The sequence below is a fragment of the Bacillus sp. EB106-02-03-XG38 genome (assembly GCF_058792175.1).
Window position 1 is genome coordinate 901,529 of the sequence record NZ_JBYTED010000002.1, and the last position, 46,763, is coordinate 948,291.

Consider the following 46,763-nt stretch of genomic DNA (forward strand, 5'->3'; position numbering starts at 1 on the left):
TAACACTTCCCCTGATTGTAATGCTTCCATTGCCTTCTTCGTTCTTACAATCGGCATTGGACATGCTAATCCTTTTGCATCTAATACCTGTTTTACATTCATCATCTATTCCTCCGTGTTTCATTTATTTTATTATTCATGAACCGCACAACGATTTGGACCAATCTCCATTTCACGCTCTTCATCTGCACTTGGATGAATTTTCCCCATATTTGTTTGACGAATTTCTTCATAAGCATTTGGCTGAGGTGGTAAATTCTCTGTTACAACTTTCCGAAACTCTTCCTTATCCTCAATATTTAGCCCTGCATTATACGCAAATAAATCTTTTAACTTTGCGCTCACAACACCATGCTCATCCATTTCACTTATTTTTGAATAATGAGCCGGTAACACAATTAAACTTTGAGATAGCTCTTTATATCGGCTATATAAAGTATTACGTAAATCACTTACCCAATCTTCAGCCTTTCCAGCAAGATCTGGACGCCCGATTGAATCTACAAATAAAATATCGCCTGATAATAAATACTCCTCATCTACAATAAATGAAGTACTACCAATTGTATGCCCCGGTGAGTATAATGCATCAATTTCAATTGTAGTACCCCCCACCGTAATAACAGTTCCTTCAACAAGTGGCTTATATGAGAACACAACTTCTTCTGCATCCTTCGGCGGTAACCAATACGTCCCGTTTACTTTCTCAGCTAGCTTACGACCTCCTGAAATATGGTCTGCATGTAAATGTGTATCCATTACATTCGTAATCGTAACGCCCTGCTCTTTCGCAAACTCTTCGTACGCTTCAACTGTTCTTACTGCATCAATAACTGCTGCTTTACCGTTCGAAATAACCATATATGATAAGCAACCTTTTCCAAGACGGTTAAACTGATACATACTTCCGCCATCTTTTAAATCTCCAACTTTTATCGGCTTTACATATTCACTCCAAGCCTTCATACCACCAGATAAATAATAAATATTTTCTAATCCAGCCTCTGTTAATTGCTCTGCCACAAATATAGAAGAACCTTCTTTTGCACATACTACTAAAACATCTTTATCTTTAGGTAGTTCACTGACAATATGATCTACCCTCTCTAATAAATCAAAGTACGGCACATTCATTGAAGTAACTTCTTTTCCTTCAATTTTCCAATCTTTATAATCCTTCTCATTACGAACATCTAAAATAAATAACTCTTCGAATAAAACTTTCTCTGCAACATCTTTTGCTTGTAATGCTTTAACGCTCATCTAATTACCCCCATAGGTATATTTTTAGTTAAAAAATTTTATTATTCCACATTCCCTTTCCACTCTAACATGCCTGGAATGACATTTTTCACATTTGCATAACCTTTCTCTTTCAACATGTGGCAAGCTATATCACTACGGTTACCAGTTCGACAAACAACGTAAATCTGCTTCGTCTGATCTAATTCCGCACTACCAAGTTCGCCTAATGGAACTGAAATAGCCGATGGAATATGACCAAAAGCGAATTCCGCCGCTTCACGAACATCTACTACAATACACTCTTCACCACTTAATACTATCTCTTCCAATTCCGAATTCGTAATTGTATGAGGATATTTCACTATTTCATTCATTTCATGCTCATTTGCTTTTCTAACGTAATGCATCAATACATCACCTTCTTGTTTCGTACCGATATATTGATGACCTACTTTACTCGCCCAACTTTGTATATCTACAGTAGACCCTTTATCTGTTGCCTGAACTTCAATCACTTGCCCTGACGTCAATCCTTCCATCGCCTTCTTCGTCTTTACAATCGGCATCGGACAAGCCAAACCTTTACAATCTAGATTCATATCCACTTTTATACTCATAGTCGATTCCTCCACAATTTATATACATATACCTGTAGGGGTATATTAAAATGTTTTTGAAAATCTGTCAACACTTATGTTTGACAGATTATCGGCTTTTTACAAGTAATTGAACAGCTTCTTTAATTAACTCTTCATTTGAACCATTACCGCTTTCAAACTGCTCACGCAAACATTGCTCTAAATTTGTCCCAACAACAAGTCCAATTGTACGATCAAGTGCAGAACGAGATGCCGTTAACTGTGTAATAACCTCTCGGCAATCTTTTCCTTCTTCCATCATACGAAGTACACCACGAACTTGACCTTCAATACGTTTCAATCTATTTTTCATATCTTGATTATATTCCATTCTATAATCACCTCATTACCATTATGTCACTATTTATAGCTTATGACAATATATTATACCCTATAGGGTATTTTGTAAACCCCTATTTTTAATATTTATCTTATATGTTCACAAAATAAAAAGTGAAACCTTAATACATAAGCTTTCATCTTCCACCAAATTTTAAAGTGGAAGATGAAAAAATATTAATACGCAACACGTTCTGGTAATACTGTCCCATACAATTTAAAGCCACCATCTACGTTCTTTACCTTATATCCTTTTTCCATTAACATGCGCGCTGCAACATACCCTCTCATACCAAGTTGACAAGTAATATATATTTCTTTATCTATTGGCACTTCATCCAAACGATTACGTAATTCATCTAACGGAATATTAATAGAACCTTTAATCATTCCCTGTTTTAGTTCATTAGGCTCTCGAACATCAATAAGATATCCACCATTTTCAACAATACGATCTATTTCATGCCATTGTACTGTGTCCACGAAACCATCTACTATATTACTTGCTGCATACCCCACCATGTTTACTGGATCTTTTGCAGAAGAATATGGCGGGGCATATGATAATTCTAAATCCGGTAAATCGATTACAGTTAAGTTTGCCTTCATTGCCGTTGCGATAACATCAATACGCTTATCTACACCGTCACGCCCTAATGCCTGCGCCCCATAAATTTTTCCGCTTTCTTTATTAAAAATTAATTTTATTAGCACTGGCGTAGCATTCGGATAATATCCCGCATGCGAATTCGCCTGCACATGTACTACCTCATAGGGTATATTTAATCGTTTTAATATTTTCTCATTTACACCCGTCGCAGCAACTGTTAAATCAAAAACTTTAGCTATAGAAGTTCCCATCGTCCCTTTATATAAAGAATCTGTATAGTCATGAATAATATCAGCTAACATGCGACCTTGACGATTAGCTGGCCACGCTAACGGAATCATCGTTTCTGTTTCTGTAACAAAATCCTTCACTTCAATCGCATCACCAATTGCATATACATGTGGATCCGACGTTTGAAAACTCTCATTTACCTTTATCGTTCCTCTAACTCCTAGTGCTAACCCTGCATCCCTTGCTAAACTGCTCTCTGGTTGCACACCAATTGCTAAAATAATCATATCTGTCTTTATGATTGAACCACTTTTTAAACGTACAACAGTCCCATGCTTTTCTAATGCATCTACACCACCTTCTAAAACAAGCTCAACATTGTGCTTTTTCATATGCTCATGTACATATGCTGCCATTTCATAATCAATTGGTGGCATTACTTGATTTGCCATCTCTACAAGAGTAACCTCAATCCCACGTTCTCTTAAATTCTCAACCATTTCCACTCCAATAAATCCGCCACCAATAACCGTCGCATGACGTGGTTTCTTCTCATCAATATACGCTTTAATACGATCTGTATCAGGTACATTTCGTAACGTAAACATCGCCTTCGCTTCTTCAATACCTGGAATAGGTGGAACGATTGGTTTTGCCCCTGGTGAAAGAATTAAAATATCATATTCCTCGTTATATGTTTCATTTGTAGTTACATTCTTTATCGTAATTGTTTTCTCTTCTTTATTAATCTTTACCACTTCACTCAATACACGTATATCTAGATTAAAACGCTTTGACATTCTTTCAACAGTTTGTACTAATAACTTTTGTCTTTCTGTAATAACACCGCCAATATAGTACGGTAAGCCACAATTTGCAAATGAAATATATTCACCGCGCTCCACCATAATAATTTCATCTTCTTCACTTAAACGGCGAAGCCTTGCAGCTACCGATGCACCGCCCGCAACTCCACCTACTACTACAATTTTTCTAGACATATTTCAAACCTCCATATGATTTATTTTCTCAATGTATCAAAAACAGAAAACTCATACCCGTATGGGTATATAATAAAATATACAAAAATCATTTTCAATATATATGTCTTTCTTTCACAAATTTGAAACAAATAAAAAAGAACTTAGACATCTCCAAGTTCCTTACAAATGAAGCAACACATCGTTCCATTGTCATACTTCCTATAATCTCTTTGTAAAACTATAATCCATTTCCCCGCCTAGTGCTGCAGCTGTATCACCGGTTTCTCTAAAATCATGTGTATATATTTTTTCAAATGAACCGAAGTCTACTTGCTTATAAAATTCAAAACAAGGGAATCCATCATGCTCTCCTTGAATATCAATACTACCATCCTTGTTCACACATACATGTAATACATAATCTACAGGAGGTGCATATATATTTAACGGATTACTTGCGCTCGCACTCATTTTAAATTGCACACCATCAGGATTCCATACGATATTAGTGCACACAATATGTTCAGTACTCGCTTTTCCTGTTCTTTTATTCACAGAACCATCTAGATTCGTAATCTTCTCTGTCGTAATACCCGTGTTCGCATATGAAAACACTTCTTCTTTATAAAAATCCACTACTACCTCTTGCTCAACCCTAGAGCGCATAGTATTTACCGCATGTGGTGTAAATTCACGTGAATCACCTTCGAATTGAATTATTTTTCCTGTTTCCATATCCTTCCTCGATTCTGTCCAAGACATTGGAATAAATACACTGGCTCTAATTTTTACGATATTAGTCATTAGAAACACCTCTATAATTTTATTTTAGATACTGAATACTATTGAGTAAAATAGATCATAATTTCAATCCTAAAACCAATAGGTTTCTCTTTCACTTTTCTACTTCTTTCTAAAAATAGCGCTATATTTATGTTTAGACTGTCGTTTTAAAGCTATATTCCATCTCTCCAGCTAGTGCTGCTGGAGTATCATTTGTTTCTCTAAAATCATGTGTATACATTGATTCAAACGGACCAAAATCTACTTGTTTATAAAATTCATAGCAAGGGAAACCATCATGTACACCTTCAACATGCACAGTACCACTTTTATTAACTCGTATAGCCAACAAATAATCAGCTGCAGGTGCTGCCGTATTTAACGGATTACTGGCACTTGCTCTCATTTCAAATGAAACTTCATCCTCGCCCCATACGATATTCGTACATACAATATTTTCTGTACTTGTTTCTCCTTTTTGATACTCAGTTGAGCCATCTGGATTTATAATCTTCACTGTGACGATACAAGCATCTGCATATGTGAAAATTTCTCTTTTATAAAAATCAATATTCACTTCTTGTTCTAACCTTGAACGCTTTGCGTTCACCGCGTATGGTGTAAACTCACGTGCATCTCCAGCATATTCAAACGATCTTCCTGTTACAGGATCCTTAATAGGTTCCAGCGATGCATATGGTGCAAAAACACTCCCTCTAATTTTTACGATATGAACCATGTGAAACCTCCATTGATTCTATTTATATAAATCATTATTTGTTCTACCAACACAATATAGTCAACTTGATTGACTATATTGTGTATAGTACAATAAGTATTACACATAGTCAACTTAATTGACTACAAGTGCGGAGGTTATATATATGGATCAAACATTTAACGAGTTAGATCTTACATCGCTTTTATCATTATCATTTAGCACATTAATTACTGAGCTACATGAAAAATTAAGTGAATTAGGATTTGAAGATATTAGACCAGCACACGGTTTTATGTTCAAACGTATCCTACCTAATGGAGCAACAGGCATAGAATTAGCTGAGTATTTAGGGATTTCTAAGCAAGCTGTAAGCAAAATGATCGATTCTCTTGAAAGCAGTGGTTATGTCACGCGCAAAAAGCATCCTACTGATAAAAGAGGCAAAATCATTATTTTAACCGAACGTGGTTTAGCCGTAATGAAAGCGAAAGAAGAAATAGTAGCTGAAATAGAGCAACGATGGATTGAAAACATAGGTGCTGAACGAATGCAAACGCTCAAAGAAGACTTAACAACATTCGTTACTAACGAAAACACAGGGAAATTATCATCAAATATACGACCTGTTTGGTAACTAAAAACTCCATAAAAAAACGAATCCATTTTGAGTATTCTTTTTCAAAATGGATTCGTTTTCTACAGTTTTATTAATAATTTTACACATTATATAATGTCATAACTCTATGCACAATCAACTCCGCTGTATTCTCCTCCGGTGGCATTAACAAATTTGTAACCATTCCATACACAACAGGGCTTAATTCCACTTCATATCCACCATATGCATACTCTTCCTTTGTTGGTAAATAGCCAATATATCCATTCGTATATCCACCAAGAAAAGCTATTTCATTTTGAAGACGCTCTTTCATTTCTAACGCAGTCTCTGAAAAAGGTTCCATCGGTATACCAGAGAACATCCCATCATTAACTTGAAACAGTTGAACTTCTAAATCCATACGTAACTGCCGAATACCTTGCTTATATTTCTCTAAAATGATAGTAAGCCATTCATCCGTATTTACACCCCACTGCTTCTCCGCCAATTGAGCCATGCTTCGTATCTCATTCATTTCAGGAATATCTTTCAATTTCATTTGCATCTTACACGACACTGTTCTTAAATTTACAATTGGGCTATATGTAACTGTTGGCAACATCGTTAATACATGTCCACTAAGTGTGTAAGCCATTTTCTTTAATGCTTCCCTTGAACCGCGATACTTTGCATTTACATTACCAGCAGCTCCTTGCACAATAATAACAGGACAGTTTACGATCCTCTCAAGAATCTCCCTCGTCATTCCAGGATAATCCGCTGATAATACATCGCTATCACCTTTTAAAACATTCGGATGCGCGGTACAAAATACTACAATCCCAGATAACTCCTTCGTTTCGACATCTCTTATTGCTAACATGCCAATTCGTTTATCTACAACACCCTCTATATTTGTTCCCATCTTCGCTCTTCCATCAGATGTTCGCTCTCTTCGGTTGATCCCAATATCACCTGTCGTAATACCCCAGCCAACTTCACATCGCTTCAAGTTGTTATTCGCAGTAACCGCACCTTGCACCACATTATTTACTAAAATTGTTTTATACGACCTTACTAAATGTCGCTCACCAACAGTTTCCGGACCAGAGTGTGTATGTGTATAAACAACTGTTATTCGCTCAAATGGCACATGAAGCCTACTAGCTACTCGCTCACGAATGATATTCGTATCTTCTACTAACATTCCAATATTATCAATACTTATAAACACAGTTTTCATTTCATCTTTTTCAAATACAAAAACTGTCCCATAAATACGCTCTTCAATATTATTTATTCCTGTCTCTCTATGGTATCCAACAAAATCAATACCGACAGGCGGTGTAATATCTACCTTGCATACCCCTATTTTGCTCATTTGAATCGCTCCACTTCTCTATGTAACTCCCTTTTTTTAAGAATAGCATATTTTACCTTTTTTCAAATAAAAAAGAACGAACATAGTATTCTATGTCCGTTCTTTGCATCACACATACTTCCGATGCACCATCTTCCCATCATAAGAAAATACAACGCCCTTACTCTCGACGATCGACTCCATATGCACTGTTCTTCCCCATAATTGATGAAGATATGGCAATACTTTTTCTAAGTATTTTAAATCAAGCTCAATTCCTTCGTAACTATGCTTAATGTACAATTCTCCGTTCTTTAAGTAGTCCCCGTCTTCTACTACTAAGTACGGGAATCCACCATTTGTACGCATATTTACGAGCTGATCACGTACATGTTCCCACTCTTTATCTATTACTTTATACTCTTTTCCTTGGCGCTGGAATAAGTACATATCTTCTCTCATTACGAGATCTTTATTTAAGTAGTTTCTTAAAAACGATACATCCCATTCAATTTCTCGTACTTCAAACATTTTCTCACGACCAGATCCTGGTTTGACGCCTCTTCGTTTCATTTCTTCTGTCGGATTGTTGTAGCGTTCTTCAATATCTTCAAACATTTTAATACCGAGGTAGTATGGGTTAATGCTCGTTTTTGATGGCTGAACGACACCTGCATTTAATTTCGCAAATTCGATTGCTTCATCAGATGTTAAGTCCATTTCGCGAAGTATACGTTGATGCCAGTATGATGCCCAGCCTTCATTCATGATCTTTGTTTCAAGTTGCGGCCAGAAATATAACATTTCTTCACGCATCATCGTTAATATGTCTCGCTGCCAATCTTCTAGCTCACGGCTATATTCTTCAATAAAGAGGAGTAAGTCCTTTTCTGGTTGCGGCGGAATTTTCTTCTTTTTACGTACATTGGGACGTTCCCTCTTTTTATTTCGATCATCTAAATTCCATAGGTCATCATATTGTGATGCCTTTTTCTTTTCTACTTCTTCCTCTTCTAAATCATCAATACTCCACGCAAGTTTCGGACGCATGAGCGACGGATCAATATGTTCTTGAATGGCAAGTACGGCATCCAAAAATGTTTCTACTTCTGCCTTTCCGTACTTATGCTCATACGCTTTCACCCGTTCAGCTGTCGCTGACATACTTTCTACCATATCTCGCTTCGTATTTGAAAAACGAATATTATTTTTAAAGAAATCACAGTGTGCTAACACGTGCGCTACAATTAATTTATTTTGAATTAACGAGTTCGTATCTAATAAAAAGGCATAACATGGATCAGAGTTAATAACGAGTTCGTATATTTTACTAAGCCCTAGATCGTATTGTAATTTCATTCTGAAAAACTGTTTTCCAAAACTCCAATGTGAAAACCGCGTCGGCATCCCATACGCACCAAATGTATAAATAATTTCCGCTGGACATATTTCATAACGCATCGGATAAAAATCAAGCCCAAATCCAGTAGCAATTTCCGTAATTTCCGCAATCGCATATTGCAGTGCTTTATCGTCACTTGCTCTCATTATTTTCCCTCCTTACACTTTCCCTTAAGAAAGTGTATGATTGAGAACAAGCTTTCATGAGGATTGATTGCATAATAAAAAGACATCCTCATAAAAAGCGAGAATGTCTCATCTATTAACCTTCAATAATCTCCATCTTCTCCGTAATCGGCGTACGAGCTTTTCCTTCTGGTGCTTTATCGAAATAGCCAAGGTGAAGAATTCCAACGATGCGTTGACCTCTTGTTAAACCAAGTCCTTCTATAAATAGTGGATTGTAGTTTAATCCGCCTGATTTCCAAACACAACCTAAGCCACGTTCCCAAGCAAGAAGCTGGAAGTTTTGCATAAATGCACATGTTGCAGCGTAATCTTCGTCACGTTGAATTTGACGAGGGTCTTCATTTATATATACAACGATTTGTGCAGGCGTGCTTAAGAAACGATCAGATAAAATTTTACCGCGTTTCGCTCTTTCTTCTTCTGTGAAAGAGTTTAATACTGCGTCTACTAACTTCTGACGGCCTTCTCCAATGTATAATTTACAATTCCATGGTTCACGGTGTTTATGATTCGGTGCCCACGTTGCGTCGTTTAATAGTTCAATTAATAACTCTTTATCTACAGCTTTATCTGTGAATGTACGTACAGAGCGTCTTTCTTTAATCACATTTGCGATGGAAGTATATGTAGTCATATTTTTCTCTCCCTTATTTTCATCTATATGTATACATTTGTTATTGATATTGATATTGATTTTCAATTTCGATTATACCTTAGTTTTTTACTATTAATCAATGTTTTATGTTGGAAAACTTCCAAAAACGTCATTTTATACTGTGAATAAAAAAACTTCATTTGTTCACAAGTATTTCACATTTTATGGAAATGATATGTGTACAGTTTTCCACATTATCCATCTAGGAGGAATTTATATGTACAAAAAAATCGTAGTAAGTATGACTATGGCAGCATTATTATTCGGGGCAACCGTCCTCCCTACTTACGCTGCTACGCCAAAAGAAGTAACATTCCACCATCATAAACTCATTTCCGAAGAAGAAATGCAGTCACTCGAAAAACTCGGCTATAACAAACATGAAATTTGGAAAGCTGCTCACATTGCAAGAATGAGTAAAAAAGAAATAAAAGATGTTTTAGCTTACTATAAACAAAATAAATCTTGGGAGAAAACAGCCGAGCACTTCGGCGTAGATCCAAGTAAGTTGAAAAAGCATCATATGAATAAAGAAACGAAAAAGGCACTACTGCAACAATTAGCAACTATGCAAAAATCTACACCCGATGTACTAAAACAAAAAATGAAAGAATACAATATCGGATTACGCCAGCTCACAGTACTAACAATCATCGCTCAAAAAAGTAATACCCCACTTGACGATGTACTAAAAATGAAAAAAGACGGAATGGATATGAAACAGATTGCCGAAAAATTAAATGTAAAAAAAGAAGATATACGAGCTGAAATGATTAAATTAGTAAAGTCTATTAAGGAAAAAAAAACAAATTAATACGCCAAAAAGGAAGAGGTTTTCAATACTCTTCCTTTTCTTTATGAACTTTCAATTTTCAAGTATAAATTCCCGCCTTTCCCAAAAACTAACATAAGTAAATGATATATGTCAGGGGTGAGAAAATGTTCGGTTTATCATCTAAGAAATCCAAAAAGACTAGTACAAAAACAATTTGTTCTATTCCAGAATTTATAAAAACCATGAAAGAATCTAGCGATTTTGTCTCTTATAACGTACTTGAAGATGAAACGTTATGCTTGTTTTATTATAAATCTGTCGTGGAAGCACTTATTATTAAACAGTTTATTTTAACTCCTATAAAAAAGGAATCAGAACATATTCAAAATATCTCTGACCTATGTAATATTGTCTCCATTGAAGATGTTATTATCTCTCCCTCTATTGATGATATTCGTGAGAAATTATTAGGTGGATATATTTTAGTACGCTTAAAAAGCAATTCGAATCCCGATCAATATGCTTTAATTCGTGCCGAAAGTACTGTTTTAGGAACACGATTATATAACGATACAGAAAATGAGTATAGCGTAATTGGACCTAAGATCGGTTTCGTTGAAAACCTTGATACAAATATACACTTATTGCGCCGAAATATTGTAACCGAGCAACTCATTTTCAAAGAAGTCATCGTTGGATCTATGTCAAAAACGAAAGTAGCGGTTGCTTATATTGAAGGGGTTACAAATGAACAATTTATCAACACTGCAATACAACGACTAGAAGACATTGACTTTGATGTACCATTTGATTCGACTATGATTGAGCAATTTATTAGTGATAATAGCAATTCACCGTTCCCTGTTCTATTACCTACAGAACGATTAGATCGAGCGGTATTTGCATTAATTAACGGGGAAGTTTTAATTTTAACAGATGGATCTCCATATGCTTTATCTGGACCGACAACGTTACTAGATTTTTTCATTTCACCAGAAGATTATTATTTACCATGGATGATTGGATCGTTCTTTCGCGTTATTCGTTTCTTCGGAGCTATATTCTCTCTTTTTTCCTCCGCTATTTATACAGCGGCTTTAACATATCATTATCAAATGATTCCTGCTGATTTACTAGGACCTATTATTTTCTCGCGAGCGAACGTACCTTTCCCGCCTATTCTAGAAGCACTCTTTTTAGAAATTACAATCGAATTGCTTCGTGAAGCGGGAGCACGTTTACCGACAAAAGTCGGACAAACAATTGGTATTGTTGGCGGGATTGTAATTGGGCAAGCATCTGTTGAAGCCGCTTTAACAAGTACGATTTTATTAATTGCAGTTGCTTTATCCGCTCTTGCATCTTTCACAACACCGACTGTAAAAATGTCTTCTACTATTCGGTTGTTACGATTTCCGCTTATTCTTTTAGCTGGTGCATTTGGCGGATTAGGTCTTATTGTCGGGTTTGTATTCATTTTAGCTCATTTAATTAAATTAAAATCACTTGGATCACCTTATTTATTACCTTTATATCCATTCCGTGGTTTAGGTACAGCAGAAGGTTTTCTTCGATTACCATTTAGCCAAACGGCACAAAGGCCTTCTTTTCTTAGACCAAAATCAAAATGGCGCTATAATCCAAACAAATCGAAGCAAAAACGTGATGGTGATAATGAATGAAAAAACTTTTATTGTTCCTTATTATAATCTTTTTTGTTCTACAAACTGGCTGTACACAAACGTATGTAGTGGATACGCAACGTATTATTCATGTTGCTGGATTTGACATTACAAAAAATAAAAGATTCCAAGGAACGATCTTATTTCCAGAGTATACACATGGTGTAAAGTCTAAGCCAGAAACTCAATCAACATCTGCTCGCTCACTTGAAACAATCGCTTCACGATTAAATGCGAAATCCCCCCACAATGTTGTTGTAGGTCAAATGCGTGTCGTTCTATTTGGGAAAGATTTAGGAGAACAAGGAATGGGAGAGATTATTACTAACTTACAACGTGATCCAAATATCGGACGTGATATACAACTAGCAATTGTACATGGATCAGCTGAAGAGCTTTTAAATTATGGCAAACAAAATGGATCATTATATATTGCTGATTTACTCGAGCAAAATATAAGAAATGAGAACATTCCACAAACTGCATTAAATATTTTTTTATATAATTACTACTCTTCGGTATGTGATGCCTATGTCCCTTATATTAAAATGGGCGATAATCATTCCGTCGCTGTCAAAGGGCTTGCTTTTTTAAGAGGTGATAAAGTCGTTATGTATACAGATAAAAGACACTCTGTTTTAGCAAAACTACTAATTAACCCTACAAAAAATGGGCGTTACGAGGCAGCGATAAAAAAGAATAAACATAAAGGTATGGTGGTCATACAAAACTTAGCTGGGGAAAATAAATATGATATTGATCAAACCGGCGACATACCAAAAGTAAAAATCCATTTGAAATTAAATGGATTAATTAAAAACTCTCCCAATTGGATTGATTTAAGAAAAAAAACAAATATCACTTATATAAAAAAACAAATTGAACGAAATGTTGAAAAAGACTGTGAAGATTTAATAAAACAATTTCAGGAAAAGAAAATTGATCCTTTAGGAGTACGCGATGAAATTAGAAGTCATACGAGAAAATGGAATATAAAACAAATTCGAAATATGTATCCGAATGTAGCGGTGGATATCAATTTAGATCTTAATATTGTACAATCTGGAATCGGGGAATAGTGAGGTGAAATAGGCCATGAATAAAGCAAAGACAGTCTCTCCATACTTTGCATTTATCTTATTACATTCTCTTCAAATCGGAATAGGAGTTCTTGGATATCAACGTGTAATTTTAAAAAATGCTGGTTATGATGCCTGGATTTCTCTTATTATTGCGGGGATTGCAACTCATATTATACTTTTTTGCATGCTAAAAATGTTAGAAAAAGATGGAGATTTAATTACCATTCATACGACGACCTTTGGAAAATGGATTGGTTCTATATTTTCCGTAATTTTTACTCTTTATTGCTTATTATTCTGCCTTACTGTTCTCCGTACATATATGGAAGTAATACAAGTTTGGATTTTCCCTACTATTAAATTATGGAAACTTACCCTTATGTTTTTATTAGTGACTTACTATATTATAAAAGGCGGGTTCCGCTCTGTGACAGGGATATGCTTTTGGGGTATTGTGCTTCCTATTTTTGTGATATTCTTTTTAATCTATCCAATGAAATATGCACACTTCCGCAATATTTTACCTATTTTTACACATTCACCTTTTGACATGCTTATATCTGCAAAACACTCTGCGTTAGAGTTTCTTGGTTTTGAAACAATCTTAATCTTCTATCCATTTATTGAAAAAGGAGAATCCTTAAAAAGATGGGCTCATGCAGGTATTGCTTTCAGTACCTTAATTTATGTAGTTTTAGCCATCGTATCTTTTATGTATTATAGCGAGGGCCAATTAAATCACACGATTTGGCCTACTTTAACAATGTTAAAAATCATTAAAGTTCCTTTCATTCAACGCTTTGAATACATTATTATTTTCGTTTGGTTTTTAATTATTTTGCCAAATCTTTGTTTAACCATTTGGTCATCATGTCAAACGATGAAGCGTTCATTCCATATTCCTTTTAAATTCACATTACCATTTTTCACCTTAATAGTCTTTACAGCTTCCTTATTTTTCACAAACCGTGAAAGTATCAATACATTAAATACGGTGCTATCTCAAGCAGGCTTATATATTGTATACGCTTATATCCCAATTTTATTTCTCTTTCATTCACTGCGATGGCGCTTCAAAAATCAGTCGAAAAAATCTTCAACCGATACACCATAATCTCTGATACAATTTGAGTAATACATTTGTAAAGGGGACAAGCGTATGAAGAAATATGTATTTTCTTTACTTGCAGTACTGAGTTTAATTCTTGCTGGATGCGGAGCTACTAGTACAAATGAAAAAAAATCATCTGAATCAAAAGAAGAGCATGACCACGCATCGCATACTCAGCAAGCTGATATTCAAGAAAAAACAAAAGGAGTCGACACACTTCCTACCTTCTTAGACAAGCTTGATCCACAAATGAAAGATATCTACACTGTCGCTGGACAAAATGCAGAGCTATTAGATTGGATTCCATGTTACTGCGGTTGTGGTGATAGTGTGGGACATAAAAATAATAAAAACTGCTTTATTCGTGAAATTAAAAAGAATGGTGAAGTTGTTTGGGATTCCCACGCAACGACTTGCGTCAATTGCTTAGAAATCGCGGTTGAATCTGCTTCCATGAAACAAAAAGGAAAATCAACGCTAGAAATTCGTAACTATATCGACAATAAATACAAAGAGGGCTACGGCAAGCCAACACCTACGCCAATGCCAAAAGCTTAAAAACGGGGACATTCCTCGTTTTTTCTTTTCATTCACCTTTTTTCTTAACAAATTCTTTCAAGTGTATTTCTCCTTGCTTGTCACACACTATATATAACTCCTCAGTAAGGAGGGTACACAGTGCAAACATATAACGACTATGATAAAGCTCTCTATTACACGTATTGCTGTAATTGGGATAAATTACTCGTTCTTATGGTTCAAACGAACGATCAATTATTTTCTAAGCGTATTGAACACTTTTTACACGCTTATCAATACAGTAAAGAACTACCAGAAGTTGATAAACAATTGCAGCTCCTATTTCAATATATTGACCATGCATCCCAAAAGTCACATATAGATGAAGTAGAGCAAATTCAAATGTAAAATATAGCGCTATTCTCTTTATGAGAATAGCGCTTTTTTAAAATGTTTATATCAATAAAAGTTTCCCCTTATAAAACTTTTATTGATAAACATATTTTTTCTTTCTTTTCTGTGCTACTTCATACTATAATTTAGTATGTAACTATTATAAGAGAGGTATAAAATATGGGACGAGAAAAAAAGCAAGAATATGCTTTACTTACCGCATGGGGAGCTTCTTTTATCGCTACACTAGGAAGTCTGTACTTTTCCGAAATCATGAAATTTGAGCCTTGTGTACTTTGTTGGTATCAACGTATTATTATGTATCCATTCGTTTTATGGCTCGGTATCGCTGTAGCAAAGAAAGATTATCGCATCGCAAGTTATTCTTTACCAATTGCAAGTATTGGTGCTTGTATTTCTTTATATCACTATGCAATTCAAAAAGTCCCAGCATTTTCAGCTGCTGGAGCAGCTTGCGGCCGTGTACCCTGCACCGGAGAATTCATAAACTGGTTTGGTTTTATTACAATCCCGTTTTTAGCACTTATCGGCTTTATTACAATCGCTGTATGTAGTTTTATTGTAATAAAAAACAAATAAGGAGATGAAATCATGAAAAAAATGCTTATATTTGGTGGTATTATTATCGCCTTATTTGTAGCAATTTTCGCTGTCACACAAATGGAAGAAAAAAATGCTACTAGCCAAAAAATTGATAATGCTACTGGTAGTACAACAAATGGTCCTGACTACTATACAAACAAAATCTCTCTTTCAGATCTTCAAAAGAATTTAAAAGAGAAAAAAGAAGAAACAGTATACTTTTATCAAACATCTTGTGTTCACTGTCAAAAGCTATCACCTGTCGTAGTACCAATGGCTAAAGACTTGAACGTTGATATGAAAGTTATGGATATTGAAAAAATAGATGCTCCTTGGGATGAATATAACATTAAAGGAACTCCAACAATTATTCATTTCAAAGATGGCAAAGAAGTAAGCCGTATTAGTGGAGAACAGCCGAAAGACAAATTAAAAGAATGGCTTGAGCAAACGAAAAAATAACGAGAAAAGGAAACTCCTTCTACACATGAAATGGGCGTAAAATCCCAAACTAATGTATAAGGAGGGGGTTTTATGCCAGAAGTGAAATGCTCTGTTTCCAATTGCTCATTTTGGGGACAAGGTAACTTTTGTCAAGCAAGTGCAATCGTTGTTCAACCAGATGCAGAAGAAACTGGTTCGAATACAAATGATTCATACACAAGCGCAGTTTTAACAAACGAGACGCTAGAAAGCTCTGTAACAACAAGTGTAGAAACTTGTTGCCATACATTTAAGCCAAAATATTAAACATAAAAAGCATACGATTACTCGTATGCTTTTTTTTACATCCCTCTCCAAAAATCATGCATGATAAAAAAGTACAAAATAACGAGAATAGCTGTCCCGCATAGGGTAATGCGCCGATATATACTCTTCTCACCTTCTCTTGCTTTCACAAATGCCCAAATAAATCCGAAGAACAATATTAAATCAACATATGGAACATAAAAAGAAAAAACGAGAAACGCATACAAATACACGATAAATAAACAGGTCGTTACTAAGAAAACTTTAAAAGCAAATTCACTTTTCATAATGTAACCGCCCCCTATCTGTACTGTATTATATTCAGCAAAATCCAATAGTTGCAGTTAAACTCGAAGTAGAAATAAGCTACCGTCTATAATACGGTAGCTTATTACGGAACATTATATTTTCGTTTATATATATTACTTAAAACCGAAGAAGGAATTTGCTCATAACGAATTTTTTCTCCAGTTTCATCCACTATATACAAATTGTTTCCTATATAATATATTCCATCTTTTCGTTTTGAATACACTGAATATCTTTCGTTTGGTAATACCGTTTTTACTTTCGTTAACTGCCCATTTGGTTCTTGCCAATATATATCGGCGCGGTCTACTAACGTAAGCATACCAATTTGCTCTTCTTCTATTTTACGACCATTCCAGCTCACAACGCGGTAACCAAGTTTATTTGCTTCATATTCAGGGCTCGTATGAAAACGGGAAATAATTACCTTTGTTTGTAATTGCACCCGGTCATATAACCATTGTATATCCCGGTCATGCATGCGAATACAGCCATTCGACTCCCGACTTCCAATCGTCCATTCCCGATTTGTTCCATGAATTGCATACTCCTTTTTATCCAAACCTAACCAGCGCGTACCGAGAGGATTATTCGCTGCACCACCAGGTATTTTTTTTCGATGATATTCTTTATTTTTATATTTAGTTATAATGCAAAAATTACCTTCAGGCGTAGGTGTACGATCTCTTCCAGTTGTTACGGGGAATGTTTTTGTATAATTTCCATTTTCAAAAAAAGACAACTGGTTTGTCGTAAGGTTCACTAATATTAAATGATCTGTATCAGCAAAAGCACTAACCGGTAGGATGAAAAATAATAGGATGACGAAACATAATTTTTTCATCTATATCCCCCCTAGCGCTCACTATAATAAGTGGAATTAACTTTACTTTGCTCTTATAAATGAAAACTATCCATTAACAATAACGCCGCCATTTACATGAATCATTTGCCCAGTAACATAGGATGAATCACCGGACGCTAAATATACGTACGCTGGCGCTAGTTCATATGGTTGACCAGGTCTTTGCATTGGTACATTGCTCCCAAACTGAGAAACTTTCTTCTCATCAAAGCTTGATGGAATAAGTGGTGTCCAAATTGGTCCCGGTGCCACACCATTTACACGGATCCCTTTTTGTACTAACGACTGAGAAAGTGATCTTGTAAAAGCTACGATTGCTCCTTTCGTTGCGGAATAATCAATTAAAGTTTCATTTCCTTCATACGCAACGATAGATGCCGTATTGATAATGACATCCCCTTTCTTTAAATGAGAAAGTGCGGCTTTCGTAACGTGAAAATAAGAAAAAATATTAATGCGAAACGTCTTTTCTAGCTGTTCTGCTGTAATATATTCTAGCCCTTGCTGCGGATATTGCTGCGCGACATTGTTTACTAAAATATTTAAACTACCTAGCTGCCGGACAGTCTCTTCTACAATATCTTTACAATGCTGTTCTTCACTTAAATCCCCCGGTAACAACATACACTTTACGCCTTCTTGTTCTACACGTTTCTTCGTCTCATTCGCATCTCCTTCTTCATCTAAATAAGCAATTGCAATATTCGCTCCCTCTTTCGCAAAAGCGATGGAAACAGCTCGTCCAATCCCGCTATCCCCTCCTGTAATTAATACATTCTTTCCTTTTAATTTTTCGCTTCCTTTATAATTTGTATCTTCAAACTGCGGTAAAGGATTCATTAAGGATTCAATACCAGGCTGTTTATTTTGATGTTGCGCTGGCATTGTTATAAAGTTTTTTTGCTGCGGCATAGCGTCTTTCAACTCCTTTTCCTTATAATATGTGCACAATAAAAACTGAAATTCACACGTCGTTTTACGATTAATATTCGAATTTAAGACACAAAATATGAATTGTTGTAAACTTTTTATGCAAAACTATTGCAAAATAGTTAAAAAACGAATATTATATATAACTGTTGTGAAAATTATTCGTAAACAGAAAGGATGTTTATATGTTTAACCTTTCAAAACATAAAACTTCTATTAAAACTGAAATTATGGCAGGTATTATTACCTTCTTAACAATGGCATATATCATTGTCGTAAACCCTGTCATCCTTGGGGATGCAGGAGTTCCATTTGAACAAGCATTTACAGCAACAATTATCGCTGCTGTTGTCGGAACATTATTTATGGCGATCTTTACAAACTTACCAATCGCAATTGCACCAGGTATGGGATTAAATGCTTACTTCTCTTACTCTGTTGTAAAAGCTCATGAAGGCATGACTTTCGCAATTGCATTCTCTGCTGTATTCGTAGCAGGTATGATTTTAATTTTGTTATCATTCACATCTTTTCGTACAAAATTAATGGAAGCAATTCCTGAAAACTTAAAGCATGCAATTACTGCTGGTATCGGTCTTTTCATCGCCTTTATCGGTTTACGTTTAACAGGTATCGTTACAAAAAATGAGGCAAACTTAGTTGGACTTGGTGATCTTCACTCTGCTCCAGTACTACTAGCATTAGCTGGACTTGGAATTACAATTGTCCTTATGTCTTTAAATGTAAATGGCGCACTATTTATCGGAATGCTATTAACTGGTATTATCGCTTTCTTCACAGGACAATTAACATTCTCAAACGGTGTTACATCAATGCCTGGATTACCAGAAGGAATTATCGTTTCAAATCCAATTACTGCTGTATCTGATGTAATTAACTACGGATTGTACGGCGTTGTATTCTCATTCTTCCTTGTTACATTATTCGATACGACAGGTACATTACTTGGCGTTGCTCAACAAGGTGGATTTATGAAAGACGGAAAGCTTCCAAAAGCTGGACGAGCTCTTCTATCTGACTCATTCTCAGCAACAATCGGTTCTATGTTCGGAACAACACCATCAACAGCGTACATTGAATCATCTGCTGGTGTTGCAGCTGGTGGTCGTACTGGTTTAACAACTGTTACAGTAGCTGTTCTATTCGCACTAGCTGCATTCTTCGGACCATTAGTAAGTGCCGTTTCTGGTGTATCAGCTATTACTGCACCATCATTAATTATCGTTGGTAGCCTTATGATGGGTTCAGTTCGCCACATCGATTGGGACGCATTTGATGAAGCATTCCCAGCATTCTTAGTAATCTTAAGCATGCCACTTACATCAAGTATCGCAACAGGTATCGCACTTGGATTTATTTCATACCCACTTATGAAAGTGGCAAAAGGTAAATTTCGTTCTGTTCACCCACTTGTGTATGTATTCGGAATCTTGTTCGCTTATCAATTGATTTTCTTACCACATTAAAATCCCTCTTTATGAGGGATTTTTTTATACATAAAAAGTAGCGCATCGGAATTCAATGCGCTACTTTCAATACAAGAAGTAAAAGACCGTTCACTATCGCTGCAATTCCTAAAGAGACGGCTATTATCAGCTCTCCCATTCCATTATTCAATACAAACATAACAGAAGAAATGAAAGTCAAAATAATTAATATTAACGTTGGTATATATTTAATAATAGGCTTCTTATATGATTTTTTTGAAAGAAGAAATGTAATTACTAACGTCATAATGACAACAAAATATACGGCAAATAAAAAAATCATATGAAAGCCTCCTCTACGCCAAAACTACTTAAAAAAGATTAGAAACCTTTAATATTTCTCATTCACCTGTACTTCTTTACTATACTTTTGAATGAAAATGGATGAAATAACCATCAGCATTCCTACACTACATCCAATCAGCTGGTCTAGTAGCATTTCATCATGAATGAACCAGCGCAATAAAAATACGACACAAAAAATAAACATCATAGTAAATCCAGTATGCCTAAGACCTTTATATACATTTTCCATATGTATCACCTCTTTACATACTTTTATCCATATTATACCATATATCAATCAAGCAAACGTATGGTCCTCTGGCAGTATGCAGCTACCTTTTGATCGTGTGTTACAACTAGCACCGTTTTTCCTTGTTTATGAATCTCTTGTAAAATACTCATAATTTTCTTCCCGTTTTCTTGATCAAGAGCACCAGTCGGTTCATCAGCAAGTATAATTTTTGTATCTTGTGCTAACGCCCTTGCTATCGCTGTTCTTTGCTGCTCTCCTCCTGATAACTCGTAAGGATATTTGTTAATATGCCCCTCAAGCCCTACCATTTTCAGCATTTCTTTTGATATTTGCATACGTTTCTTATGAGACATTCTTCTATATACAAGCGGAAGCATTACATTTTCAACAACTATATAATCATCTAGTAGCGAAAAGTTCTGAAACACAAATCCAACTTCCGTATTTCGATACTTATGATAATTTGCCTTTAATGTACTCGTATCCATTCCATCTAAAAAATACTTTCCAGCAGAGGGGCTATCGATTAAGCCAATAATGTTAAGGAGAGTAGATTTCCCAGAACCAGAGGGTCCCATAATAGCTATCATTTCGCCTTTTTCTATTGTAAGATTAATATCCTTTAAAGCACTAAAATCATTCTTTCCAAAACCCTTAGCCACATTTGCGAGCTGAATCATCTATAACACCTCTTTCATATATGTATTTTTTATTTTTAATACATTGAAATAAATAATTGTATATATAATGAAGATCATTACAATTGATATCGTACTTATAACAATCAATGATTCTTTAGATACTTGTAACGTTCCAAAGAAAGATACTATACTATTTTCTAGCCCTTTCTGAATTTCAATTACTCCGCTATTCTCCCATTGGAAATACATAATTCCTATACATATAGATAAAATGAATAACAACATATACTCAATAATAAACGGAAGACATAGTTGAAAAGTACTTGCTCCCAATGCTGATTTAATAGAAATATTTTTACGTTCCATATAAAGCGTGGCCATTGATGTTAATAAAATAGATATAAATGAAAAAGATAAGACTGTACCGCTTAATAATAAGGGATATGACATATTATCAATGCCTTGCTTTTCATTTTCTAATAATTTATCCGGATTTGTAACATAATACGAATACCCCTTACCTTCTGTTACCTTTAATACTTTCTTTTGAAATTCATTTATATTTATCTTCTCATTTGTTTCTATAATTAACCCATTGTATAAAAGTTCTACACTATAGAAATCTATTTCTTCTGTTCCAATTGGTAAAATCGCCATGTCATCTAATAATGTAATACGATTATCCGATATTTCACCGCTTCGAGGATATGTGAATGGTGAATTTTTTTCTAAAAAGCCAATTACTTTTAGCTTCATTTTTCCAGATGGTATAACATCACCAATAGATACCTTACCTGTATAATTAGCCCCTAATATAACAGGTCTAATATCAAATACTGATTTATGAAATTCCGATTCCTTAAAATATCTTCCTTGTGAAATTTGTATATGAAAGTACTTATTAATATCTTTATCAACAATAAGAGTCTTTATCGTTCCATTTTCTTCTTTTAAACTAAGTGAATAGTTACGAAACAAATAAGTAGTTTTATTTGTTATTGGTATCGTATTAGATAACCCTTGAATGAAATGCTGATAATCACTTTTCGCTTTTTCTTCGCTAAACAATGTTATATCTTGCGTCGCATAAAGTTCATAGAAATTTTTATGAGTCGATAAATTATTTGCTACCGTCATCATTTTTCGATATCCCGAAAGATTACTAACAAATTCTATTACTGAAGAAAATGCAATAATTAAAGAAATTACTATCATCAAACTTGGTAACAACCGTTTTTTAACAGACCGTATAGAATCAAATATAAAAAACATAACGACCTCCTACGTTCTTAAGTGTTTTCCGGGATATATATTTATAATGTGCTTGATTGGAATTACAGTAACAAAAAATGTAAGAAAAATTATAAAAACAACATTACATATCAATACATATAGTGTTAACGGTTTTACTAAGTATGTCTGAAAATACGTATGAATTGTTCCCGAAAATATTTCTAGTGTAATAAAAACTAAGAACATCGCTGCTAGAGAAATAAACAAAATTTGAATATATAGTTCGCAGTAAATAGATATATTAGAAGCACCTACTGCTTTTTTTAATGAAATCTCTCTTTCTTTTTTATAAATCCAAAATAAAACCGCAGAAATGCCAGAAACAATTGCAACAAGAATGAATTTATAATAATACTTATTTGCTGGATCTATATATGTTACATTTAGTTCCTGGGAATCTCTTTTATTCAGTATTTGAACCTCACCCGAAATTACTTCTTTGCTCTTATTCATAAATATTTTTATTTCGTTATGGATAGATGATGTAGGGTTAACAACTGTTAATTGTAATTGTTTACTCGCGATAATACTTTTTTTAGATATAGTAGGTAAGTTTTGAAGTGGAACGTATATGCCTGCTACACCAACGTCACTGTCTTTTCTCGATATAGTTCCTATTTTTTTATATGTATCATCAATTTCATATAATTCCTCTACATTCGTTTGATCACCAACAACTATATCGTTTACATTTTCACGATGAAAATATTGTCCTTCAGAAATATATGGCTTCCAATAATAATCATCTTTTAAGTTCACAGCTATAACCTTTGTTGCCCCTGAACTATTCAATGCTTTTAAATGCTCTACGTAAATATCACTTTTCACAAAAGTATCTTGTATGAAAGGAATTATCTCTTCCAATTCAGTTGCATTCGCTATCGGAACAGTTAAAATTTGATTGTTTTCTGGGAAACCGATTTGAAAAGCAGATATAAAATTCCGTTTAGATTCTGTTAAAAGCGCAGCTACTGATATAGAAAGAAAAGAAATAAAAAATGCCATAAGAAGAATTACGGAAAATAGTTTGTTGTTTTTTATATTTTTAAAAGCTAGGTACATGTCTGTGCTCCTTTTAAATAAGAAGGAGATGATGAACATCCCCTTCTCCTTATGCAAATATTTATAAAGACAACTGTTTAATGTTTTTTACCACTGTAATCGTAAGTTACCATTACTATCAAAAGTACCTTTGTGTGTATCTTCTTGATAGTCATTATTCTCATTAGCATAATGCTCAGAGTATAATCCTTTTGCCCCAAAGGCGTTATATGCACCATTACTCACAGTAGCATTTAATGCTCTTCCAGATTCATGGGATCCTAATCTATCTGAAGCGCTTTCAATATATGAATTATTTCCATTTGATTTAATAAAAGAAATTGCTACTGAACAACGAGATGCATTTTGATTCGTAGTAGTTTGAGCTCTGTAAGATAGTAGGTTACCGCTTTTGTGACCGCTTAGAGTCGGATAGAATGCACTTGTTGAGATTGATGTTGCTAATAATACTAAAGTCGTAATTAAAAAAACTTTTCCTTTCATTAACAATCACCTCATAAATTTAATAGTTTAGTAGCGCTACATCATCATAATATCCTTCAAATAAATTCTCCTCAATAAGAAACCTCGATGTTTTACAAACTCTTTAAACCCTTAAACATTTATACATTTTTAAAAAGTAACGTATAAATAGCAATATAAAAAGGCTGCAGAGAAATTCTTCTCCACAGCCTCATACTTATTTTTGTAAAAACGACTGCAAATCTGCAAACTGTCTCTTTGCATCTTCATAGCCTTGCTCATATAAATTTTGTAGTTTTGCCGTATCTTTTTCCATACGATCTACTTGAAGCGGCACTTCTGGACGAATAACAAATAAGTTCCCAGCTTGCTCTTCTTTTTCAATGTAGTGCAGTGTTTCGTTATACACTTCATAACGATTCAACATTGTATTAACAAGGTTCGGATATTTTTTATAAGCCTTTCCTGCAATCCATCCGAATTTTGATTTTTTCTTCGCATAACCATGATTTCTCGTTAAAATAACGACTGATTTTTTAAATCCATCTTCTTGCGCTTTACGAACTGGAATCGGATCAGAAATTCCTCCATCTAACAATTGTTTACCACGGTAATTTACTACAGGTGCAATGAAAGGCAATGAACTAGATGCTTGTAATAAATTTAGTGCATCATCATTCGTTCCTTCTTTTTCAAAATAAACAGACTGTCCTGTTTCACAATCTGTTGTTCCTACAAGGAAACGCTCTGGGCTATTAAAGTATGTTTCAAAATCAAACGGCACATGCTTTTCTGGGATTTCATGAAAAATGAAATCCATATCAAATAACTGACGTTTTCTCCATAAGTTTTTATACGATAAATATTGCGGATGTGATGCATAATCAATATTTACTGTTTTATTTCTATTTCTTTGTCTGGAAAGATACGACGCTGCATGACAAGCACCAGCTGATACACCGATTACATATGGAAAATATAAATCTTGTTCCATAAAGTATTCTAATATCCCGCCCGTATATACACCACGCATACCGCCGCCTTCTAATACTAACCCCGTATTTTCAAGCATGTTATTCTCTCCTCTTTATATATTGACTCTTTAATTATTCACTATGTTAAGTATCTTTCTCTATTATATATGAGTTTTTTTAGAAATTATATTCAAAAGGCTTGAAATAAAGGAGTTTTTTCTTCCAATTATATTTCTAAATGTTTGGAGACATCCTTTATAAATCTTTGAATAAAATCTTGCTCTTCTTTCGTATATCCATCTAACAGTAGCAGCCACTTTTCTTCAGCTTGTTTATGCAATTTATCATGAGCTTTATATATTTCATTTCCGCTTTCCGTTAAGCGAAAGAAAATTTCTTTTTGATTATCTAACATTTGCATCTTCTCAACAAATTGCTTTTGAAACAACTTTGTACAAATTTTAGAGATTGCGCCCTTCGTCATTCCCATTTCTGTCGTAATAGTAGTTACATTCATTAAACCATTTTTTCCGATACATTCAATCACATGTAACGCAGATAAAGACATACCACTTATACCTGTTTCACGCAGAAACTTCTCATTTTGTCCTTTCAAATGTTCTTCTTTTTTATGCAAAAGTGTACGAATGTCCGAAAGTATTTCCATTTGTTTCGTTGTATGATCCAATCCGTTCGCCCCCTAAGTTTCCAAAGAAACAATTTAACTATATACCATTTTAAAATCATCTTTTCATATTTACAAGTGAGAAAAACATGTTAAAATAAATTTAGTTTCCAAGGAAACTAAATTACAAGGAGGTTAACACGATGAAAAAATCCAAACTACATTTCATTTTATATGTTGTCTGTATGAGTGCCTTACTCGGTTCTTTCGCTCAAAATATTTACACGCCTATCTTGCCTATGATTCAAGGTTCTTTTCACACTTCTCTTTATCTTGTAAATTTAACAGTTTCCCTTTTCACATTCGTTCTTGCGATTATGCAGCTCATATATGGACCTTTAATTGATACAAAAGGGAGAAAATCTGTCCTTATCCCTAGTTTGATCATTAGTACAATTGGTTCAATCGGATGTGCTTTTTCGTCCAACATTTATTTATTTCTATTTTTTAGAGCTGTTCAAGCTATAGGAATAGCGGCTATACCTGTAGTCGCAGCAACGATTATTGGCGATTTATTTGAAGGAAAAGAACGAGGAGAAGCAATGAGCCTGTATCAAATGTTACTTGCCCTCGCACCTGCGATTGGCCCCCTAATTGGTGGTTATCTTGGTAGTATAAACGGCCATGTATCCGTATTTCTCTTTTTATCTATACTTGGCATTCTCTTATTAACGATAAACATTTCACTACTTCCAGAAACAAAACCAACTGTAAGTAAGCAACCGCAAGTAAAAAAGAGTTACTGGTTTATCTTAAAAAATAAAACTGGATTTTCTATTACTCTTATTGGCTTTATTCAATTTTGTATTTACTTTTGCTTCCTCGTTTTTTTACCAAGTATTTTAACGAATTTATTTCACTTAACTGCAAGTAAAATTGGTCTTATATTTGTACCGATGTCCCTTTCTATTATGTTAGGAAGTTATTGCTACAAGCTTTTGCAAAAACGCCTCACAACAAAGCAAGCTTTATTCATCACTAGTTTCTTCAATACTATATGTGTCACTTTATTCTCTTTCACATATAGCATCAATATCCCATTCATCATTATCGTTACATCTTTGTACGGTTTTAGTATGGGGATTTCTATGCCAACTCACACTACTTTATTAACAGACGAATTCGTACAAGAACGCGCAACTGCTATCGGTATGTACAACTTTATTCGCTATCTCGGTATGGGCACAGGGCCACTTGTAGGTGGATTTCTTGTATTTAATCAAAATTACTTTTGGATTTTCTTCCTAGGTGCAATTACATTTCTATTTATCATTTTATGCGCAATGAAAATGCTACGTTTTCAGGTTGTACAAAAAGCAAAATAGAGACCTATAGATGGTCTCTATTCTAAACTCTTTGATCCGCAACGATATGAATATCAATATACTTCGTTTCTCTCATAATTTCATTTACAATTGATCCTTTTCGTATTTCTTCCCAACGTGTTCTTGCCGATTGTCCGAGTAAAATTTGCGTTACTTGTAGTCTTTTCGCGACTTCAATAATAACATCAGCCGGCTTTCTACCGTTTGCTTCTTCTAATACAAAACTTGCATCAAATTGATTCGTTAGCGACTTCCACTCTTCAATTATTTGCTTTTTTCCCGCTGAAAGAGAATCTATATTTTCCCTTTCAACATTTAATACATACAATTCAGCGTTTAACCGATCAGCCATGCGCCATCCCCGTCTTATTAATTTCTCTGCTGTTGAACTGTATTGTACACAAACGAGAATTTTTTCTTTCACGCCAATCGGTTCTATCACTGTTTGGCTAATTTTCTCGTCCATATCATCCGCAACTTCCCGAAGTGATAATTCTCTTAGTGCCCCTAAATTATTAAGCGTGAAGAAATTTTGTAAGCTTTGTTGAATTTTTTCTTCCTTATATATCTTTCCATCGATTAATCTCTTCCGAAGTACCTCAGGTGTTGCATCAACGAGCTGAATTTCATTTGCTTTTTGTAAAATAAAATCTGGAATACGTTCTCTTACTTTTACATTCGTAATTTGAGCTACAATATCATGAACACTTTCTAAATGTTGAATATTAAACGCTGATAATACGGATATACCAGCCTCTAGTAATTCCTGTACATCCATATAACGCTTCTTATTTTTAGATCCAGGAATATTACTATGCGCGAGCTCATCAACAACAACGACCTGTGGTGCACGTTTTATAATTCCTTCCACATCGAGTTCATAAAATACTTTCCCTTTATAATCTATTTCCTTTAAAGGAACTTTTTCTAAATCAGCAATTGCGTCTTCTGTCTCTTTTCTTCCGTGCGTTTCAATTAAACCAATTATAATATCCGTACCATCCTTTTTCATCTCTCTAGCATCAAAGAGCATTTTATAACTTTTCCCTACCCCTGGAGCCGCTCCTACATACAGCTTTAACTTCCCACGGTTTTGCTGACGAATATATTCTAAATACTCTTCCGGTGTTCGCCTTTGAAAAGTTGGTTTATAGTCATCCGCATACAAAACACTCACAACCTTTCTTTCGAAACAACACTACCTCAATCCGTTAGATTGAGGTAGCACTGTTACTATTTCAGTAATTTCTGTAATTCTAAATTTAACTTTAAGACGTTCACGCGGTTCTCTCCAAATAAGCCAAGCGCCGCACCTTCCGTTTGATCTTTAATCAACTGATCTAGCATTTCTTTCGGAATTTTCGTTAATTTCGAGATGCGATCCACCTGTACAGAAGCTGCCTTCGGACTAATATCAGGATCAAGCCCTGAACCTGAATTCGTTACTAAATCGATTGGTAATTCTGTAACTGGAACAGCCCAGTTTTGTTTCTTCCAGTCTTCAATACTTTTCTCTACTCGTTTCTCTAAATCTGGATTAGACGGTGCATAGTTATTGGAACCAGATGCTTCTGCCTTATATTCAATACTAGAAACACGCCCATGAAAATAACGTGGATCTGTGAAATTTTGACCAATTAATTTAGAACCAATCACTTCATTTTTATCATTATATATTAGACTTCCATCCGCATTATCCTTCATGACTGCTTGTGCAATACCAGTAACTACAAGCGGATATACAAGGCCACACAACAGTAAAAATGTAAAAGTAATCCGGACGATTGGTGATAGTATACTTTGTTTCTTTGCCATCTTTTTCCCCTCTTCCTTATATGAACAAGCCGACAATTATATCAATTACTTTAATTCCAATGAACGGTACAATCACTCCGCCAAGCCCATAAATAAGTAGGTTTCGGCCAAGTAGTGCATTCGAGCTCATCGGTTTATATGCGATACCTTTCATCGCCAATGGAATGAGTAACGGAATAATAACAGCGTTAAATATTAATGCTGATAAAATTGCTGACAGTGGTGATGTTAATTTCATAATGTTCAATGCTTCCATTTGCGGAATCGCAAGTGTAAACATTGCTGGAATGATTGCGAAATATTTCGCGATATCATTCGCAATACTAAACGTCGTTAACGCACCACGCGTCATTAATAATTGCTTACCGATTCCTACAACCTCAATAATTTTTGTCGGGTTCGAATCTAAATCAATCATATTCGCTGCTTCTTTCGCAGCTGTCGTCCCACTATTCATTGCTAATCCAACGTCTGCCTGCGCTAATGCTGGTGCATCATTTGTACCATCACCTGTCATCGCTACAAGTTTCCCTTTATCTTGCTCAGCTTTAATAACTGCAATTTTATCTTCTGGCTTACACTCAGCAACAAATTCATCTACTCCAGCTTCTTTTGCAATTGTTGCTGCTGTTAATGGATTATCCCCTGTACACATAACCGTTTTTATCCCCATTTGGCGCAATTGTTCAAAACGTTCACGCATACCAGGTTTTACTGTATCTTTTAAATAGATTAAACCGTAAATACGATTATCCACTGCAACTACAAGTGGTGTTCCGCCCTCTTTTGAAATGAGATCTGCTTTTTGATTTACATCTTTCGGAATCGTTCCGCCTTGTGACCTAACCCATTCAATCACACTACCTACAGCACCTTTTCTCACTTTCGTTCCGTCTTGTAAATCGACACCACTCATTCTCGTTTCTGCTTTAAACGGAACAAATTCACCTTGTTCTGCAAGTGCTCTATCATATGATAAAGATTTCGTTTTTACATATTCAATAACAGATCGACCTTCTGGTGTTTCATCTAAAACAGAACTAATCGCAGCCCACTTTCCTACTTGCTCAATCGTTTCATTCCCTACAGGAAGCAGTGTATGAGCCATTCGGTTTCCGAAAGTAATCGTACCTGTTTTATCTAAAATAATTGTATTAATATCACCCGCAGCTTCTACTGCCTTCCCTGACATTGCTAACACGTTAAACTTTGTCACCCGGTCCATACCGGCAATACCAATCGCTGATAACAACCCACCAATTGTCGTTGGAATTAAACAAACTAACAACGCAACAAGTACAGCTGTATCAATTTGAAATCCTAAATAGTTTGTAAAAATCGGTAACGTCACAACAACGATTAAGAAAATAAGAGTTAAGCTCGTTAATACTGTATTTAAAGCAATCTCATTCGGCGTTTTTTGACGAGCAGCCCCTTCTACTAACGAAATCATTTTATCAATAAATGATTCACCAGGATTACTCGTAATAACAATCGTAATCTCATCACTGACGACCATCGTTCCGCCCGTTACGGAACAAAAATCACCGCCCGCTTCTTTTATTACAGGAGCTGATTCCCCCGTAATCGCAGATTCATCAACAGACGCTAATCCTTTTATTACTTCTCCATCACTTGGAATCATTTCTCCTTGTTTTACAATAACAACATCACCTTTTCTCAAATCAGTTGCTGAAACTTGAACAATATCTCCATTTTCTTTTACAACATTTGCGAACACATCTTTCTTCGATTGTTTTAAAGAATCAGCTTGCGCTTTCCCCCGCCCTTCCGCTAACGCTTCTGCAAAGTTAGCAAATAAAACTGTAAATAATAGAATGAGAGAAACTGTTATATTAAACCAGCCTGGTACACTACTAGAATGACTTGGAAAAAACGATAAAATGAACGTAATGATAAATCCAATTTCTACAACAAACATAATCGGATTCTTTATCATGACTTTCGGATTCAATTTCGCAAAGGATTGTTTTATCGCATGTTTCACGATATCACGATCCATCGTTTTCGCTTGTCTAACCTCATCTTCTACCGCATGTATGTGTGACTCATTTACTCTTTTTTCTTTTACTACTACCGGTCTCATCATTTACCCTCCATTACTTCAATGTAAGAAATTCTGCAATTGGGCCAAGTACTAACATCGGGAAGAATGTTAATGCACCGACAATTACAATTGTTCCGATGAAAATGCCGCCAAATAAACTATTATCCGTACGGAACGTTCCGACTGTTTCTGGCACAACCGTCTTTTCTTTCAAAGAAGCTGCAACAGCTAGCATCGTAATTAAACTGAAATAGCGTCCTAAAAACATAACTAAACCAGTTGTAATATTCCAAAACGGTGTATTATCCGCTAATCCTTCAAATCCAGATCCGTTATTCGCAGCTGACGATGTATATTCATATACCACTTGCGTCAAACCGTGGAAACCGGAATAAGAAATAGCATCCGTTCCTAAACTTGTTGAAAGAGCTAATGCTGAAAATCCTAAAATAAGCAGTGGATGAAATAGTATCGTTACCGCAATTAATTTCATTTCCTTACCTTCAATTTTCTTACCTAAAAACTCTGGTGTCCGTCCAACCATCAATCCCGATATAAAGACTGCGATAATCGCATACATAATAATGTTCACAAATCCTGCTCCAACGCCGCCGTATACTGTATTTAACATCATATTTACAAGTGGTACTAACCCGCCAATTGGTGTTAACGTATCATGCATCGTATTCACGGCTCCGGTTTCAGCAGCTGTCGTTACTGTCGCATAAAGGGAAGAAAATACTGTCCCAAATCGTACTTCTTTTCCTTCCATACTTCCTTGTCCATGCTCGATACCCATTCCATTTAACGCTGGATTCCCATGTAATTCAGCTGTCGTAATCGTTATAAACCCTAGTAAAAACACCATGAATAGTGAAACGAAAAGGATACGTCCTTGCTTTTTATTTCCTACCATTCGTCCGTATGTAAACGGAAGTGCTGTTGGCAATAACATCATAAGCATCATTTGCAAGATATTACTCATTTGTCCTGGATTTTCAAAAGGATGCGTAGAGTTCGCTCCGAAAAATCCTCCGCCGTTATTTCCGAGTTCCTTAATCGCTACGAATGATGCAACTGGCCCGCGTAATATACTTTGCTTTGCACCTTCAATTGTATGTGTTGTAACGGCACCATCTAACGTTTGTGGTACACCAAGAGCGACAAAGACTAGTGCCGCAATAAAAGCGATAGGAAGAAATACTCTCGTTAATGCTCTCGTAAAATCAATGAAAAAGTTACCGAGCTCTTTTCCAGCGATTCCTCTTATAAATGCCATAACGAGTGCTAACGTCGTTGCCGGTGCTGCAAACATTAAAAATGTAATTCCGATTAATTGTGATAAATAAGATAAACCATTTTCACCGCTATAATGCTGTAAGTTTGTATCAGCCATAAAACTAATTGCTGTATTAAATGCGAGCGTAGGCTCCATTCCTTCAATGTGTGCTGGATTTAATGGCAATACTCCTTGTAGTCTAAAAATGAAATATACGACGACAATCATAAATCCATTTAATAAAACTAATGATAGTGCGTACTGTTTCCACGTTTGATTGTATTCTTTTACACCCGTAATTTTAAAAATAAGTTTTTCAAAAGGCCCGAATACTTTATCTAGCTTTTTACTACCTTGAAAAGCTTTCTCTAAATAAATTCCCGTTGGCTTTGCCACAAGAATAAACAACAGCATTGTAATAACAACTGCGACCCAGATCATAATAAATGACTCCCCCTAATTAAAACTTTTCCGGATTTAATAATGCATAAACTAAGTACACCGTAATTGCTCCAACAATAACCGATAAGGCAATCGTCATGATTGTTTCCCTTCTTTCACAACTTTATCTGACCAACTTGCAAGACTTGCCATCGATGCGACTAACACAACAAAAATCCCAATCATTACAACATCTAACATAGCTATCCCTCGCCCCCTTTTGTTAAAATTTACCATTAAAATATTAAAAAAGAACACTGAGCTCTACTCAGTGTTCAAAAAATGAACAACAAAAAGTAAACCTCCTCTCTAAACGCTTACGAGGTTAGCTGTCGGATTCGGGCCTAAAGAGTAGCCCTACTTTCAAAACTGAAAGATTCACCCCAAGTGACGATGCACAAAATTGGTTCCCCCGCTCCATTTCTGGAACTCAGCGATTTTAGGTTTTTTTGGAAATTTTACGAATGATTTATGAGAGTAAATATACTCCTCTATATTTCACTTGTAAAGAGGCAAATTACTGAAAATAAGAAAATATCACCCTATTTAAACGCTTACATTGAGTGTTATTAATATTCTTTCATCTGTTTTCTCGTCTTTTCTTTCTTTTTCACAGAAATGATCTTTTAAATACGAAATAAAAAGAGCGAATGACATAAAGTGCATAGCTTGTTGCACTTCTCATTCGCTCTTTTTTCATTCACTATTTATTCCCCTCGTAAAAAAGCACGTAAATTTCTCCCGCGAATATAAACTTGTGACAATTCTGCATGTAATTGCTCATATTCGATAACATCTGTTTTTAAATATAAACCGTCTTTCGATGGCAATATAATATAGGGCCTTGGAAAAATAGGATCAAGCACCACCAACTCTTGAACTCGATCTACTGATACCGCCCAACGATTCGCTATATCTCCTAATAACAAAACCTTCATCTTCTTTTCCCCCACCCTATTCAAAAAATAAAAAAGAAATATTATCACAATTCGTAAACACAACAAATGTAGCTCCAATTGTTTCATAGAGCCTTGCTGGATATCTTTTATTCCTTGTAACAACAGTAATAGGTGCTTGAAAAGAAAAGCGAATGTGTTCTGTAAAGAAGCTAACGATTGGAAGCTCATCACCTAGTAAAATCACCTTCTTAATACACTCACAAATACTAGTAAAGTCCTGCTCCTGACTACAACTATACGTCCAATCAAACCCACAATTTCTAACTTCAGCCGCTATCTCTTCATTTGCTGTAAAAATAATTAACTCATGTTGAAATGCTACTAAATCTATTAAACTATTTACCTTACTTTTTTCTCCAACACAAATAAGTGTTAATTCCATGTACCTCACTCCCCTTAGCATAAAAGAACTCAAACATAGATTGATATTCCCCTATACTAATCAGATCGATGAAGTGATGTATCCATCATGGCACCGTCCTCTCTCAAGACGCTTACGAAGTTAGCTGTCGGATTCGGACTTTGAGAGTAGCCCTACTTTTAAAATTGAAAGATTCACCCCTAGTGACACTGCACAAATTGGTTCCTCCGCTCCTTATATTCGGACTCAGCGTATTACAAAAAATATATTCTGGCTGATATGTTACTCCTATATTTGGAAAAAGTAAACAGAAAAAAAGCCAGTTATACAACTGACTTTTTTCTTACTTACACATGCTCTTTATTCAATTTATACGCAAAATGATTCGTCGGGCCATGACCACTTCCAATATTCAATGGCTCTTCAATTGCTATACTAATAAATCGTTTCGCTTCTTGAACCGCCTCTTCAATTGCGTATCCTTTCGCAAGTCCTGCTGTAACCGCTGAAGCAAATGTACATCCGCTTCCGTGTGTTTGCTTTGAAGGAATCCGTTCACTTCTAAATTCGATAAACTGCTCACCATCAAAGAGTAAATCAACTACTTCATTACCTTGATAATCTGCATGTCCGCCCTTCATAAGCACATATTTCGCACCTAGTTCATGCAGTGCTTTCGCAGCTTCCTTACTATCTTCAACATTATGAATCTCCATCCCAGTTAACACTTCTGCTTCAGGAACGTTCGGTGTTACAACCGTTGCTACTGGTAATAAATATTCTTTCAATGCTTGTACTGCTTCTTGTTGTAATAATGATGCACCGCCCTTAGCAATCATAACAGGGTCTAGTACAATATTATTCCAGCCAAATTTATTAATATGTTCTGCTACAATTTGAATAATTTCGCTGCTAAATAACATTCCTAGTTTCACAGCATCTGGTGTTAAATCCGTACCAATTGAATTCAACTGTTCCGTAATACCTTCTAACGAAACTGGATATACCCCTTGAACGCCAAGCGTGTTTTGAGCAGTAATTGCCGTAATAGCCGTCATCCCGTACACACCAAGCTCTTGGAATGTTTTTAAATCTGCCTGGATACCAGCACCGCCGCCACTATCAGATCCTGCAATTGTTAAAGCTTTATTTACTTTCATCCCACTCATCCTTTTCTATCCAAAATAGCGATGATAAATTGTTTTTGCTTCACTTATATCTTTCGTTCCATGTACAAGTACACGACCATCTTTAAAAGCAACTAATCTCTTTTCTTCCACAGAAAATGATAATAAATATGGATTTACATTTAAGTCATTCACACGATCATTCAGCAGCTCTTTATATCGTTCAAAATCTATTTCCTCTTTATGAGGTGGTCTAATTTGAACCGTATTTCTCCCGCATAACACTGCTGTTTTCGATGTATTATCTTTATTTAAATACGGATACAATGCATTCTCTCCGCACGAAGAACAATTGTGTTTACGAAGCTTTTGCACATTCATACATGAATATTCATTCTTCCATACATCAAATGACACAAGTCCATCTCGCAGTGATTCGTAATCTTCCACTAACAATTTAAGAGCTTCTGTAACTTGATGAGAAACGACGAGAGATACAGCAGGAGATATAATGCCCGCTGTATCGCATGTCGCTCCGCCAAGCGGAATCGATTGTAGTAAACATGATAAACATGGCGTTTTACTAGGAAGAATTGTGTAAGAAAGGCCGTAACTCCCTACACATGCTCCGTAAATCCATGGAATAGAATATTTTTGTGCTATATCATTTACGATAAAACGTGTTTCGAAATTATCAGTTGCATCAATAATTACATTAACGTTTGTAACGAGTTCTTCTAGCTCCTCAGCTGTTACATCTTGAACGAGAGCTTCTACTCTTACTTCACGATTGATCTCTTCTAGGCGTTTTTTTGCCGCTACAGCCTTCGGAAGATTATTTTCCACATCACTCTCTGCATACAATTGCTGCCTTTGTAAATTACTCCAATCGACATAATCCCGGTCAACAATCGTTACTGCGCCTACACCAGCTCTTACAAACATCTCTGCATTTGCACTACCTAATGCACCTGCACCGATAATGAGTACATGCTTTTCTCTTATCTTTTGTTGCCCTTCTTCTCCAATTGGAGAAAATAGTTCTTGGCGAGAATATCGATTATTCAACTACGCTCATTCCTTCTAAAGGACTACTTGCTGTTGCACAACGTTTACGTGCAATACGACCTGCCTCAAATCCTAAACGTCCTGCCTCAATACCTAATTTCATTGCGGATGCCATTTTAATAGGATCTTTTGCTCCTGAAACAGCAGTATTTAATAACACACCATCGGCTCCTAATTCCATCGCAAATGCTGCATCAGCTGGACTACCAATACCAGCATCAACAATAACTGGTACTGTCGCTTGTTCAATAATGAAGCTTAAATTTAACGGATTTACAATACCAAGCCCTGATCCAATCGGTGATGCTCCTGGCATAATTGCATGCACACCTAGTTCTTGTAATTTACGTGCTAATACAACATCATCAGATGTATACGGAAGTACGATGAACCCTTCTTCTAGTAACATTTCAGATGCTCTCAATGTTTCTACCGGATCAGGTAATAACGTTCTATCATCACCTATAACTTCTACTTTAATCATGTCGCAAAGCCCTGAAGCTTTTGCTAATTTTGCAATACGAACAGCTTCTTCAGCATTTTTTGCTCCAGCTGTATTCGGTAATAACGTATATTTTTTTACATCAAGTTTCTCTAATAAATTAGGCTGCTTTGCATCAAATATATCCATACGGCGTACTGCGAACGTTAAAACCTCAGCCTCAGATACATCAATTGCCTTTTGCTGTACATCAAAATCAGGGAATTTTCCTGTTCCTAATAAAAGTCTAGAATGAAATGAAAATGGTCCAATGTTTAACATAATCAACCGCCTCCTACGAAAGTTACAATCTCAATTTGGTCTCCATCAAAAACAGATGTATCTGTATGATCATCTTTTTGTAAAATATCTTTATTACGCTCTACTACAACAATTCTGTTTTCCAACTCTAAATGTGTAAGTAGCTCAGCTACTGTTGTTACACTCTCTGGCACTTCAATTTGATTACCATTAATTTTCAAATTCAAACTTCCATCCCCTTTCTAAACTGTTTTAGAAAGCAATAAATCTAGCAAGTGATTCTTCTGCTCTCCTTCTATTAAATCCGCCATATACTGACCAGAAACAGGACTTAATAAAATACCGTTTCGATAATGGCCCGTACAAGCATATAAACCTTTTATTTCTTCATGCTCTCCCATATAAGGAGCTTCGTGCTTCGATTGTGGCCTTAACCCTGCCCATGCGCTTTCCCACTCTGCTTCTTTTAAAGCTGGCAATATCGTATACGCGCGCTCTAATATAGAAGTAATACTTTCTGGTTGTACAGTTTTATGAAACGTATGAGGCTTCATCGTTGCTCCAATTAGGTAACGTCCGCCGCGCTTTGGTGCAATGTAAAATCTTTCTTGGAAAATAGGCGCCTTTAAAAGTGGTTTTCTACTTCTTACCGCTACTACTTCTCCTTTAACTGGATATGTACCCCATTCACGGTGAAAATAACCTAGTAACTTCGTACTCCATGAGCCACCCGCAATAACCACTTTCTCGCATGTGATGATACCTTCACTTGTTACAATTCCAGTCACTTTATTATTTTCAATACGAATATCAAACACTTCTGTCTGTTCATATATATCAGCGCCCGAAAATGATGCGGAATGTGCGAATGCTTTCGTAAGCTCTGGTGCAATAACATGACCATCTTTCGGATAATATACAGCCCCTATAATTGACTCAGATAGATATGGCTCTTTCTCTCGTAAATGATCTCCCGTTAGAAAGTAAGAATCTTCACCTGTTTTCTGCTGCCAATCCATAATGTGAAGAATTCTTTCCTTCTCCTCTTCATTTTGAGCAATGCGGTAAATGCCTTTTTCTTCATACCCAATATCGATGCCTGTTTTTTCACGTAAAACTTCTGCAAGTTGTGGAAATATAGCACGACTTTCTCTAGCAAGTTCAAATAACGGGTCATATTCATCCCATTCTGCCTGAACCCCAAGTAAACCAGCGGCTGCTTTCGAGGCTTCAGATGCAATCTGTTGCTTCTCTACAATCGCTACTTTATGTCCTCTTTCTGCTAGAAAATGTGCAACTGAACTACCAATTACACCACCGCCAATTATCGCTACATCATACTTCTTACACATGTTTTTCCGCCCACTTTCTTATTGATTCCTTATAAGACTTCGCTTTGTTATACGGGTTACTACTACTTATAATCCCAGACATAACAGCAATACCACTGACGCCGTTAGTAAGAACATCCCCAGTGTTTTCCGTGGTAATTCCTCCAATTGCTGTAATTGGTATGGATAAACACTTTGCAATGTTTGAAATTTCTTCAAGCCCTCTCGCTGGCACACCTTTTTTACAATCTGTCGGAAATACATGACCATAGACGAGTGAATCCGCTCCATTCTTAAATGCATCAATCGCCTCTTCTAAAGAATGCACAGAATAACCGACATGCAAATAAGAAAACTTTTCTTTCACTGACCTTACATCTGCGCTTCGATATCCTAGCTGCACGCGCGGAATGTTTAATAAAATAGCAATATCAATTCGATCGTTTATCACTATTTTCGATGCCGGAAAGCCTTTCTTCAAAAGGCTTTCCACACCTTCATACAATTCCTTCGTACTTTTCTCACGCTCACGGATATGCAAATAATCAATCTCACTCTCAATTTGCATCGCTATATTCACTAACTCTTCGAATGACATGTGACCATTTGAGATTACATGAAGCTCATTTTTCATATTCATTCGCCTACTTTAAAATGTTTTCGAATAACTCATCGGCCGGAACGATTTCTTTCGTCATTCCTTTATCCTTCAGCCATTTACTTTGTTTCTCCCATGACTCTTTTGAATCTGATAAGAATGGCTCATCTTTCGTTTCCATCTTCTCTAATAAAATTTTCATACTTTCTTTTTCAACTTCTGGTACAAGCGGGAAGTTTTCTTTTTCTTGATGATTTAATAAAATATTTAATGCTTCATCTGGACTTTTCTTCATAAAATCATAGCCTTTTTTCGTACCACGTAAGAAAGCTTGCAACGCTTCTTTATCTTTCTTCAACGTTTTATCACCTGTTACAAATACAAGCTCATGATAATTCGGTACACCGTAATCTGCTGGATTAAAGTATGCTGGTTCATGACCTTCATGACGCATAACAGGTACTTCATGGTTAATGTATGCCCCAGTTACCGCATCCACTTTTTTCGTAATTAATGCCGGTACTAAATCAAAGCCAACATCAACTACTTTCACTGTATCTGGATTACCACCAGCTTCTTTTACCATCGTTTTTAAATACATCTCACTTAAAGGTGTTCCAGAATATCCAACTGTTTTCCCCTCTAAATCTTTTGGTGATTGAATGCCTGCTGACTTCAGTGATACAACATGATTTAACGGTGAACGTACGACAGCCCCAATTGATTTCACTGGAATTTGTTCATTTGCTTTTGCCATGACAACATCTGGCTGATAATATAAACCAACCGTTACTTTTCCTGCAGCTGCTAAAGTTAATGGGTCAGTCGGATTAGAAGGGAATTTAATATTCACCTTTATCCCTTCTTCTTTAAAGTAGCCTTTTTCAATTGCTGCATAAATAAAGCTATGTACCGCATTTGGGTACCAATCAAGCATGACCGTTATTTCCTTTTCTTTTTTACTCTTATCTGATGCTGAATTACTAGAACATCCAGCAATCATTGCAACTAATAATGTAAACACAAAGATGCGTTTTAATAATTTCATGAATGCTTCCTCCAACTAATAAATTTCTTTTCTAATACCGAAATAAGTATGACGAAGAAAATAGCTAGTAATGATAACAATACAATCGGTGCAAATACACCTGCTCCGTCTAACTGCGTCATCATTCTTTTACTGAAATATCCTAACCCCGCTTGTGCACCGAGCCATTCGCCAATTGCTGCTCCAATTACACTAAGCGGAACTGCAATTTTTAAAGCTGAGAAAAAATAAGGAAGAGCAGACGGCAATTTTAATTTAAGAAAAACATCTTTTTTCGTTGCCCCGTACGTAACTAAAAGCTCTTCCCATTCTTTTTTCGTACTGCGTAGTCCATCATACGTATTGACCGCAATTGGAAAAAACGTAATTAAAACCGTAACAACGACCTTACTCCAAATCGTATATCCAAACCACAAAACGAAAAGCGGAGCAAGCGCTGTAATCGGAATCGTTTGTGAAGCAACTAATAATGGATAAAATGCTCTCTCCATCCAATTACTCGCATTCATTAACATCGCTAGTCCTACTCCAAGTACGATAGAAATAGCCACTCCTATTAAAACGACGTATAATGTTGCCGGCAAATGAACTGTAAATAATATATCTTTTAGTTTCCATATCTTCATTACAATTGCAGACGGTGACGGTAAAATGTACATTTCATCTACAATTCTTGCGCCTACTTCCCAAAAGGCAAGTAAAATACTAGAGAGTGTAAGGGCAGGGAATAGCTCCTTCAACCGGTTCATCATACGAGTACCTGCCTTTGTAACATACTTAGAAGCTCATCTTTAAGCGCTAACACTTCAGGCTTATATAAATCTTTTCTTGTTCGATTACGATCAAGTGGTACAACCCTCTCGGTTAAAGTAGTTATCGGTTGCTGCTCTACTACTAAAATTCGATTAGAAAGAAACAATGCTTCTTCTACATCATGAGTGATAAACAAAATTGTTTTTTCCCACTCTTTCCATTGTTCAAACAACCATTCTTGCAAAGATGCCTTCGTTAAAGCGTCCAACGCGCTAAACGGTTCATCTAACAGCAATATCTCCCCGCCTGTTAATAACGTTCGAATAAAGGACACGCGTTGTCTCATACCACCAGATAAATCTTTCGGATATTTTGTCTCATACCCTTGTAATCCAAATTTATGTAGCAGTTCTTTTGCCTTTATTTGTGCTTCTTTCTTCTGTACACCTTGGCACTCTAGCGGCAGGGCAGCATTCTCAATAATCGTTCTCCACGGCAAGAGCATATCTTTTTGGGGCATATACCCTACAGGATGGCTCTTTGTTTCTGTCAGCTCTATCTGCCCAGTACTTGCTTCTTCTAAACCTGTAATAAGGCGAAATAAAGTACTTTTCCCGCATCCACTCGGTCCGATAATACTTACAAACTCTTTATCTTGTATAGAAGCATTTAATTCATTGATGATTGGTTTCGCATCATAATGAAAAGAAACGTTATGAAACTGTAGTATGTTCTTGCTCCTCAAATCCCCACATCTCCTTACGGTAGGACATATCCCAGAATAAATATTCAAATCGACTGGAATATAGGAAAATCTCCTCTAATCGATCTAGCTCTTTGTCAGACTTTCCAACTGCCATTTCATTTAATAAATCTATTAACCAAATACAAAGGTTACCGTATTCTTCAGAACTATATCCTTGAATCCACTCACCAAAAAACTCATGATCCCTTGCTCCCGGAATATCATTTAAACGCTTTCCAATTTCCCAGTAGCTCCACATACATGGAAGAAGTGCTGCTATTAATTCCGCAAGTGTTCCATTTTGAGATACAGACATCATGTAATTTGTATAAGCTAAATTTTTAGCAGATGGCTTTGCAGACTCTATCTCCTCTATAGAAATTCCAAGTCTTTTTGCATATTGTTTATGGATTGTCATTTCTCCATTTAATATTCCATCAATTTGTTCAGCAAATTTCCCCATTACTTGTGGATTCGTTGCCTTTACAACACCGATGGCATATAGCTTTGCATAATCTAACAAATATAAATAATCTTGAATAATGTAATACTGAAACTTATCTTTTTCTAACGTACCATCCCCCATACCCACAACAAACGGATGATTATGACTCATCTCCCAAACAGGTTGTACAGTTTCTAATAATCTATCGCAAAATTTCATTTCCCTATCCCCTTCCGGTATGTGTATATAAATAAAAAACCACTTCTAAATAAGAAGTGGTTACAGCAAATAAAATTATAATTTATTCGCTGCTCCACTTCCCTTCGCTAGTATTACCTAGATCAGGTGTTATAAGGGTTAAGGATTATTCCTCTCTCAGCACAACAAGCACCCCTAGTGGTTTCAATATGAAATTTTCAAACAAAAAAGCCCCGTTTCTATACGCAAAGAAACGGGGACTCATTATTAGTGTCCGAATTGCTTCCCTACGCTAGCATAATCTAGATCAGGTAATAAAAAGGATCAAAGGCTTACGGCCTACTCTCAGCTGGCAACACCAGCTCTCCTAGCAAACTATGAAATTAACACTGTCAGTATAACATCGTAATAAGACATCATCAACTGTTTTAATTTTCTTAATTGTCAACAAAATAACGAAACCATATAATACTTATATTCTATGTTAGAAATTATTATCCTAATGAATTAGATAATAAGGAATCATTATCCTCAAAAAATTTATTTTTATATTGATTTCATATTACATTTATGTGAATAAACCCACTATATTATATCTTTATACTATAATAAAATTACAACTATACAACTAGAGGAGGTCTCTATTATATGAATATGAAAGCTACCGCTTTAACAGCAACTACTGTCGCAATTGCTTCTTTACTTCCTTCTATGGGAGAAACAAATGTACAAACAGCCAACGCTGAACAATTATCTAATGTGAAAACTGGATATGTAAAAGTTGATCAAGTAGCCTTACATACAAAAGATAACGCAAATAGCTCATCAATTGATACAATTCGCTTTAATACGAAAGTGAACATACTTGAAACAACTAATGGTTGGTATAAAGTATCTGTTAATAATAAAGTAGGTTACGTACCAAAAGATTCTATTCTATTAAAAAACAAACTTCAATCTAATAATCAATATATCGTTAATGCCAATGCATTAAACGTTCGTTCTGAACCTAATTTAGAATCTTCAATTTTAGATGTATTACCAAATGGGAAATTCGTTACCATTGAAGAAGAACAAGGCGAGTGGTATAAAATTTTACATAATGGCAAAACAGGTTATGTACAAAAAGCATTCGTTTCTAATGGTTCACAGGCCTTAGTGAAAGGCATCACAGTTCAAAATAATACGAAATACACAGTTGCAACACCTAAACTTAATGTACGTAGCAACGCTAGTACAAGTAGTGCACTACTTGGTTCATTACAAAATGGTACACAATTACAAGTAGTAGAAACTGTAGGAACTTGGTATAAAATTCGTTTTGGCACAGGATACGGATATGTCGCAAAACATTATGTGGTGCAAAACCAAACGCAATCACAAGCTCAAACAGCTCAACCTACTTCTATTCCAGCAGTTTTCAAATTCCCTACACAAGGAAAAATTAGCTCAACCTTTGATATGCGCTGGGAACAAATGCATTATGGTATAGATATTGCAGCTCCAGGTAACGTCTCTATCCAAGCGGCGGCGGCAGGTAAAGTTGTGAAATCATATTATTCAGCTAGCTATGGCAATGTTGTGTTCATCGCCCATCAAATAAATGGGAAATTATATACAACGGTCTATGCTCATATGAAAGATCGCACTGTACAAGCTGGTGATCAAGTACAAGCTGGACAATTAGTAGGTCATATGGGAAACACAGGTCATTCATACGGGCAACATCTTCATTTTGAATTACACAATGGAGAATGGAATTTTGAAAAAACAAATGCAGTAAACCCACTGCCATATTTAGTTAGGTAAATTGTATGCCACGCAATATCAATATACCTCTCTTAATTGAGTACTTAGCCTTTTTAGGTTTAATCTGTTGTTTAATCATTTACAATACAAATACTGTATTTTTATCTATTATCATTGCTTTTGTTGCTTTAGAAATTATGATGGAATCTTTTCAAGTTCAACTAAAACAAAAAATTGCCCATATTTATAATGCCATCTTTCTATTAAGTGCCCTAATAGCAAATATTATTAGTAATGGTTTTTATTTATCTACCGTATTTCCTGTATTTTTTATGGCTGTTTTATTATTCATAGCTAGATACATTCATGTTCCCAATAACAAAAAACACGAACAAGAAGCTTAGAAAGAGGAGACACTGTGTATCAATCTTTCAAAGATAATCCGCTAAAATATATATTGAATTTATACCCAAAAACAAATACCTTTTTTGGTATACAAGGAAGCTATACGGCACAATTTCTCCTTTATGGAATGTTATTTCTCGTCTTAATTACATTCTCCTTGCTTTACTAATTAAAAAGGATCTCACAATTGAGATCCTTTTTAATTTATATAGAAAATGCTCTTTATCCGCAAGCATATTTTTCATAAATAAAGCTAAGATTATATTTTTTCTCTAAGCTCATTCTTTGTTCATCATCACACCAATAGAACAGAATATCATGAATCGTTGCATAACGCTTATTTTTAAGAAATAGTTTAAAGAATGATGGTAAACAATCATGTAATTGTATAAATATATAATTGCGTAATATTTCTTCTTTATATTCAATGCCCTTACAAATATACAATAATTCTTCACAATAATATGCATGTTGTGGAACTTGAATCATTTCGAAAAATGGCACATATGATAATAACTTTCCGATAAAATGATCATATCGATCCATTATTCCTATCGTCATATGCTCCATCATTTCTTTCATTACATATAAATAATCATCAACATGAGTAGTCTTGAGTGGGTCTAATCGATCTGAAATTTGAGAAAGGACAGCTCTTTGACAAGCTAACACCGCTTGACTAGGTCCATAGTATGATAGAAAGTCTGTACACTTACGATATTTTCGTAATAAATCATGTGTATATAAGTCATAAACAAAAGTATTACAATACATTGCTAAACTCATCATATCACTATTTAATTGCTCTTTTGATAACAATTTAGCCCTCTTACACATATAAAAGAATGTAAATTCTAATACTTCTTTATGAGATAATAAATGTTTACAGTCTATTATACATTTCTCATTGAATTTAACTCTATCCCAAATTTCTACATCCCCATCTGTTAATTCACCAATACGATATTTAATAATTAAATAGTTCAAAGCAACCGCTTGCGTCAAAAGATCCCACGTTTCATATTCCAATGAAGTGTGAACAAACTCAGCAAGTCCTTGATTCACCATAAAAGTATTTGCTTCTTCATACCAACCGATTTCTTGGCATAAGCGAAGAATACGTACTAAAGTTGGAATTTCATCTTTATGAAATTGCGGTAAATTCTTTGCTTTATTCATTCCATATACGATAAATGCAGCTAAATTTTCTTCTTTATAAAATTCTTTTTCTTTCCACACTAATATAGTTCTTTCTTTTCCTTCACCTTTTGGATGACAAGGTACAAGTAAAGAAAATAATTCAGCGAAATTATTTGGTTCTATATATGTATCTGTAACCAAATTCCAATTTGGATCGCGCTGTATAGCCCTCATATAATTCCCCTTCCCTTTTATCTACATAGGAAATATTAATCCATTATTACATCATTAACAATAAATATCGCTATATTCGAAATCTCTCATAATACTTATATCTATCAGTATATCATTTTTTCTCTTATTTAAAATTAAGAATGACAAATTTAAATAAACTGTTGAAATTATTAACTATACACTTATTATATAATGGCTCAGATACATCATGCTAACATATTAGTTTAATTCATATATACTAGAATAATGTATCTGATTTTTATACGTAACTTATCCCACTAATGAAAGTCTCTCTTTAATCCGTATGCTCCGATATTTCACTTAAAGCAAATCCCGCTTGATCATCTGCCGATTCTCTTATAGCTAAATCTCCTAGTGCTAACATTCCAACCAGTTGACCACCCTCAACTACTGGTAATCGTCTAATTTGATACTGCGCCATTAACTCTGTAGCCTTTTCAATAGACTCATCTGGAGAAACTGAAACAACGTTTGTTGTCATTACATTTGTAATTTTATTAGATCCAGGATGTTTTTCGGCAATCCCTCGAACAACTAAATCTCGATCCGTAACAAGCCCAACAACCTGCTCATTTTCAACAACCGGAATCAACCCAATCGATTCTTCTTTCATCTTTACAGCAGCCTCATATACATTGTCTAGCGGTGTACACTGTACAATATGAGTGCTCATCAAGTCTCTCACTCGTGTCATTTTTATCTCCTCCTTTTTATACATACCATAGCTTTTCCTAAATCCCTTTATTTATTTCAGGAAAATCAGTTGATAAAGAAGAAGATTAACGCACAATAAAAAAGAGTCAGCAATGTGCTGACTCTTTTTTTTATGACCCGTACGGGATTCGAACCCGTGTTACCGCCGTGAAAGGGCGGTGTCTTAACCACTTGACCAACGGGCCATGGCTCCGCAGGTAGGACTCGAACCTACGACCGATCGGTTAACAGCCGATAGCTCTACCACTGAGCTACTGCGGAA

At 35.4% G+C, this 46,763-nt stretch carries 55 protein-coding genes, 2 tRNA genes and 4 riboswitches; of the genes, 14 read left to right on the forward strand and 43 right to left on the reverse strand.

Annotation, left to right across the window (positions count from 1 at the left end):
* The 7 genes from AC3WTI_RS14020 to AC3WTI_RS14050 form a co-directional block, all read right to left on the reverse strand.
* A partial coding sequence (locus AC3WTI_RS14020; protein ID WP_492304375.1) for a sulfurtransferase TusA family protein occupies positions 1–105 on the reverse strand: 105 nt, incomplete at its 3' end.
* A 27-nt stretch (positions 106–132) separates the two neighbouring features.
* A complete protein-coding gene (locus AC3WTI_RS14025; protein WP_097840871.1) occupies positions 133–1,263 on the reverse strand; it encodes an MBL fold metallo-hydrolase in 1,131 nt (376 codons plus the stop codon).
* A 41-nt stretch (positions 1,264–1,304) separates the two neighbouring features.
* The gene (locus AC3WTI_RS14030; protein ID WP_087957441.1) at positions 1,305–1,862 is read right to left on the reverse strand and encodes a sulfurtransferase TusA family protein; all 558 of its coding nucleotides are present in this window, start codon (positions 1,860–1,862) and stop codon (positions 1,305–1,307) included.
* A gap of 88 nt (positions 1,863–1,950) precedes the next feature.
* Positions 1,951–2,214 carry a metal-sensitive transcriptional regulator gene (locus tag AC3WTI_RS14035; protein WP_000456206.1) on the reverse strand — a complete coding sequence of 88 codons (264 nt, stop codon included), beginning with the start codon at positions 2,212–2,214 and terminating at the stop codon, positions 1,951–1,953.
* A gap of 185 nt (positions 2,215–2,399) precedes the next feature.
* The gene (gene cdr, locus AC3WTI_RS14040; protein WP_097840869.1) at positions 2,400–4,064 is read right to left on the reverse strand and encodes a CoA-disulfide reductase; all 1,665 of its coding nucleotides are present in this window, start codon (positions 4,062–4,064) and stop codon (positions 2,400–2,402) included.
* A gap of 201 nt (positions 4,065–4,265) precedes the next feature.
* Positions 4,266–4,850 (reverse strand): DUF3238 domain-containing protein, encoded by a 585-nt coding sequence (locus AC3WTI_RS14045; RefSeq protein WP_087957438.1) that lies wholly within the window; start codon positions 4,848–4,850, stop codon positions 4,266–4,268.
* 133 nt (positions 4,851–4,983) lie between these two features.
* Positions 4,984–5,568, reverse strand: a complete 585-nt coding sequence (locus AC3WTI_RS14050; protein WP_087957437.1) for a DUF3238 domain-containing protein — start codon at positions 5,566–5,568, stop codon at positions 4,984–4,986.
* 145 nt (positions 5,569–5,713) lie between these two features.
* Between AC3WTI_RS14050 and AC3WTI_RS14055 the strand changes: the two genes are divergently transcribed.
* Entirely contained in the window at positions 5,714–6,184 is a 471-nt protein-coding gene (locus AC3WTI_RS14055; protein ID WP_087957436.1) for a MarR family winged helix-turn-helix transcriptional regulator, read from the forward strand.
* Between the two features lie 82 nt (positions 6,185–6,266).
* On the opposite strand, the gene AC3WTI_RS14060 is transcribed toward AC3WTI_RS14055, so the two are convergent.
* From AC3WTI_RS14060 to AC3WTI_RS14070, 3 genes are all read right to left on the reverse strand, one after another.
* A complete protein-coding gene (locus AC3WTI_RS14060) occupies positions 6,267–7,529 on the reverse strand; it encodes a neutral/alkaline non-lysosomal ceramidase N-terminal domain-containing protein (protein WP_097840868.1) in 1,263 nt (420 codons plus the stop codon).
* Between the two features lie 108 nt (positions 7,530–7,637).
* Positions 7,638–9,056, reverse strand: coding sequence for a stage V sporulation protein SpoVR (gene spoVR / locus AC3WTI_RS14065; RefSeq protein ID WP_097840867.1), 1,419 nt, complete (start codon positions 9,054–9,056; stop codon positions 7,638–7,640).
* A gap of 115 nt (positions 9,057–9,171) precedes the next feature.
* The gene (locus AC3WTI_RS14070; RefSeq protein ID WP_000214810.1) at positions 9,172–9,732 is read right to left on the reverse strand and encodes a nitroreductase family protein; all 561 of its coding nucleotides are present in this window, start codon (positions 9,730–9,732) and stop codon (positions 9,172–9,174) included.
* A gap of 238 nt (positions 9,733–9,970) precedes the next feature.
* Here AC3WTI_RS14070 and AC3WTI_RS14075 point away from each other — a divergent pair, with 238 nt between their 5' ends.
* The 9 genes from AC3WTI_RS14075 (at position 9,971) to AC3WTI_RS14115 (ending at position 16,668) form a co-directional block, all read left to right on the forward strand.
* Positions 9,971–10,567 (forward strand): hypothetical protein, encoded by a 597-nt coding sequence (locus tag AC3WTI_RS14075; RefSeq protein WP_142305830.1) that lies wholly within the window; start codon positions 9,971–9,973, stop codon positions 10,565–10,567.
* Between the two features lie 125 nt (positions 10,568–10,692).
* Complete coding sequence (locus AC3WTI_RS14080) at positions 10,693–12,210, forward strand: spore germination protein (RefSeq protein WP_097840865.1); 1,518 nt, start codon at positions 10,693–10,695, stop codon at positions 12,208–12,210.
* The gene (locus AC3WTI_RS14085) at positions 12,207–13,289 is read left to right on the forward strand and encodes a Ger(x)C family spore germination protein (protein ID WP_087957433.1); all 1,083 of its coding nucleotides are present in this window, start codon (positions 12,207–12,209) and stop codon (positions 13,287–13,289) included. Before AC3WTI_RS14080 ends, AC3WTI_RS14085 begins: the two co-directional genes overlap by 4 nt.
* Before the next feature lie 16 nt (positions 13,290–13,305).
* Positions 13,306–14,406: a GerAB/ArcD/ProY family transporter gene (locus tag AC3WTI_RS14090; RefSeq protein WP_087957432.1), complete on the forward strand. Its 1,101-nt coding sequence runs from the start codon at positions 13,306–13,308 to the stop codon at positions 14,404–14,406.
* A 45-nt stretch (positions 14,407–14,451) separates the two neighbouring features.
* A complete protein-coding gene (locus tag AC3WTI_RS14095; RefSeq protein ID WP_097840864.1) occupies positions 14,452–14,961 on the forward strand; it encodes a PCYCGC domain-containing protein in 510 nt (169 codons plus the stop codon).
* Between the two features lie 120 nt (positions 14,962–15,081).
* Positions 15,082–15,330: a YhdB family protein gene (locus AC3WTI_RS14100; protein WP_048526289.1), complete on the forward strand. Its 249-nt coding sequence runs from the start codon at positions 15,082–15,084 to the stop codon at positions 15,328–15,330.
* Positions 15,331–15,495: 165 nt separating this feature from the next.
* Entirely contained in the window at positions 15,496–15,915 is a 420-nt protein-coding gene (locus tag AC3WTI_RS14105; protein WP_087957430.1) for a disulfide formation protein C, read from the forward strand.
* Positions 15,916–15,927: 12 nt separating this feature from the next.
* Complete coding sequence (locus AC3WTI_RS14110) at positions 15,928–16,380, forward strand: thioredoxin family protein (protein WP_087957429.1); 453 nt, start codon at positions 15,928–15,930, stop codon at positions 16,378–16,380.
* A 72-nt stretch (positions 16,381–16,452) separates the two neighbouring features.
* The gene (locus tag AC3WTI_RS14115) at positions 16,453–16,668 is read left to right on the forward strand and encodes a DUF1540 domain-containing protein (RefSeq protein WP_087957428.1); all 216 of its coding nucleotides are present in this window, start codon (positions 16,453–16,455) and stop codon (positions 16,666–16,668) included.
* A gap of 35 nt (positions 16,669–16,703) precedes the next feature.
* Here AC3WTI_RS14115 and AC3WTI_RS14120 read toward each other — a convergent pair whose 3' ends face one another.
* From AC3WTI_RS14120 to AC3WTI_RS14130, 3 genes are all read right to left on the reverse strand, one after another.
* Positions 16,704–16,955 (reverse strand): hypothetical protein, encoded by a 252-nt coding sequence (locus AC3WTI_RS14120; protein WP_076535709.1) that lies wholly within the window; start codon positions 16,953–16,955, stop codon positions 16,704–16,706.
* A 104-nt stretch (positions 16,956–17,059) separates the two neighbouring features.
* Positions 17,060–17,821, reverse strand: a complete 762-nt coding sequence (locus AC3WTI_RS14125; protein ID WP_087957427.1) for a L,D-transpeptidase — start codon at positions 17,819–17,821, stop codon at positions 17,060–17,062.
* Positions 17,822–17,887: 66 nt separating this feature from the next.
* A complete protein-coding gene (locus tag AC3WTI_RS14130) occupies positions 17,888–18,754 on the reverse strand; it encodes an SDR family oxidoreductase (protein WP_097840863.1) in 867 nt (288 codons plus the stop codon).
* Between the two features lie 203 nt (positions 18,755–18,957).
* Here AC3WTI_RS14130 and AC3WTI_RS14135 point away from each other — a divergent pair, with 203 nt between their 5' ends.
* Positions 18,958–20,259 carry an NCS2 family permease gene (locus tag AC3WTI_RS14135; RefSeq protein WP_000482729.1) on the forward strand — a complete coding sequence of 434 codons (1,302 nt, stop codon included), beginning with the start codon at positions 18,958–18,960 and terminating at the stop codon, positions 20,257–20,259.
* 52 nt (positions 20,260–20,311) lie between these two features.
* Here the strand turns inward: AC3WTI_RS14135 and AC3WTI_RS14140 are convergent, their stop codons facing one another.
* The 8 genes from AC3WTI_RS14140 to AC3WTI_RS14175 all read right to left on the reverse strand — a co-directional run bounded on the left by AC3WTI_RS14140 (position 20,312) and on the right by AC3WTI_RS14175 (position 25,938).
* A complete protein-coding gene (locus tag AC3WTI_RS14140; RefSeq protein WP_087957425.1) occupies positions 20,312–20,563 on the reverse strand; it encodes a sugar ABC transporter ATPase in 252 nt (83 codons plus the stop codon).
* A 48-nt stretch (positions 20,564–20,611) separates the two neighbouring features.
* Positions 20,612–20,815, reverse strand: coding sequence for a hypothetical protein (locus AC3WTI_RS14145; protein ID WP_087957424.1), 204 nt, complete (start codon positions 20,813–20,815; stop codon positions 20,612–20,614).
* Between the two features lie 44 nt (positions 20,816–20,859).
* Complete coding sequence (locus AC3WTI_RS14150) at positions 20,860–21,498, reverse strand: ABC transporter ATP-binding protein (protein ID WP_097840862.1); 639 nt, start codon at positions 21,496–21,498, stop codon at positions 20,860–20,862.
* Complete coding sequence (locus AC3WTI_RS14155; RefSeq protein ID WP_097840861.1) at positions 21,499–22,731, reverse strand: ABC transporter permease; 1,233 nt, start codon at positions 22,729–22,731, stop codon at positions 21,499–21,501.
* Between the two features lie 9 nt (positions 22,732–22,740).
* Complete coding sequence (locus AC3WTI_RS14160) at positions 22,741–23,814, reverse strand: ABC transporter permease (protein ID WP_097840860.1); 1,074 nt, start codon at positions 23,812–23,814, stop codon at positions 22,741–22,743.
* A gap of 87 nt (positions 23,815–23,901) precedes the next feature.
* Positions 23,902–24,297, reverse strand: a complete 396-nt coding sequence (locus tag AC3WTI_RS14165; RefSeq protein WP_142286598.1) for a hypothetical protein — start codon at positions 24,295–24,297, stop codon at positions 23,902–23,904.
* 196 nt (positions 24,298–24,493) lie between these two features.
* Positions 24,494–25,348, reverse strand: a complete 855-nt coding sequence (locus AC3WTI_RS14170; RefSeq protein ID WP_087957419.1) for a patatin-like phospholipase family protein — start codon at positions 25,346–25,348, stop codon at positions 24,494–24,496.
* 128 nt (positions 25,349–25,476) lie between these two features.
* Positions 25,477–25,938: a MarR family transcriptional regulator gene (locus AC3WTI_RS14175; protein ID WP_087957418.1), complete on the reverse strand. Its 462-nt coding sequence runs from the start codon at positions 25,936–25,938 to the stop codon at positions 25,477–25,479.
* Between the two features lie 140 nt (positions 25,939–26,078).
* On the opposite strand from AC3WTI_RS14175, the gene AC3WTI_RS14180 reads away from it, so the two are divergent.
* Positions 26,079–27,260: an MFS transporter gene (locus AC3WTI_RS14180; RefSeq protein WP_097840859.1), complete on the forward strand. Its 1,182-nt coding sequence runs from the start codon at positions 26,079–26,081 to the stop codon at positions 27,258–27,260.
* Between the two features lie 22 nt (positions 27,261–27,282).
* Here AC3WTI_RS14180 and kdpDN read toward each other — a convergent pair whose 3' ends face one another.
* From kdpDN to tenA, 18 genes are all read right to left on the reverse strand, one after another.
* Positions 27,283–28,437, reverse strand: a complete 1,155-nt coding sequence (kdpDN, locus tag AC3WTI_RS14185) for a KdpD-like non-kinase potassium sensor (protein ID WP_087957416.1) — start codon at positions 28,435–28,437, stop codon at positions 27,283–27,285.
* Between the two features lie 56 nt (positions 28,438–28,493).
* On the reverse strand, positions 28,494–29,075 hold the full coding sequence (kdpC, locus tag AC3WTI_RS14190) for a K(+)-transporting ATPase subunit C (protein WP_087957415.1): 582 nt from the start codon (positions 29,073–29,075) through the stop codon (positions 28,494–28,496).
* Positions 29,076–29,091: 16 nt separating this feature from the next.
* On the reverse strand, positions 29,092–31,182 hold the full coding sequence (kdpB, locus tag AC3WTI_RS14195; RefSeq protein WP_142305829.1) for a potassium-transporting ATPase subunit KdpB: 2,091 nt from the start codon (positions 31,180–31,182) through the stop codon (positions 29,092–29,094).
* Positions 31,183–31,195: 13 nt separating this feature from the next.
* Positions 31,196–32,863, reverse strand: a complete 1,668-nt coding sequence (gene kdpA, locus AC3WTI_RS14200) for a potassium-transporting ATPase subunit KdpA (protein WP_097840857.1) — start codon at positions 32,861–32,863, stop codon at positions 31,196–31,198.
* Between the two features lie 19 nt (positions 32,864–32,882).
* Entirely contained in the window at positions 32,883–32,963 is an 81-nt protein-coding gene (gene kdpF, locus AC3WTI_RS14205) for a K(+)-transporting ATPase subunit F (RefSeq protein WP_000150657.1), read from the reverse strand.
* Entirely contained in the window at positions 32,960–33,064 is a 105-nt protein-coding gene (locus tag AC3WTI_RS14210; RefSeq protein ID WP_000887889.1) for a SipW-dependent-type signal peptide-containing protein, read from the reverse strand. The genes kdpF and AC3WTI_RS14210 overlap by 4 nt, the downstream gene beginning before the upstream one ends.
* Before the next feature lie 99 nt (positions 33,065–33,163).
* A riboswitch (cyclic di-AMP (ydaO/yuaA leader) is annotated at positions 33,164–33,309 on the reverse strand.
* A 261-nt stretch (positions 33,310–33,570) separates the two neighbouring features.
* A complete protein-coding gene (locus AC3WTI_RS14215) occupies positions 33,571–33,801 on the reverse strand; it encodes a hypothetical protein (protein ID WP_142286596.1) in 231 nt (76 codons plus the stop codon).
* Between the two features lie 16 nt (positions 33,802–33,817).
* Entirely contained in the window at positions 33,818–34,204 is a 387-nt protein-coding gene (locus tag AC3WTI_RS14220) for a hypothetical protein (RefSeq protein ID WP_142286595.1), read from the reverse strand.
* A 93-nt stretch (positions 34,205–34,297) separates the two neighbouring features.
* A riboswitch (cyclic di-AMP (ydaO/yuaA leader) is annotated at positions 34,298–34,445 on the reverse strand.
* Positions 34,446–34,530: 85 nt separating this feature from the next.
* Positions 34,531–35,343, reverse strand: coding sequence for a bifunctional hydroxymethylpyrimidine kinase/phosphomethylpyrimidine kinase (thiD, locus tag AC3WTI_RS14225; protein WP_087957409.1), 813 nt, complete (start codon positions 35,341–35,343; stop codon positions 34,531–34,533).
* A 15-nt stretch (positions 35,344–35,358) separates the two neighbouring features.
* A complete protein-coding gene (thiF, locus tag AC3WTI_RS14230) occupies positions 35,359–36,378 on the reverse strand; it encodes a thiazole biosynthesis adenylyltransferase ThiF (RefSeq protein WP_087957408.1) in 1,020 nt (339 codons plus the stop codon).
* Positions 36,371–37,141 (reverse strand): thiazole synthase, encoded by a 771-nt coding sequence (gene thiG, locus AC3WTI_RS14235; protein WP_097840855.1) that lies wholly within the window; start codon positions 37,139–37,141, stop codon positions 36,371–36,373. Before thiG ends, thiF begins: the two co-directional genes overlap by 8 nt.
* 2 nt (positions 37,142–37,143) lie before the next feature.
* A complete protein-coding gene (gene thiS / locus AC3WTI_RS14240) occupies positions 37,144–37,347 on the reverse strand; it encodes a sulfur carrier protein ThiS (protein WP_087957406.1) in 204 nt (67 codons plus the stop codon).
* A gap of 15 nt (positions 37,348–37,362) precedes the next feature.
* The gene (thiO, locus tag AC3WTI_RS14245) at positions 37,363–38,472 is read right to left on the reverse strand and encodes a glycine oxidase ThiO (RefSeq protein ID WP_087957405.1); all 1,110 of its coding nucleotides are present in this window, start codon (positions 38,470–38,472) and stop codon (positions 37,363–37,365) included.
* Positions 38,465–39,085, reverse strand: a complete 621-nt coding sequence (tenI, locus tag AC3WTI_RS14250; protein ID WP_087957404.1) for a thiazole tautomerase TenI — start codon at positions 39,083–39,085, stop codon at positions 38,465–38,467. The genes thiO and tenI overlap by 8 nt, the downstream gene beginning before the upstream one ends.
* A 10-nt stretch (positions 39,086–39,095) precedes the next feature.
* Complete coding sequence (locus AC3WTI_RS14255; protein WP_097840854.1) at positions 39,096–40,097, reverse strand: ABC transporter substrate-binding protein; 1,002 nt, start codon at positions 40,095–40,097, stop codon at positions 39,096–39,098.
* Complete coding sequence (locus AC3WTI_RS14260) at positions 40,094–40,846, reverse strand: ABC transporter permease (protein ID WP_087958288.1); 753 nt, start codon at positions 40,844–40,846, stop codon at positions 40,094–40,096. The genes AC3WTI_RS14255 and AC3WTI_RS14260 overlap by 4 nt, the downstream gene beginning before the upstream one ends.
* A complete protein-coding gene (locus tag AC3WTI_RS14265) occupies positions 40,846–41,595 on the reverse strand; it encodes an ABC transporter ATP-binding protein (RefSeq protein WP_087957402.1) in 750 nt (249 codons plus the stop codon). Before AC3WTI_RS14265 ends, AC3WTI_RS14260 begins: the two co-directional genes overlap by 1 nt.
* Positions 41,564–42,259: a thiaminase II gene (gene tenA / locus AC3WTI_RS14270; protein ID WP_087957401.1), complete on the reverse strand. Its 696-nt coding sequence runs from the start codon at positions 42,257–42,259 to the stop codon at positions 41,564–41,566. The genes AC3WTI_RS14265 and tenA overlap by 32 nt, the downstream gene beginning before the upstream one ends.
* Positions 42,260–42,341: 82 nt before the next feature.
* Positions 42,342–42,445, reverse strand: a riboswitch (TPP riboswitch).
* Between the two features lie 60 nt (positions 42,446–42,505).
* Positions 42,506–42,617, reverse strand: a riboswitch (TPP riboswitch).
* A gap of 269 nt (positions 42,618–42,886) precedes the next feature.
* On the opposite strand from tenA, the gene AC3WTI_RS14275 reads away from it, so the two are divergent.
* Entirely contained in the window at positions 42,887–44,047 is a 1,161-nt protein-coding gene (locus AC3WTI_RS14275) for an SH3 domain-containing protein (protein ID WP_097840853.1), read from the forward strand.
* 5 nt (positions 44,048–44,052) lie between these two features.
* The gene (locus AC3WTI_RS14280) at positions 44,053–44,391 is read left to right on the forward strand and encodes a hypothetical protein (RefSeq protein WP_048526259.1); all 339 of its coding nucleotides are present in this window, start codon (positions 44,053–44,055) and stop codon (positions 44,389–44,391) included.
* Positions 44,392–44,614: 223 nt separating this feature from the next.
* Here the strand turns inward: AC3WTI_RS14280 and AC3WTI_RS14285 are convergent, their stop codons facing one another.
* From AC3WTI_RS14285 to AC3WTI_RS14300, 4 genes are all read right to left on the reverse strand, one after another.
* Positions 44,615–45,766 (reverse strand): DUF3965 domain-containing protein, encoded by a 1,152-nt coding sequence (locus AC3WTI_RS14285; protein WP_097840852.1) that lies wholly within the window; start codon positions 45,764–45,766, stop codon positions 44,615–44,617.
* Positions 45,767–46,061: 295 nt separating this feature from the next.
* Complete coding sequence (locus tag AC3WTI_RS14290) at positions 46,062–46,481, reverse strand: CBS domain-containing protein (RefSeq protein WP_087957397.1); 420 nt, start codon at positions 46,479–46,481, stop codon at positions 46,062–46,064.
* Positions 46,482–46,614: 133 nt separating this feature from the next.
* Positions 46,615–46,686, reverse strand: a tRNA-Glu gene (locus AC3WTI_RS14295).
* 1 nt (position 46,687) lies between these two features.
* Positions 46,688–46,762 (reverse strand) — tRNA-Asn (locus tag AC3WTI_RS14300).
* Between the last annotated feature and the right edge of the window lies 1 nt (position 46,763).

Bases quoted from the DNA above. Each gene is read 5' to 3' on its own strand.
- AC3WTI_RS14150 (WP_097840862.1), bottom strand. From the start codon at position 21,498: ATGATTCAGCTCGCAAATGTGGCTAAGGGTTTTGGAAAGAATGATTTT.
- AC3WTI_RS14090 (WP_087957432.1), top strand. From the start codon at position 13,306: ATGAATAAAGCAAAGACAGTCTCTCCATACTTTGCATTTATCTTATTA.
- thiO (WP_087957405.1), bottom strand. From the start codon at position 38,472: ATGTGTAAGAAGTATGATGTAGCGATAATTGGCGGTGGTGTAATTGGT.
- tenI (WP_087957404.1), bottom strand. From the start codon at position 39,085: ATGAAAAATGAGCTTCATGTAATCTCAAATGGTCACATGTCATTCGAA.
- tenA (WP_087957401.1), bottom strand. From the start codon at position 42,259: ATGAAATTTTGCGATAGATTATTAGAAACTGTACAACCTGTTTGGGAG.
- AC3WTI_RS14075 (WP_142305830.1), top strand. From the start codon at position 9,971: ATGTACAAAAAAATCGTAGTAAGTATGACTATGGCAGCATTATTATTC.
- AC3WTI_RS14060 (WP_097840868.1), bottom strand. From the start codon at position 7,529: ATGAGCAAAATAGGGGTATGCAAGGTAGATATTACACCGCCTGTCGGT.
- AC3WTI_RS14210 (WP_000887889.1), bottom strand. From the start codon at position 33,064: ATGTTAGATGTTGTAATGATTGGGATTTTTGTTGTGTTAGTCGCATCG.
- AC3WTI_RS14080 (WP_097840865.1), top strand. From the start codon at position 10,693: ATGTTCGGTTTATCATCTAAGAAATCCAAAAAGACTAGTACAAAAACA.
- AC3WTI_RS14260 (WP_087958288.1), bottom strand. From the start codon at position 40,846: ATGAACCGGTTGAAGGAGCTATTCCCTGCCCTTACACTCTCTAGTATT.
- kdpF (WP_000150657.1), bottom strand. From the start codon at position 32,963: ATGACGATTGCCTTATCGGTTATTGTTGGAGCAATTACGGTGTACTTA.
- AC3WTI_RS14145 (WP_087957424.1), bottom strand. From the start codon at position 20,815: ATGGAAAATGTATATAAAGGTCTTAGGCATACTGGATTTACTATGATG.
- AC3WTI_RS14220 (WP_142286595.1), bottom strand. From the start codon at position 34,204: ATGGAATTAACACTTATTTGTGTTGGAGAAAAAAGTAAGGTAAATAGT.
- spoVR (WP_097840867.1), bottom strand. From the start codon at position 9,056: ATGAGAGCAAGTGACGATAAAGCACTGCAATATGCGATTGCGGAAATT.
- AC3WTI_RS14110 (WP_087957429.1), top strand. From the start codon at position 15,928: ATGAAAAAAATGCTTATATTTGGTGGTATTATTATCGCCTTATTTGTA.
- AC3WTI_RS14045 (WP_087957438.1), bottom strand. From the start codon at position 4,850: ATGACTAATATCGTAAAAATTAGAGCCAGTGTATTTATTCCAATGTCT.
- AC3WTI_RS14070 (WP_000214810.1), bottom strand. From the start codon at position 9,732: ATGACTACATATACTTCCATCGCAAATGTGATTAAAGAAAGACGCTCT.
- AC3WTI_RS14050 (WP_087957437.1), bottom strand. From the start codon at position 5,568: ATGGTTCATATCGTAAAAATTAGAGGGAGTGTTTTTGCACCATATGCA.
- AC3WTI_RS14130 (WP_097840863.1), bottom strand. From the start codon at position 18,754: ATGCCGCAGCAAAAAAACTTTATAACAATGCCAGCGCAACATCAAAAT.
- kdpC (WP_087957415.1), bottom strand. From the start codon at position 29,075: ATGGCAAAGAAACAAAGTATACTATCACCAATCGTCCGGATTACTTTT.
- AC3WTI_RS14120 (WP_076535709.1), bottom strand. From the start codon at position 16,955: ATGAAAAGTGAATTTGCTTTTAAAGTTTTCTTAGTAACGACCTGTTTA.
- AC3WTI_RS14115 (WP_087957428.1), top strand. From the start codon at position 16,453: ATGCCAGAAGTGAAATGCTCTGTTTCCAATTGCTCATTTTGGGGACAA.
- AC3WTI_RS14215 (WP_142286596.1), bottom strand. From the start codon at position 33,801: ATGAAGGTTTTGTTATTAGGAGATATAGCGAATCGTTGGGCGGTATCA.
- AC3WTI_RS14085 (WP_087957433.1), top strand. From the start codon at position 12,207: ATGAAAAAACTTTTATTGTTCCTTATTATAATCTTTTTTGTTCTACAA.
- cdr (WP_097840869.1), bottom strand. From the start codon at position 4,064: ATGTCTAGAAAAATTGTAGTAGTAGGTGGAGTTGCGGGCGGTGCATCG.
- AC3WTI_RS14095 (WP_097840864.1), top strand. From the start codon at position 14,452: ATGAAGAAATATGTATTTTCTTTACTTGCAGTACTGAGTTTAATTCTT.
- AC3WTI_RS14285 (WP_097840852.1), bottom strand. From the start codon at position 45,766: ATGAGGGCTATACAGCGCGATCCAAATTGGAATTTGGTTACAGATACA.
- AC3WTI_RS14290 (WP_087957397.1), bottom strand. From the start codon at position 46,481: ATGACACGAGTGAGAGACTTGATGAGCACTCATATTGTACAGTGTACA.
- kdpA (WP_097840857.1), bottom strand. From the start codon at position 32,863: ATGATCTGGGTCGCAGTTGTTATTACAATGCTGTTGTTTATTCTTGTG.
- AC3WTI_RS14275 (WP_097840853.1), top strand. From the start codon at position 42,887: ATGAATATGAAAGCTACCGCTTTAACAGCAACTACTGTCGCAATTGCT.
- kdpB (WP_142305829.1), bottom strand. From the start codon at position 31,182: ATGAGACCGGTAGTAGTAAAAGAAAAAAGAGTAAATGAGTCACACATA.
- AC3WTI_RS14140 (WP_087957425.1), bottom strand. From the start codon at position 20,563: ATGATTTTTTTATTTGCCGTATATTTTGTTGTCATTATGACGTTAGTA.
- AC3WTI_RS14255 (WP_097840854.1), bottom strand. From the start codon at position 40,097: ATGAAATTATTAAAACGCATCTTTGTGTTTACATTATTAGTTGCAATG.
- AC3WTI_RS14160 (WP_097840860.1), bottom strand. From the start codon at position 23,814: ATGTACCTAGCTTTTAAAAATATAAAAAACAACAAACTATTTTCCGTA.
- AC3WTI_RS14280 (WP_048526259.1), top strand. From the start codon at position 44,053: ATGCCACGCAATATCAATATACCTCTCTTAATTGAGTACTTAGCCTTT.
- AC3WTI_RS14105 (WP_087957430.1), top strand. From the start codon at position 15,496: ATGGGACGAGAAAAAAAGCAAGAATATGCTTTACTTACCGCATGGGGA.
- AC3WTI_RS14025 (WP_097840871.1), bottom strand. From the start codon at position 1,263: ATGAGCGTTAAAGCATTACAAGCAAAAGATGTTGCAGAGAAAGTTTTA.
- AC3WTI_RS14155 (WP_097840861.1), bottom strand. From the start codon at position 22,731: ATGTTTTTTATATTTGATTCTATACGGTCTGTTAAAAAACGGTTGTTA.
- AC3WTI_RS14030 (WP_087957441.1), bottom strand. From the start codon at position 1,862: ATGAGTATAAAAGTGGATATGAATCTAGATTGTAAAGGTTTGGCTTGT.
- AC3WTI_RS14170 (WP_087957419.1), bottom strand. From the start codon at position 25,348: ATGCTTGAAAATACGGGGTTAGTATTAGAAGGCGGCGGTATGCGTGGT.
- thiD (WP_087957409.1), bottom strand. From the start codon at position 35,343: ATGAAAGTAAATAAAGCTTTAACAATTGCAGGATCTGATAGTGGCGGC.
- AC3WTI_RS14035 (WP_000456206.1), bottom strand. From the start codon at position 2,214: ATGGAATATAATCAAGATATGAAAAATAGATTGAAACGTATTGAAGGT.
- AC3WTI_RS14165 (WP_142286598.1), bottom strand. From the start codon at position 24,297: ATGAAAGGAAAAGTTTTTTTAATTACGACTTTAGTATTATTAGCAACA.
- AC3WTI_RS14125 (WP_087957427.1), bottom strand. From the start codon at position 17,821: ATGAAAAAATTATGTTTCGTCATCCTATTATTTTTCATCCTACCGGTT.
- thiG (WP_097840855.1), bottom strand. From the start codon at position 37,141: ATGTTAAACATTGGACCATTTTCATTTCATTCTAGACTTTTATTAGGA.
- AC3WTI_RS14135 (WP_000482729.1), top strand. From the start codon at position 18,958: ATGTTTAACCTTTCAAAACATAAAACTTCTATTAAAACTGAAATTATG.
- AC3WTI_RS14055 (WP_087957436.1), top strand. From the start codon at position 5,714: ATGGATCAAACATTTAACGAGTTAGATCTTACATCGCTTTTATCATTA.
- AC3WTI_RS14180 (WP_097840859.1), top strand. From the start codon at position 26,079: ATGAAAAAATCCAAACTACATTTCATTTTATATGTTGTCTGTATGAGT.